This window comes from Streptococcus sp. Marseille-Q5855, from assembly GCF_946901985.1.
GTDB lineage: Bacteria > Bacillota > Bacilli > Lactobacillales > Streptococcaceae > Streptococcus.
On sequence record NZ_CAMPPR010000006.1, the window covers coordinates 230686 to 288356 of the forward strand.

General features: G+C 36.5%; 51 protein-coding genes, 1 other RNA gene and 8 pseudogenes (2 of these 60 only partly in view). 21 read left to right on the forward strand and 39 right to left on the reverse strand.

Going from position 1 to position 57671, the window contains the following annotated elements; translation table 11 throughout:
• The 5 genes from mapZ to OC529_RS07600 all read right to left on the reverse strand — a co-directional run.
• Positions 1-853, reverse strand: the 5' portion of a protein-coding gene (gene mapZ / locus OC529_RS07580) for a mid-cell-anchored protein MapZ (protein ID WP_262081876.1). It extends 560 nt beyond the left edge of the window; the window shows 853 of its 1413 coding nt (coding positions 1-853); the start codon lies at positions 851-853; the stop codon falls past the left edge of the window.
• A gap of 12 nt (positions 854-865) precedes the next feature.
• Positions 866-2023, reverse strand: coding sequence for a class I SAM-dependent RNA methyltransferase (locus OC529_RS07585; protein WP_262081877.1), 1158 nt, complete (start codon positions 2021-2023; stop codon positions 866-868).
• 84 nt (positions 2024-2107) lie between these two features.
• An RNA gene (gene rnpB / locus OC529_RS07590) (RNase P RNA component class B) lies at positions 2108-2489 on the reverse strand.
• A 20-nt stretch (positions 2490-2509) separates the two neighbouring features.
• Complete coding sequence (gene gpsB / locus OC529_RS07595) at positions 2510-2851, reverse strand: cell division regulator GpsB (RefSeq protein WP_000146532.1); 342 nt, start codon at positions 2849-2851, stop codon at positions 2510-2512.
• Positions 2852-2920: 69 nt separating this feature from the next.
• The gene (locus OC529_RS07600) at positions 2921-3448 is read right to left on the reverse strand and encodes a DUF1273 domain-containing protein (RefSeq protein WP_112444350.1); all 528 of its coding nucleotides are present in this window, start codon (positions 3446-3448) and stop codon (positions 2921-2923) included.
• A gap of 66 nt (positions 3449-3514) precedes the next feature.
• Between OC529_RS07600 and recU the strand changes: the two genes are divergently transcribed.
• Entirely contained in the window at positions 3515-4111 is a 597-nt protein-coding gene (gene recU / locus OC529_RS07605; RefSeq protein WP_000248774.1) for a Holliday junction resolvase RecU, read from the forward strand.
• On the forward strand, positions 4108-6303 hold the full coding sequence (gene pbp1a, locus OC529_RS07610; protein WP_112444348.1) for a penicillin-binding protein PBP1A: 2196 nt from the start codon (positions 4108-4110) through the stop codon (positions 6301-6303). Before recU ends, pbp1a begins: the two co-directional genes overlap by 4 nt.
• 141 nt (positions 6304-6444) lie before the next feature.
• Here pbp1a and OC529_RS07615 read toward each other — a convergent pair whose 3' ends face one another.
• From OC529_RS07615 to OC529_RS07630, 4 genes are all read right to left on the reverse strand, one after another.
• Entirely contained in the window at positions 6445-8424 is a 1980-nt protein-coding gene (locus OC529_RS07615) for a peptide ABC transporter substrate-binding protein (RefSeq protein ID WP_112444345.1), read from the reverse strand.
• 234 nt (positions 8425-8658) lie between these two features.
• Positions 8659-9759, reverse strand: a complete 1101-nt coding sequence (gene glf / locus OC529_RS07620) for a UDP-galactopyranose mutase (protein WP_112444343.1) — start codon at positions 9757-9759, stop codon at positions 8659-8661.
• A 183-nt stretch (positions 9760-9942) separates the two neighbouring features.
• Positions 9943-11898: a peptide ABC transporter substrate-binding protein gene (locus OC529_RS07625; protein WP_262081878.1), complete on the reverse strand. Its 1956-nt coding sequence runs from the start codon at positions 11896-11898 to the stop codon at positions 9943-9945.
• Between the two features lie 195 nt (positions 11899-12093).
• Positions 12094-13701 (reverse strand): glycoside hydrolase family 13 protein, encoded by a 1608-nt coding sequence (locus tag OC529_RS07630; RefSeq protein ID WP_262081879.1) that lies wholly within the window; start codon positions 13699-13701, stop codon positions 12094-12096.
• Positions 13702-13853: 152 nt separating this feature from the next.
• Here OC529_RS07630 and OC529_RS07635 point away from each other — a divergent pair, with 152 nt between their 5' ends.
• Positions 13854-15338, forward strand: coding sequence for a DUF1846 domain-containing protein (locus OC529_RS07635; protein WP_262081880.1), 1485 nt, complete (start codon positions 13854-13856; stop codon positions 15336-15338).
• Between the two features lie 94 nt (positions 15339-15432).
• Positions 15433-15915, forward strand: coding sequence for an S-ribosylhomocysteine lyase (locus OC529_RS07640; RefSeq protein ID WP_000032547.1), 483 nt, complete (start codon positions 15433-15435; stop codon positions 15913-15915).
• Positions 15916-15975: 60 nt separating this feature from the next.
• Here the strand turns inward: OC529_RS07640 and OC529_RS07645 are convergent, their stop codons facing one another.
• The 5 genes from OC529_RS07645 to rsmH form a co-directional block, all read right to left on the reverse strand.
• Positions 15976-18081 carry an ATP-dependent Clp protease ATP-binding subunit gene (locus OC529_RS07645; protein ID WP_262081881.1) on the reverse strand — a complete coding sequence of 702 codons (2106 nt, stop codon included), beginning with the start codon at positions 18079-18081 and terminating at the stop codon, positions 15976-15978.
• Between the two features lie 444 nt (positions 18082-18525).
• The gene (mraY, locus tag OC529_RS07650; RefSeq protein WP_261077464.1) at positions 18526-19506 is read right to left on the reverse strand and encodes a phospho-N-acetylmuramoyl-pentapeptide-transferase; all 981 of its coding nucleotides are present in this window, start codon (positions 19504-19506) and stop codon (positions 18526-18528) included.
• Between the two features lies 1 nt (position 19507).
• Complete coding sequence (pbp2X, locus tag OC529_RS07655; protein ID WP_262081882.1) at positions 19508-21760, reverse strand: penicillin-binding protein PBP2X; 2253 nt, start codon at positions 21758-21760, stop codon at positions 19508-19510.
• Between the two features lie 3 nt (positions 21761-21763).
• Positions 21764-22081, reverse strand: a complete 318-nt coding sequence (ftsL, locus tag OC529_RS07660; RefSeq protein WP_137995949.1) for a cell division protein FtsL — start codon at positions 22079-22081, stop codon at positions 21764-21766.
• Between the two features lie 11 nt (positions 22082-22092).
• Positions 22093-23043 (reverse strand): 16S rRNA (cytosine(1402)-N(4))-methyltransferase RsmH, encoded by a 951-nt coding sequence (gene rsmH / locus OC529_RS07665; RefSeq protein ID WP_000159425.1) that lies wholly within the window; start codon positions 23041-23043, stop codon positions 22093-22095.
• A gap of 165 nt (positions 23044-23208) precedes the next feature.
• Between rsmH and OC529_RS07670 the strand changes: the two genes are divergently transcribed.
• The 6 genes from OC529_RS07670 to OC529_RS07695 are packed head-to-tail and all read left to right on the forward strand — an operon-like array spanning position 23209 to position 25626.
• Positions 23209-23403 (forward strand): helix-turn-helix transcriptional regulator, encoded by a 195-nt coding sequence (locus OC529_RS07670; RefSeq protein ID WP_001082470.1) that lies wholly within the window; start codon positions 23209-23211, stop codon positions 23401-23403.
• Positions 23404-23418: 15 nt separating this feature from the next.
• Positions 23419-23961 carry a DUF3278 domain-containing protein gene (locus OC529_RS07675; protein ID WP_262081883.1) on the forward strand — a complete coding sequence of 181 codons (543 nt, stop codon included), beginning with the start codon at positions 23419-23421 and terminating at the stop codon, positions 23959-23961.
• 10 nt (positions 23962-23971) lie between these two features.
• Positions 23972-24214, forward strand: coding sequence for a hypothetical protein (locus OC529_RS07680; RefSeq protein WP_262081884.1), 243 nt, complete (start codon positions 23972-23974; stop codon positions 24212-24214).
• A gap of 10 nt (positions 24215-24224) precedes the next feature.
• Positions 24225-24548 carry a hypothetical protein gene (locus tag OC529_RS07685; RefSeq protein ID WP_262081885.1) on the forward strand — a complete coding sequence of 108 codons (324 nt, stop codon included), beginning with the start codon at positions 24225-24227 and terminating at the stop codon, positions 24546-24548.
• A gap of 26 nt (positions 24549-24574) precedes the next feature.
• Entirely contained in the window at positions 24575-25153 is a 579-nt protein-coding gene (locus OC529_RS07690) for a DUF3278 domain-containing protein (RefSeq protein WP_262081886.1), read from the forward strand.
• Positions 25150-25626 (forward strand): glutathione peroxidase, encoded by a 477-nt coding sequence (locus OC529_RS07695; RefSeq protein WP_262081887.1) that lies wholly within the window; start codon positions 25150-25152, stop codon positions 25624-25626. Before OC529_RS07690 ends, OC529_RS07695 begins: the two co-directional genes overlap by 4 nt.
• A gap of 65 nt (positions 25627-25691) precedes the next feature.
• Here the strand turns inward: OC529_RS07695 and OC529_RS07700 are convergent, their stop codons facing one another.
• The 7 genes from OC529_RS07700 to OC529_RS07730 all read right to left on the reverse strand — a co-directional run bounded on the left by OC529_RS07700 (position 25692) and on the right by OC529_RS07730 (position 34433).
• Positions 25692-25931: a hypothetical protein gene (locus OC529_RS07700; RefSeq protein WP_262081888.1), complete on the reverse strand. Its 240-nt coding sequence runs from the start codon at positions 25929-25931 to the stop codon at positions 25692-25694.
• Between the two features lie 165 nt (positions 25932-26096).
• Positions 26097-27569, reverse strand: coding sequence for a peptide MFS transporter (locus tag OC529_RS07705; RefSeq protein WP_262081889.1), 1473 nt, complete (start codon positions 27567-27569; stop codon positions 26097-26099).
• A gap of 397 nt (positions 27570-27966) precedes the next feature.
• Entirely contained in the window at positions 27967-30180 is a 2214-nt protein-coding gene (locus OC529_RS07710; protein ID WP_262081890.1) for a glycoside hydrolase family 31 protein, read from the reverse strand.
• Positions 30177-30821 carry a DUF624 domain-containing protein gene (locus OC529_RS07715; protein ID WP_173213399.1) on the reverse strand — a complete coding sequence of 215 codons (645 nt, stop codon included), beginning with the start codon at positions 30819-30821 and terminating at the stop codon, positions 30177-30179. Before OC529_RS07715 ends, OC529_RS07710 begins: the two co-directional genes overlap by 4 nt.
• Before the next feature lie 205 nt (positions 30822-31026).
• Positions 31027-32592 (reverse strand): extracellular solute-binding protein, encoded by a 1566-nt coding sequence (locus OC529_RS07720; protein WP_262081891.1) that lies wholly within the window; start codon positions 32590-32592, stop codon positions 31027-31029.
• Positions 32593-32601: 9 nt separating this feature from the next.
• A complete protein-coding gene (locus OC529_RS07725; protein WP_001267167.1) occupies positions 32602-33498 on the reverse strand; it encodes a carbohydrate ABC transporter permease in 897 nt (298 codons plus the stop codon).
• A 17-nt stretch (positions 33499-33515) separates the two neighbouring features.
• Positions 33516-34433, reverse strand: a complete 918-nt coding sequence (locus OC529_RS07730) for an ABC transporter permease (RefSeq protein ID WP_000861543.1) — start codon at positions 34431-34433, stop codon at positions 33516-33518.
• 202 nt (positions 34434-34635) lie between these two features.
• On the opposite strand from OC529_RS07730, the gene OC529_RS07735 reads away from it, so the two are divergent.
• From OC529_RS07735 to OC529_RS07745, 3 genes and pseudogenes are all read left to right on the forward strand, one after another.
• Positions 34636-36306, forward strand: a complete 1671-nt coding sequence (locus OC529_RS07735; protein WP_077804316.1) for a sensor histidine kinase — start codon at positions 34636-34638, stop codon at positions 36304-36306.
• Entirely contained in the window at positions 36287-37825 is a 1539-nt protein-coding gene (locus OC529_RS07740) for a response regulator (protein ID WP_224218677.1), read from the forward strand. The genes OC529_RS07735 and OC529_RS07740 overlap by 20 nt, the downstream gene beginning before the upstream one ends.
• Before the next feature lie 321 nt (positions 37826-38146).
• A pseudogene (locus tag OC529_RS07745) lies at positions 38147-38270 on the forward strand (site-specific integrase); the annotation flags it as partial.
• Between the two features lie 20 nt (positions 38271-38290).
• On the opposite strand, the pseudogene OC529_RS11780 reads toward OC529_RS07745, so the two are convergent.
• From OC529_RS11780 to OC529_RS07795, 11 genes and pseudogenes are all read right to left on the reverse strand, one after another.
• Positions 38291-38430: pseudogene (locus OC529_RS11780) on the reverse strand (ATP-dependent Clp protease ATP-binding subunit); the annotation flags it as partial.
• Positions 38431-38488: 58 nt separating this feature from the next.
• Positions 38489-39250 (reverse strand): type II toxin-antitoxin system toxin PezT, encoded by a 762-nt coding sequence (gene pezT, locus OC529_RS07750; protein ID WP_112444310.1) that lies wholly within the window; start codon positions 39248-39250, stop codon positions 38489-38491.
• Positions 39250-39726 carry a type II toxin-antitoxin system antitoxin PezA gene (gene pezA / locus OC529_RS07755; protein ID WP_025171938.1) on the reverse strand — a complete coding sequence of 159 codons (477 nt, stop codon included), beginning with the start codon at positions 39724-39726 and terminating at the stop codon, positions 39250-39252. The genes pezT and pezA overlap by 1 nt, the downstream gene beginning before the upstream one ends.
• 60 nt (positions 39727-39786) lie before the next feature.
• Positions 39787-40122 (reverse strand): annotated as a pseudogene (locus tag OC529_RS11835) (cell filamentation protein Fic); the annotation flags it as partial.
• Positions 40122-40298 (reverse strand): hypothetical protein, encoded by a 177-nt coding sequence (locus OC529_RS07765; RefSeq protein WP_262081892.1) that lies wholly within the window; start codon positions 40296-40298, stop codon positions 40122-40124. The pseudogene OC529_RS11835 and the gene OC529_RS07765, both read right to left, overlap by 1 nt.
• 164 nt (positions 40299-40462) lie before the next feature.
• Positions 40463-41224 (reverse strand): MurR/RpiR family transcriptional regulator, encoded by a 762-nt coding sequence (locus OC529_RS07770; RefSeq protein ID WP_172931949.1) that lies wholly within the window; start codon positions 41222-41224, stop codon positions 40463-40465.
• 382 nt (positions 41225-41606) lie between these two features.
• Entirely contained in the window at positions 41607-43292 is a 1686-nt protein-coding gene (locus OC529_RS07775; RefSeq protein ID WP_262081893.1) for a glycoside hydrolase family 13 protein, read from the reverse strand.
• Positions 43292-43708, reverse strand: coding sequence for a PTS sugar transporter subunit IIA (locus OC529_RS07780; protein ID WP_050242554.1), 417 nt, complete (start codon positions 43706-43708; stop codon positions 43292-43294). The genes OC529_RS07775 and OC529_RS07780 overlap by 1 nt, the downstream gene beginning before the upstream one ends.
• Before the next feature lie 11 nt (positions 43709-43719).
• The gene (locus OC529_RS07785) at positions 43720-44532 is read right to left on the reverse strand and encodes a PTS system mannose/fructose/sorbose family transporter subunit IID (RefSeq protein WP_218764829.1); all 813 of its coding nucleotides are present in this window, start codon (positions 44530-44532) and stop codon (positions 43720-43722) included.
• Positions 44525-45325 (reverse strand): PTS mannose/fructose/sorbose/N-acetylgalactosamine transporter subunit IIC, encoded by an 801-nt coding sequence (locus tag OC529_RS07790; RefSeq protein WP_000452055.1) that lies wholly within the window; start codon positions 45323-45325, stop codon positions 44525-44527. Before OC529_RS07790 ends, OC529_RS07785 begins: the two co-directional genes overlap by 8 nt.
• An 11-nt stretch (positions 45326-45336) precedes the next feature.
• Positions 45337-45813 (reverse strand): PTS system mannose/fructose/N-acetylgalactosamine-transporter subunit IIB, encoded by a 477-nt coding sequence (locus OC529_RS07795; protein ID WP_000117808.1) that lies wholly within the window; start codon positions 45811-45813, stop codon positions 45337-45339.
• Between the two features lie 813 nt (positions 45814-46626).
• On the opposite strand from OC529_RS07795, the gene OC529_RS07800 reads away from it, so the two are divergent.
• From OC529_RS07800 to OC529_RS07815, 4 genes and pseudogenes are all read left to right on the forward strand, one after another.
• The gene (locus tag OC529_RS07800) at positions 46627-47835 is read left to right on the forward strand and encodes an ATP-binding protein (RefSeq protein ID WP_050242555.1); all 1209 of its coding nucleotides are present in this window, start codon (positions 46627-46629) and stop codon (positions 47833-47835) included.
• A gap of 372 nt (positions 47836-48207) precedes the next feature.
• Positions 48208-48657: pseudogene (locus tag OC529_RS07805) on the forward strand (transposase family protein); the annotation flags it as partial.
• Positions 48658-48774: 117 nt separating this feature from the next.
• Positions 48775-50031, forward strand: a complete 1257-nt coding sequence (locus OC529_RS07810; RefSeq protein ID WP_173217988.1) for an ISL3 family transposase — start codon at positions 48775-48777, stop codon at positions 50029-50031.
• Between the two features lie 144 nt (positions 50032-50175).
• Positions 50176-50568, forward strand: a pseudogene (locus OC529_RS07815) (tyrosine-type recombinase/integrase); the annotation flags it as partial.
• A gap of 331 nt (positions 50569-50899) precedes the next feature.
• On the opposite strand, the gene OC529_RS07820 reads toward OC529_RS07815, so the two are convergent.
• Entirely contained in the window at positions 50900-51556 is a 657-nt protein-coding gene (locus OC529_RS07820) for a hypothetical protein (RefSeq protein WP_050242557.1), read from the reverse strand.
• Positions 51557-51876: 320 nt separating this feature from the next.
• On the opposite strand from OC529_RS07820, the pseudogene OC529_RS11785 reads away from it, so the two are divergent.
• A pseudogene (locus OC529_RS11785) lies at positions 51877-52254 on the forward strand (hypothetical protein).
• 110 nt (positions 52255-52364) lie between these two features.
• On the opposite strand, the gene OC529_RS07825 reads toward OC529_RS11785, so the two are convergent.
• Positions 52365-53300: a hypothetical protein gene (locus OC529_RS07825; protein WP_050242558.1), complete on the reverse strand. Its 936-nt coding sequence runs from the start codon at positions 53298-53300 to the stop codon at positions 52365-52367.
• A gap of 65 nt (positions 53301-53365) precedes the next feature.
• Positions 53366-53702: pseudogene (locus OC529_RS07830) on the reverse strand (helix-turn-helix domain-containing protein).
• Positions 53703-54041: 339 nt separating this feature from the next.
• On the opposite strand from OC529_RS07830, the pseudogene OC529_RS07835 reads away from it, so the two are divergent.
• A pseudogene (locus OC529_RS07835) lies at positions 54042-54266 on the forward strand (transposase); the annotation flags it as partial.
• Between the two features lie 263 nt (positions 54267-54529).
• On the opposite strand, the gene rpsI reads toward OC529_RS07835, so the two are convergent.
• Positions 54530-54922, reverse strand: coding sequence for a 30S ribosomal protein S9 (gene rpsI, locus OC529_RS07840; RefSeq protein WP_000075973.1), 393 nt, complete (start codon positions 54920-54922; stop codon positions 54530-54532).
• A gap of 18 nt (positions 54923-54940) precedes the next feature.
• Entirely contained in the window at positions 54941-55387 is a 447-nt protein-coding gene (rplM, locus tag OC529_RS07845) for a 50S ribosomal protein L13 (RefSeq protein ID WP_001044624.1), read from the reverse strand.
• Positions 55388-55736: 349 nt separating this feature from the next.
• Between rplM and OC529_RS07850 the strand changes: the two genes are divergently transcribed.
• Positions 55737-56054: a DUF960 domain-containing protein gene (locus tag OC529_RS07850; protein WP_000886037.1), complete on the forward strand. Its 318-nt coding sequence runs from the start codon at positions 55737-55739 to the stop codon at positions 56052-56054.
• 6 nt (positions 56055-56060) lie between these two features.
• The gene (locus OC529_RS07855) at positions 56061-56183 is read left to right on the forward strand and encodes a hypothetical protein (RefSeq protein WP_262081894.1); all 123 of its coding nucleotides are present in this window, start codon (positions 56061-56063) and stop codon (positions 56181-56183) included.
• Positions 56184-56259: 76 nt separating this feature from the next.
• Here OC529_RS07855 and folK read toward each other — a convergent pair whose 3' ends face one another.
• Positions 56260-57072, reverse strand: coding sequence for a 2-amino-4-hydroxy-6-hydroxymethyldihydropteridine diphosphokinase (folK, locus tag OC529_RS07860; RefSeq protein WP_173253115.1), 813 nt, complete (start codon positions 57070-57072; stop codon positions 56260-56262).
• 157 nt (positions 57073-57229) lie between these two features.
• A protein-coding gene (folE, locus tag OC529_RS07865) for a GTP cyclohydrolase I FolE (RefSeq protein ID WP_061827444.1) crosses the window boundary here: on the reverse strand, positions 57230-57671 show its 3' portion. 113 nt of this gene lie beyond the right edge of the window; 442 of the gene's 555 nt are visible here — the last part of the coding sequence; its start codon lies beyond the right edge, outside the window — the gene reads right to left on this strand; the stop codon is at positions 57230-57232.

The following is a 57671-nucleotide window of genomic DNA, read 5'->3' on the forward strand; positions in this document are numbered from 1 at the left end:
TGGCATTGGTATCCAAGACACCATCCACAATAGCTGGTTTTTCAAATTGTGCATTGACATCTTGAATGGCCTTGATTTGCGTTGCTAGACTATCATATTTAGATTTGGCAAGCGTATGTTCACGACTACCTTCCAGCTTATCAAGTAAGGTCTTGAGTTGACTTAGTTTATCAAACTGGCTATTTTTCAAAGCCGTTTTATTGCTGTCTGTGTAGAAGGCGTCATAAAGTGTATTAAAATCATCCACATCCGATTGATTGGCTGTAGTTGATTGAGAAGTTTGGATTTCCTGTGTTGAGCGATTCACTTGACGGTAAACATAATAAGCACTGACACAGATAATTACTGATACAAGCGCCAAAGCGATTAAAACAAAGCCTTTTTTGCTTTTCTTTTCTGAGTCTTCTTGTTCCAGACGAGAAAGGTTTTGCTCCTCTTCCACTTCTTCAGTCATTTCTGTTGGATTTTCATCCTCTAGCAATAGAGGATCCAATCCTTGCCCCTCATCGTCCAGAGGCAAGGGTGGTAAGATGTCTTCAGAAGATGGAACTTCCTCCGAAGAAGCTTCTGACTCTTCTACAGCCTCACGCATCTCTTGAATTAAATCATCCAGACTCTGAGTTTCAACTAACTCCTCTTTTTTGTATTGGCGAGTCGCAAACTTATCTGCTTCGATTTCATCTCTGTGTTGTTTAACATACTTGTCCAAAATGGAATCCTCAGGCAAGACTCCTGCTTCCACTTCCTCATTTTTACGAATAGCTTGACCAACTGTTAGCTCTTTTGCTTCATCAAAATCAAATTGCGGTTCTTGACCTTCTTTTTTATGACGATTTCGTCTTTTCTTACTCATGAGTATCCCTTTCTATTTTACCTCTTGCCGTTTGACACGCTGACCAAAATATTGATACAGGTCCACTTTCAAGGTTCCGTTGTATAACTTACGTTTCTTATCTGCTTGGCTACCATACTTGCTTTCAAAAGCTTCATCACTAGTCAGGATAAATTTGCTCCAAGTTTTCAGTGGTGCAAATACTTGCCCCATCTCAGCATAGAGCTTGGTCACCCCTGCATCATCTGACAAACGCTCCCCGTAAGGCGGATTGGAAATAATCACACCATTGATTTTATCGGAACGCAAATCCTGCACGCGCATCTGCTTAAAAGTAATATCTCCTGCAACACCAGCTGCCTGGGCATTGGCCTTAGCAATTTCCACCATGCGAGCATCAATATCACAGCCCATGATATCCAGTTCCAGCTCACGATCCACTTTTTTAGCTGCTTCTGTACGCACTTCCTGAATCAAGCGTTCGCTGACCCAGTTCCACTCCTCAAAGGCAAAAGAGCGACGAAGTCCTGGTGCCATCTTTCGAGCAATCATGACAGCCTCGATACAGAAAGTCCCCGAACCACAGGTCGGATCAATCAAAGGCTTGTCTGGATACCAGTTAGAAAGTTGTAAAATGGCTGCCGCCATGTTTTCCTTGATAGGGGCTCCCCCTTTTTCGGTACGATAACCACGTTTAAAGAGGCTAGACCCTGTCGTATCAATCATGACAGTTGCCACATCTTTGAGAATAGAGACCTCAATCTTAAACTCTGGGCCATTCTCCATCAAAGGAACACCTTCTGGGCGGGCGTAGTGTTTCTGCAATTTCTTGACAACAGCTTTCTTAGAAATAGCCTGAACACTGGGCTCATTGTGAAGTTTGGACTTAACACATTTAGCTTTGGCAATCGGGAACCGAGCTCCGAGTGGTAAATAATGTTCCCAATCTAAAGCAAAAACTCCCTGAAACAGTTCTTCAAAAGTCTTAGCTGGGAACGTTCCTACGATGATTTTGATACGATCTGCTGCGCGAAGCCAGAGGTTGGTTTCGATAATCGCTCTCACGTCTCCTTGAAAACGAACACGACCATTTTCAACCTGACAATCGTAGCCCAACTCTCGCACTTCTCGTCCCACAACAGCTTCAAGACCTGCTGCTACAGTTGCAATTAAATTAAATTCTTTTTTCATGTTACAGTCTTGCAAGACCTTTCTATATGTCCACTTTAAAAAATGAGGTTGAGAAAATTTCTCAGCCCCAACCTATATGCAATTTTCTATAAGCCATGTTTTGTTCCAGAAGTGACTAGGACCACTTCCTTCGATAATCATCTGTCTACCACTAACAGCTTACAGCTGATAGCAGTCAGAATACTACGTTCGTTTCCGCGTACTCCATGCCCCGACCAAAATTTGGGTTGCTAGCTTGAGGGGTTTACCGCGTTCCACTCTCTCTGTTTCCAGAAAGACTCCGTCACTGTGGCACTTTCAAGCCTACTCTGACCTATCCAAGGACTTAGCCATTTCAACTGCCGTAACGATTTCTCGTCCCTAGGCTTATGGTTTCGCCTAGCACAAACACTACAGGCATCACAGCCTGTGCTAGCATGGACTTTCCTCATGAGAAGCAATTCTCCTCACGCGATTATCCAAAAATTGCATGTAACAAGACCTGAATTACAAATCAGTATTGTCTAAAATTTGTTTACCGAATACTTCTTTTTCAAGACGATTCAAGCGTTTCAAAATATCAAAATTCGTCATAGAAGATGAAGCAGCCACATCAATTGGATCTGGGTGACTAGGACTTGGAGCCGAACTCACTTGCGGTTTACGAGTTAATTCTTCCTTCAAATCCGCAATTTCCTGACGAAGTGACTTGACCAAGGCAGCATAGGTTTCATAGTCCTTGATGACATCGTCTAAAAACTCATCAACTTCTACTTTACTATACCCTCGTACTTCACGTCCAAACTCTTGTTCAAAAATATCTTTTGCTGAAAAAATAATACTTGCCATGTCTCTCTCCATTCTCGCTTGCTAGTATTATTATATAAAAAAAGGCAAACAAAAATCAAGGTCAAAGCTTCAATTTTCGGAAAAATTTTCAGCAAGTTCATTTAATTGATCAAATGTTAATCTCTTTATAAAATAGTCCTCTTGATTTTTCATCTTTTGGTAAAAATAAGCTAGTTTCGTTTCATTTTCTTCATCATAAAAAAGATAGGAACTAGTCGTGTTTTCCAGCAAAAACTGCTGGTAATCTCTTAACTGCCCCTTGTGCTCATAGCGAGGATAAGCATATTTGACAAAGTCTACCTGCTTAAAACGACTCAGTTTCATCTGATTGCCTTCATTCCAATTTTCCCCATGGGTTTCAAAAGCAAAAATGGTCGCCAACTGGAAACCGTACTCGGTTTTCATCTCCTGAGCAACCTCTAAAACCCAATATTCAAAACCCAAAGTCCCTGTAAATACAAGCCAAGACACCCCATCTGCTGCCATAGCCTCTAAATCTTTACGTATTGCTTTTTTTATCAATTTAAGACGAGGATCCTTGTCAGAAAACAAACCCAAATCAAAAGCAGAATAGCCTAAAACCAAAACTGTAGCCATTTTTAACCCTTTCTGTGCAAATTTATGGTATAATAGAGTGATGTTATTGTACCAATAAGGAGAATTATGGTCAACTATCCACATAAACTTTCATCACAAAAAAGACAACCATCTCTTTCTCAACCCAAAAATTTCGCAAATCGAGGAATGTCTTTTGAAAAGATGATCAATGCTACCAACGACTACTATTTGTCTCAGGGCTTGGCTGTTATACACAAGAAACCAACCCCTATTCAAATCGTACGAGTGGACTATCCACAACGAAGTCGTGCCAAGATTGTTGAAGCCTATTTTCGACAAGCTTCAACGACGGACTATTCTGGCGTTTATAATGGATATTACATCGACTTTGAAGCCAAGGAAACAAAACAAAAACGTGCGATTCCGATGAAAAATTTTCATCCACATCAGATTCAGCATATGGAACAAGTCCTTGCCCAACAAGGAATCTGCTTTGTCCTTCTTCACTTTTCTTCTCAGCAAGAAACCTACTTATTGCCGGCATTCGATTTGATTCGCTTCTATCATCAAGATAAGGGACAAAAATCAATGCCACTTGGATATATTCGAGAATATGGATATGAAATCAAGGCTGGTGCCTTCCCTCAAATTCCTTATCTCAATGTTATCAAAGAACATTTATTAGGTGGTAAAACAAGATGAACAAACCAACGATTCTGCGCCTAATCAAGTATCTGAGCATTAGCTTCTTAAGCTTGGTTATCGCAGCCATTGTCTTAGGCGGAGGAGTTTTTTTCTACTATGTTAGCAAGGCTCCTAGCCTATCCGAGAGTAAACTAGTTGCAACAACCTCTAGTAAAATCTACGACAATAAAAATCAACTCATTGCTGACTTGGGTTCTGAACGCCGCGTCAATGCCCAAGCTAATGATATTCCCACAGATTTGGTTAAGGCAATCGTTTCTATCGAAGACCATCGCTTCTTCGACCACAGGGGGATTGATACCATCCGTATCATGGGGGCGGCATTGAGAAACCTCCAAGGGAAAGGAGGGCTCCAAGGGGCTTCAACCTTGACTCAGCAATTGATTAAATTAACTTATTTCTCTACTTCAACTGCCGATCAAACCTTGTCACGTAAAGCCCAAGAAGCTTGGCTAGCCGTTCAATTAGAGCAAAAAGCAACCAAGCAAGAAATCCTGACCTACTACATCAACAAAGTCTACATGTCTAACGGTAACTATGGAATGCAAACCGCAGCCGAAAATTACTATGGAAAAGACTTGAAGGATTTAAGCTTGCCACAGTTAGCACTCCTAGCCGGAATGCCTCAAGCACCAAACCAATATGATCCATATTCCCATCCAGAAGCTGCTCTAGAGCGTCGTAACTTGGTACTTTCAGAAATGAAGGGACAGAAGTATATCAGTGCAGAACAGTATGAAAAAGCAATTAATACTCCTATCACTGATGGTCTCCAGAGCTTGAAATCAGCCAATAGTTATCCAGCCTATATGGACAACTACCTCAAAGAAGTAATCGACCAAGTCGAACAAGAAACTGGCTATAACCTTCTAACTACTGGGATGGATGTCTACACAAATGTAGACCAAGAGGCTCAAAAACGTCTGTGGGATATCTACAACTCCGATCAATACGTCTCTTACCCTGACGATGATTTGCAAGTCGCATCTACGGTCGTGGATGTAACAAATGGTAAAGTCATTGCTCAGTTAGGTGCCCGTCACCAATCAAGTAATGTATCTTTCGGAATCAACCAAGCCGTTGAAACCAATCGTGACTGGGGTTCTAGTATGAAACCAATCACTGACTATGCTCCCGCTTTAGAATATGGAGTCTATGACTCTACTGCGTCTATTGTACATGATGTTCCTTATAACTATCCTGGCACTGATACTCCACTCTACAACTGGGATCATGGCTACTTTGGAAACATTACAATCCAGTATGCTCTTCAACAATCACGAAATGTCACAGCCGTTGAGACTTTGAATAAGGTCGGTCTAGATAGAGCTAAAACCTTCCTTAATGGTCTTGGTATCGACTATCCAAGCATGTATTATGCAAACGCCATTTCAAGTAACACAACTGAATCCAACAAACAGTACGGTGCAAGTAGTGAAAAAATGGCAGTTGCCTACGCAGCCTTTGCTAATGGTGGTATTTACCATAAACCAATGTATATCAATAAAATAGTCTTCAGTGATGGTAGTGAAAAAGAATTTTCTGATGCCGGTACACGAGCTATGAAAGAGACTACAGCCTATATGATGACCGAAATGATGAAAACAGTCTTAGTTTATGGTATCGGACGTGGTGCCTACCTACCATGGCTTCCACAAGCTGGTAAGACTGGTACTTCTAACTATACTGATGAAGAAATCGAAAAATATGTCAAAAACACTGGTTACGTAGCTCCAGATGAATCGTTTGTAGGATATACTCCTAAGTATTCTATGGCTGTATGGACTGGATACTCAAACCGTTTTACTCCAATAGTTGGAGATGGTTTCCTAGTTGCTGCCAAGGTTTATCGCTCAATGATATCGTATTTATCAGAAGATGAGCAACCTGAAGATTGGACGATGCCAGATGGCCTGTTCCGAAATGGCGAATTTATCTTCAAAAATAGTACAAAAAATACTTGGAATAATCAAACTACACAACAAAGTTCACAACAAACGCAAATAGTAGAGAATTCCTCTACAACAGCTGAAAGTACAACTACACAGGCAAGTTCGACGGTTGGACAACAACCCAATAATGCTCCAGCAACTGATCCTAACCAAGGACAAGCTGGTCAAGCTGGTCAACCGACACAACCAGTACAACCAACGCCACAAAATCCACAAGTTCAACAACCACAACAGTGAGATGAAAGAAAATCCTGAGAATAAAAACTCAGGATTTTTTCTACAAAAAAATTAGCTTCATAATCTTTGAAAGTGAAGAGAGGTTTCAACTCATTTTCAATAAACCAAAAGAAGTTAGCTTACAACTAACTTCTTTTTATCTTATTTCACATGTTTTGCGAGTTCTTCTTGCGCTTTTTTATTGGATTCTGCTTTTTCTTTCATCCATTTTTCTTGAGCTTTTTGATATTCATCTGCAGTAACTGCCTTGTCTTGAAGTTCAAGGTATTTATACAAGACTGGGTCACTTGTACCTTTATTTCCTGACAATGCAAATGGTATTGTAAATGGTACCATCTTAGACAAGATTGGACGACCAGTTTTAGAAGTTGTTGGGATGATCAAGGCACTATCTGTCAACCAAGCTTGGGCTGCTGCGTATTTATCATATCGTTTAGCAACATCTGTAGTCTCATCACCAGCTTCAGTAACCAATTTTTCGTAGTCATATAGACCTACTTTTTTAGCAGCTACATTATCTTCCCCTGAGTCAAATCCTAAATATGTTTTAGTACTTTCTCCTACAGAAGGTTTGATAATATCAAGGTAGGTTGATGGATCGGCAAAGTCTGGACCCCAACCGACATTATCTGATAAATCCCAGTCTTCGCCAGCAGCATTTTCGGCAAATAGAGTTACATTAAGCAATTCATCTTTTTGCAATTGTTGGATATCAATAACGACATTATCAGTTCCTAAAGTTGCTTCCAAGGATTGTTTCATAGATTGGACACGTTGAACTTTTGTAGTTGCTGTCTGGTCAACAGGCATATCTAGGTGAATTGGGAATTGTACTCCCTCAGCTTGTAGGGCTGATTTGGCTTTGGCAAATTCTGCTTTAGCTTTTTCTGGATTGTAAAGACCATCTTGTGAATCTGCAAGATTGACATCCTTCCATTCATCCCCATAAGTCACTAATTTTTCTTTGACTATATCGCCAAAGTTCTTCCCATCTGCTTGAACAAATGTTGGTGGAACAAAGAGATTACGCAAGATTTTGCTTGCTCCAGTTTCTCCATTCAACTGAGAGGCATAGGCTGTACGGTCAAAACCAAAGGCAATAGCCTGACGGAAATCCTTGTTTAAGAGAGCCTTTTTAGTTGAAGTCTTTTGTTCTTCGCTAGTCTTAGATGTGTGTTTATAAGATTGACGGTCAATATTTGTCCCTACTAGATAAGTCGTAGAGTCTTGTTGCGTATAGACGATATTGTCTTTCATACTCTTCTCAAGCTCTGCGAAACTTGCACTTGTTGGATAAAGACGAGCTGCTGTAAGGCTACCATCTTTAAAGTTTTCTGCTGGTTTGCTGGTATCTTGCCCATCCCAGAATGACAATTTGACCTTGTCAATATGCACATTGTCCTTATCCCAGTAGTTCGGATTTTTCGCAAATTCAACAGAGGATTTAGTCACAATGGATTTCAACAAATAAGGGCCGTTATACAAGAGACTACTTGGATCCGTAGCTTTGGCAAAATCATCCCCTTTTGAGTTCAAAAACTCTTCATTGACTGGCGCAAGCACACCCATGGTTGTTTTTGAGTTCCAAAAAGTTTCAGGTTTGTTCAAGGTGTATTGGATTGTTTGGTCGTCAAGGGCTTTAATCCCGACTTGAGCGAAGTCTGTGATTTCACCTTTGGCATAGGCATCCAGACCTTTGATTGAATCCTGTACCAAGTAAAGGGCTTCTGCTTTCTTATCTGTTGCATATTTAAGTCCTGTTACAAAGTCCTGAGCCTTAACAGGAGCGTACTCTTCTCCCTCAGATGTATACCACTTGGCATCCTGACGAATCTTATAAGTATAAGTCAAGCCATCCTTAGAGACTGACCAGTCTTCTGCCAATGAAGGAACAAGGTTCCCGTATTTATCATTTTCAAGTAGTCCATCGATCACATTACTAGTAATCTCAGAAGTTGCTGCCTTACCAGTTGTCAAATAGTTGAGATTATCTGGATGTGTCTCGTAGGTAAATGCAAAGGTCTTTTCACCTTGAGCGCCTGAACCCCCAGAACAAGCAGCTAAAACACCAGCTGCTAATAAGGTTACTCCCGCAAGAGCCAATACTTTTCTTGTTTTCATAGTATTCTCCTTTGTTTTTTTATTCATTATAGACTCTTTTTCAAGTCCTGTCAATAGAATTTTCTGAATTTTAAGAGTTATTTGTTATATTTGATATATTCTGAAAAATAAAATTGTTCATTTATGCTAAAAAAGCCAACATAGGTTCTCTTCTGATAAGCAGAAAAGAATCTTGTTGACCTTACTTCTAAAAATCTTAAGTAGCAAAGATTCTAAAATAACGGAATCCTTGCATTATTGTCCCAACTCTTCCTCGACCACTTCCAAAGCCCGTTCAATGACCACATGCATGTCATAGTATTTATAATCTGCTAAACGACCACAGAAAATAACCTTATCATTTGTTGCCGCTTCTTCCTGATATTTGGCAAATATAGCATTGTTTCTCTCATCATTGATTGGATAATAAGGTTCATCTCCACGTTTCCAATCAGCTGGGTATTCACGAGTAATGACCGTTTTAGCTTGTGTACCATACTCAAAGTGTTTATGCTCAATAATGCGAGTATAAGGAATTTCTCGTTCTGTATAGTTGACAACAGCATTTCCTTGATAGTTTTCTTCATCAAGAACTTCATGCTCAAAACGAAGACTACGGTATTCTAACTCACCATGTTTATAATCAAAGTATTGGTCAATCATCCCTGTGAAGACAACCTTTTCAGCAGAAGCTTCTAATTCCTGACGATTGGCAAAAAAATCAAGACCAAGTTCTACTTCCACATCCTTGAGCATATTTTCGATAATGACATTATAGCCACCGATTGGAATTCCTTGGTAACGGTCATTAAAGTAGTTATTATCAAAAGTCAAACGAACTGGTAGACGTTTAATAATAAAGGGTGGAAGGTCAGTCGCAGAACGTCCCCATTGCTTTTCAGTGTAGCCTTTAATCAACTTTTCATAAATATCTGGACCGATTAACTTGATAGCCTGTTCTTCCAAGTTTTTCGGTTCAACGTCCTTCATATGAGCCGTTTGCTCAGCAATCTTATTTTTGACTTCTTGAGGTTTTTTTGTCCCCCACATAGCATAGAAAGTATTCATATTGAAAGGGAGATTATAAAGGCTACCCTTGTAATTAGCTAGAGGCGAGTTGATGTAGTTGTTAAATTCAGCAAATTGATTCACATAATCCCAAACTTTTTTATTAGAAGTATGAAAGATATGGGCACCATATTTATGAACATTAACCCCTTCTACATTCTCACAGTAGATATTTCCACCAATGTGGTCACGTTTATCAATAACTTTTACTTTTTTTCCACGCTTGGTTGCTTCATAAGCAAAAATTGCTCCCGACAAACCAGCACCAACGATTAGATAGTCGTACATAGTCTCTTCCTTATCACTTATCTTTACATCTCCTTAACTATAGTAAAAGAGAGGATCTTAGTTTCAATCTATTTTAGCACAAAACAAATCATTTCTTAGTTTTCAATAGCCGAGTGATTTAAAAAGACAAGCACCAAAACTGATGTTTGTCTTTATGATTTTGCTTGAAAAGGCTATTTCTAACTATTTAACATGTTTTTCTGCTTCTTTTTGAGCTTTTTCAATTGCTTTTTTGCTTTCTTGCTCCCATTTAGTCTTAGCTTCTTCATACTGTTTGGTTGTCACAGTATCTTTTTGCAGTTTCATGTACTTGTAGTTATTGCCATCACCCTTGATACCAACCAATGAATACCCTCTTGTAAATGGCGTTACTTTTGTTACAGATGCTGTGCCACCACTTGACATAGCTGACATAATCAGAGAATTGTCAATCATCCAAGCCTGTGCTTCAGCATATTTTTCATAGCGTTTGGCCACATCTTTATTTTCACTATCTGCATCTTTGAGCATCTTGGTGTAAGTATCAAGCCCCAAGCTAGCAATCTTAGCTTTATCTTCCTGGGCATCTAGACCAAAGATCTTGAGGTAGAACCCATCCTCTGCATTGAAAGGATTGAGATAAGTTGACGGATCTTGGTAGTCACCTACCCAGCCATCAAAGTTCAAATCATAGTCACGATCAGCTGGTGTTGGCGCTAAAAAGGCTACATTATTAAAATCATCTGTTGAAAGTTGTTGAACATCAATGACAATGTTATCAGCACCTAAAACTGACTCAAGGGTCTGCTTAACTGAGTTCATGCCTGTCACAGCATTTTTACTTGTCTGATCAACTGCAACATCCAAGTGAATAGGGAAAGTCACACCTTGACTTGCCAATTCTTTTTTAGCTTCCGCAAATTTTGCTTGAGCCTTTTCTTTGTTGAAATAGGCATCCTGAGCATCTGCCAAGTTAATACCTGACCATTCTGTGCCATAGTTGACCAATTTAGAAGCAACTACTTCTCCAAAGGTCTTGTCTCCAACTTGGACAAATGTAGGAGGCACCAGTGTGTTCCGAAGGGTCTTACTAGCTGCTTCCCCATTTGACTGAGCGGAATAGGCTGTGCGGTCCAAGGCAAAGTTCACCGCTTGGCGGAAGTTCTTGTTCAAGACAGCTGTCTCCGTTGACTTCTTCTGCTCGTCTGTCGTTTTAGACGTATGGTTGTAAGCCTTACGGTTGACGTTGAAATTAAAATACCAAGAAGTCTTGTCCTGCAAGCTATAGACGATATTATCCTTATATTTTTCCTTAGTCTTAGCAAAGTTTGAACTATTTGGATAAACCCCAGCGATTGAATAAGCTCCACTTTCAAAGTTACGGATGGTCAATTCTTGGTCTGAGCCATCAAAATAAGCCAATTTCACATGTTCAATTGATACTTTGTCATGATCATAGTAATGCGGATTTTTCACATACTCGATCGATGATTTTGATGTGAAATCTTTTAACAAATAAGGTCCGCTGTAGAGAATGCTATCTGGAGATAGGGTCCCAAAATCTTTCCCTTTTGAACTTAGAAACTCTTCGTTTACCGGGAAAAGAATACTGTTGGTTGTTTTTGAGTTCCAGTAAGGTTCTGGGCGTGTCAAAGTATACTCAACAGTCTGGTCATCGATGGCCTTCACCCCAACCTTAGAAAAGTCAGAATCCGCTCCTGTAATATAATCATTCAAGCCCTTGATCGAGTTTTGAATCAAATCAATGGCCTGTGATTTATTATCCACTGCATACTTGATACCTGTCACAAAATCCTGAGCCTTGACTGGGGCGTACTCTTCACCGTCAGCCGTGAACCATTTGGCATCTTTTCTCAGTTTATAGGTATAAGTCAGACCGTCGCTTGAAACAGACCAGTCTTCTGCCAAAGATGGAACTAGGTTTCCGTGATTGTCATTTTCAAGCAAACCATCAACTAGGTTGGTTATAATCGATGTATTATCAGCGTAATAATCTAATAAGTAATTAAATGTAGTTGGGTTTCCACTAAAGGTTGATGAGTAAGTTTTTGTATCTGAACCTGATTGTCCGCAAGCGGCTAAAAGCAAAGCAGCTGCAACAGTCAGGCCTGCACTAAGGACACGCTTTTTTGTAGTCATCTTCTTTCTCCTTTATGTTAGTTTTTATAACATAAGTTTATTTTACCAAAATAGTGGGAATTTGTAAAGTTAATTGAATTTTGAGAATGAAAGTTTATAAACCTTGGTTATAAAAAAACAAAGGATTTCTGCTTTTCATACAGTCCTCCCTTGTTTTTATACGATTTCAATTTTAAATTTTTCTGTAAAAAATATTTATAGCAATTCCACACAGAAAGCATCCCATGGAGCCAAGATTTGTTTTTCAAAGACTTCTTGAGCTAGGGTGTTTTCAATCAAGACCGATTTGACGTTTCCTTCTACTGTCAAGTCTTGCTCTTCATTGGACAAGTTAGCCACAACTAGGAAACGACGGTCCCCATCTTTACGGATATAGGCGAAGACCTTATCAGCCGTTTCAAGCAATTCAAAGTCAGCTCGAATCAGCCAGCTGTTTTCCTTACGGATTTGAACCAGTTTCTGATAGGTATAGAAAATAGAATCTGGATTTGCCAGCGCTTCTTGAACGTTGATTGTTTGATAGTTTGGATTAACCTCCAACCAAGGTTGACCTGTTGAGAACCCGGCGTTTTTGCTCTCATCCCATTGCATAGGGGTACGGGCATTGTCACGTCCAATGACACGGATACTGTCCATGATTTCTTCCATTGGAACACCTTTTTCAAGAGCCTCACGCGCATAGTTGAGGGATTCAATATCTTCTACTTGGTCCAGTGTTTCAAACGGATAGTTGGTCATCCCAATCTCCTCACCTTGGTAGATATAAGGTGTCCCTCTCATGAGATGAAGCAAAATCGCAAAGGTTTTGGCAGATTTTTCGCGGTATTCCTGGTCATTTCCCCAGATTGAGACGATACGAGGAAGGTCATGATTGTTCCAGAAGAGCGAATTCCAGCCTTCCTCAACTCCTAATTCTGTCTGCCATTTGTTGAAAATCTCTTTTAACTTAGCAATATTCAGCTCTTTTTGATAGTGCCATTTAGGCTGACCTTCCTGATACTGAAGACCGATGTGTTCGAACTGGAAAACCATAGACAATTCTTGCCCCTTTGGATCAGAGTAGAGCTTGGCAATCTCTGGCGTTGCTCCCCATGTTTCCCCTACTGTCAAGAGATTCTTATCTCCAAAGGTTGCCTGATTCATCTCCTTGAGATAAGGGTGGAGCATAGGACCATTATTGACTACTTTCTCATCAGGAATTTTACCAATCATATCAATGACATCCATACGGAAACCGCCAATGCCTTTATCAATCCAGAAGTTCATCATCTCATAGATTTTCTGGCGAAGTTTTTCATTTTCCCAGTTGAGATCCGGCTGTTTCTTGCTGAAAAAGTGGAGATAGTATTGACCTGACTTTTCATCGTATTCCCAAGCTGATCCACTAAAAATAGAATCTAAGTCGTTTGGTTCATCTCGCCAGATGTAGTAGTCTCGCTCAAGACTGTCAGGATTTTCACAGGCCTCGACAAACCAAGCATGTTCATCTGAGGTATGATTGACCACCAAGTCCATGATGATACGAATATCACGTTTCTTAGCTTCCGCGATCAGTTGGCCCATGTCCTCCATAGTCCCGAAAATAGCCGCAATCGCTTGATAATCAGCAATATCGTAGCCATTATCATCCATAGGACTGTCATAAACAGGAGAAAGCCAAATCGCTGTAATTCCTAACTTGGCTAGATAGTCTAACTTACTAGTAATTCCAGGCAAATCACCAATTCCATCTCCGTTACTATCCATAAAACTCTTAGGATAAACTTGATAGACTACAGCATTGTGCCACCATTTTTCTTGCATCTTCTTACCTCATTATTTTAATAATCTACAGTCTATGATAGCGCTTTTCGGAATTTTGTGCAAGCGTTTGCCTAATCTTTTTGATTCCTTTTTTAACTCCATAGTTTCCTAACTTCCAATTTTTTATTATAATAGAGGTCAGAGGTAAAAAAATGAAAAAACAAGCTTTTAGTTCTGAACAATATTTGAATCTACAGCGCGACCACATTTTGGAGCGCATTAATCAATTTGACGGCAAGCTCTACTTGGAGTTTGGTGGTAAAATGTTAGAAGATTTCCACGCTGCTCGTGTCCTTCCTGGTTATGAGCCTGACAACAAAATCAAGCTCTTGCAAGAATTGAAAGAACAGGTCGAGGTTGTGATCGCTATTAATGCTAGCAATATCGAGCACTCTAAAGCACGTGGGGACTTGGGCATTTCTTATGACCAAGAAGTTCTTCGCTTGATTGACAAATTCAATGAATTGGGAATTTTTGTCGGCTCAGTGGTCATCACACAGTACGCTGGTCAACCAGCTGCAGATGCCTTCCGCAACCAACTTGAGAAAAATGGAATTGATTCTTATCTTCATTATCCAATCAAAGGATATCCGACAGATATGGATCACATCATTTCCCCAGAAGGTATGGGGAAAAACGACTACATCAAAACCAGTCGCAACTTGATCGTCGTAACAGCTCCTGGACCTGGTTCTGGAAAATTGGCAACTTGTATGTCAAATATGTACCACGACCAAATCAATGGTATCAAGTCTGGTTACGCTAAATTTGAAACCTTCCCAGTTTGGAATCTTCCCCTTCATCACCCAGTCAATTTGGCCTACGAGGCTGCAACCGCAGACCTTGATGATGTCAACATGATTGACCCCTTCCATCTCCAAACCTACGGAGAGACCACTGTCAACTACAACCGTGATATCGAAATTTTCCCAGTGCTCAAGCGCATGTTGGAGCGCATTCTCGGAGAATCACCATACGCTTCTCCGACAGACATGGGTGTCAACATGGTTGGTTTCGCTATTACAGATGACGAGGCTGCTGTCGAAGCTTCTAAACAAGAAATCATCCGCCGTTACTATCAAACAGTTCTTGACTTCAAAGCCGAAAAGGTGGGCGAGTCTGCTGTCAAGAAAATCGAGTTGCTCATGAACGACCTCGGTATCACACCTGCAGACCGTAAGGTTGCTGTCGTTGCCCGTCAAAAAGCAGAAGAAACTGGCGGACCAGCCCTAGCTCTTGAATTGCCAAGCGGGGAAATCGTGACTGGTAAGAATTCTGAACTCTTTGGGCCTACAGCAGCTGCCTTGATTAACGCCATTAAGAAATCAGCTGACATCGCTAAAGAAGTAAAACTAATCGAGCCTGAAGTTGTTAAGCCAATCCAAGGTCTTAAAATCGATCATCTCGGTAGTCGCAATCCACGCCTTCATTCAAATGAAATCCTGATTGCTCTTGCCATCACAGCTACAGAAAATCCTGATGCCGCTCGTGCTATGGAAGAGCTTGGCAACCTCAAAGGAAGCGAAGCCCACTCAACCATCATCTTGACTGATGAAGACAAGAATGTCCTTCGTAAACTGGATATCAACGTAACCTTTGACCCATATTACCAATACGACCGCTTGTATCGTAAATAACGATTTGAACCTCTCCACCCTCGGAGAGGTTTTCTCTCTGCCTCAAGAGCTAGCTTTATGTTATAATGAAAGAAGAAAACTGAAAGGATTTACCATGTCAAAAGAAGTTATTGTTGAAAGTTTTGAACTTGATCACACCATTGTTAAAGCACCCTATGTTCGCTTGATTGGGGAAGAAACAGGACCAAAGGGAGACATCATCTCCAATTATGATATTCGCTTGGTGCAACCAAATGAAGACTCTATCCCTACTGCTGGTCTTCACACTATCGAGCACCTCTTGGCAAAACTCATCCGCACCCGTATTGACGGCATGATTGACTGTTCACCATTTGGATGCCGCACAGGCTTCCACATGATTATGTGGGGACGTCACACCAGTGCTGAAATCGCGGCTGTTATCAAGGATTCGCTCAAGGAAATCGCTGAAACTACTACTTGGGAAGACGTCCCTGGAACAACCATCGAATCTTGCGGAAACTACAAGGATCACAGCCTCTTCTCTGCTAAAGAATGGGCAAAACTCATCCTTGAACAAGGGATTTCAGATGATGCCTTTGAACGTCATGTGATTTAAACGTAAAAAAGGAACCAGTTTTTCAGCTGGCTCCTTCTTTTTTATGCTCAAAATCCTGTCTTAGGCTTTTTCACGAATGACCAAAACACCATCTTCCATGTCAGCTTCTAGGTGTTTAGCATCAAGGTTATCCAAGTGGAAGTCTGTGACTTTGTCACGGATTTGTTGTTCAACCACACGACGGAGTGGACGAACACCCATGACTTCATCGTAGCCTTCTTCTGTAATATAGTCCTTAGCCACTTGACTGACTACCAAATCAATGTCTTTCTTAGCCAAGGTTTGGTTGACTTCAGCCAACATCAAGTCCACAATCTTAGAAAGATCTTCCTTCGTCAAGTGTGAGAACTCGATAACTGCATTAAAGCGGTTGAGGAATTCTGGACGGAAGAATGGTTTCAAACGGTCCATCAACTCTGGTTTATCCGCATCTTCTGTCAAGTTGGCTTCATAGCCAAATCCAGCATTTGAAGTCGCAATAATGACAGTGTTTTTAAAGTTTACTGTATTCCCTTGACCATCTGTCAAACGACCATCATCCAAAACTTGGAGGAGAAGGGTAATGACTTGAGGATCAGCTTTTTCAATTTCATCCAAGAGAATGATAGAGTATGGATTGCGACGAACACGTTCTGTTAAGGTATTGCTATTGTCATCATAACCCACATATCCTGCTGTTGTACCAATTAGCTTAGAAACGGCTGTTCGATCACTGTATTCAGACATATCCAAACGGATGATCGCATCCTTGGTTCCAAACATATCCAGTGCCAATTGTTTAGCAAGTTCCGTCTTACCAACCCCAGTGGGTCCTACAAAGAGGAAGCTACCGATTGGGCGATTACCTTCATCAAAACCAGCACGGTTACGACGGATGGCACGGGCTACAGCTTCAACTGCCTTATCTTGGCCGATTACCTTATCTTGCAAGCGATGAGCCATATCTTTCAAACGTTCGATATCTGATGCTCCCATTTGTGACACTGGAATACCCGTCATTCGTTCTACAGACTCAGCCACATCGTTGACACTTGCAGTCACTTTCATATCTTCTGTGTGGTTTTCGATTTTCTTTTCCAATTCTGCGATGCGTGTTTTATAGTTTAGAGCCGCCTCAAAATCTTCTGCCTCAACAGCTTTTTCTTGCTTGTCTTTTTCTGCCTCTATTTCACGTTCAACAGCATGCACATCTGTTACAGGATGCTGAGCTGCCAAGTGGGCTGCCGTTACGTCCACAAGGTCGATAGCCTTATCTGGCAAGCTACGTTGAGGAATGTATTGAACAGAATAATCCACTGCTGCTTTCAAGACCTCGTCTGGCAAAATGACATTGTGGTGTTGTTGATAGAGGTCACGAATTCCTTGAAGGATTTTATATGTATCCTCTGCTGAAGGAGCATTGACCTTGACTTCGTTGAAACGACGAGCAAGAGCAGCATTCTTCAAGATGGTATTACGGTATTCGTCTTGAGTTGTTGCCCCAATCACTGTCAATTCTCCACGAGAGAGAGCTGGTTTGAGAATATCCGCAAGCCCCTTAGAACCACTGTCACCTCCAGTAGATCCAGCACCGAGGATTTGGTGAATTTCATCAAAGAAGAGAATGATATTTCCCGCTTCTTTCACTTCATTGACTAAGTTTTGAACGTTTTCTTCAAAACTACCGCGGTATTGAGTACCAGCCTCAAGACCTGAAATATCAATGGAAATAATTTCCTTGTTCTTAATAGCAGCTGGAACATCACCATTCACAATCGCTTGTGCTAGACCTTCGACAACTGCTGTCTTACCAACACCTGCATCTCCGACCAAAACAGGATTGTTCTTGGTACGGCGTGAAAGAATTTCAGACGTTTCTTGAATTTCCTTGTTTCGTCCGATAACAGGATCCAACTTGCCCTCGCGAGCTTCTGCTGTCAAGTTTCGACCTAGTTTAGCAAGGACACCGTCTTGTTTCATACTTGAAGCCTGTTGTGGCATTCGGCCATCAACTTCTACATTTCCTGGCAATTGACCCGTTGCACGATAGTGAGCAAATTCCTCAGGTGTGACTTCACGTCCATTAATCAAGTAGCGACGATTTTCAGAACTATATCCTCGCATACCACCCATCAATTGGTTAAATAAATCATCCATGTTGTTAAAATTATTAAAATTGTTGTTCATATTCTTTACCTCTTTTTTGTATTTCTTCGTTATTATTACTGATATTGACTATCTTTGACCTTTGTTTTAAAAAATTTAGACTAGCTAAATCGCTACTCTAGGTACTATTTCTGGTTTTTCTTTTTCAAGCAGGAGTAGACTATCTTTACTTCTGAAGATTTCTAGATTAAACATAGACCCCACCTCTTTCTATTTTACTTTAAATAATACTCTTCGAAAATCTCTTCAAACCACGTCAGTTCTATCTGTAACCTCAAAACAGTGTTTTGAGCACTTCCTAGTTTGCTCGTTGATTTTCATTGAATATAAGCGTTCGAGTAAGGCTTTCATTTACCTTACGTTCATAATATACTACATTGGTCAGAAAAGGTCAAGAGATTTGACTTTAATTGACCAATATTTTTTTAAAAAGCAAAAACACCCTGAAACATCAGAGTGCCATTCTTATATCAAATACAAAATTGCTAGTGTCAAGAGACTTGCTAGAAGTCCTACTCCCCAAAAGAAGAAGTCAACCTTCCACTCGCTCCAAGGATTTCCTTTACCAGACAATCCTCCAAGCTCAAAATGGTGATGCACAGGCGTCATACGAAAAATACGTTTACCACCAGTCATTTTGAAATAACTGACTTGCATCATAACCGAAGTTGTTTCAAAGACATAAACAATTCCGATAATCAAGAGAGTCCATTCTTGGTGGAGAGCCATTGAAATAGCTGCCAGCATTCCACCGAGAGCCAAACTCCCCACATCTCCCATAAAGACCTTAGCAGGCTTATGGTTAAAGACAAAGAAACCAAGCAAACCACCAATCATGGCAAAAATCACTAGTAGGATATCCATCTGACCTTGCACATAGGCAATAACTCCATAGGCAGACAAACTAATCACAACGGAAATACTAGCTAAACCGTCAATGCCGTCTGTCAAGTTGACTGCATTTGAAAAACCGACTAGCCAGAAAAGGGCGAAAAGAATATAGAAAATCCCTAGATGCACTTGGTAACCAAAGACTGAAAGCATATCGCCCCCACGCTCATAGAAAAGGTAGAAAACGACCCCACCTAAAAGCTGAAGAGCCAATTTTTGCTTAGGATTCAGCCCCTCATTGATTTTACGGAAGACCTTGAGGAAGTCATCTAAAAATCCGACAAGTCCATAAAGGACCAAGATGAACAAAATCATTCCTACATTATTGCTAAATTGGCTACTAAATAGGGCAAAAAAGAAAGCAACCAAAACAGAAGCAATTAAGAAAACCAAACCGCCCATTGTAGGCGTGCCAGCTTTTGCCTGATGCTGTTTGACATCCTCATGCATCTGCTGGCCTGTAATTTGCGCCTTTCTATAAAATTGGATAAAGGCTGGAATTCCTACCAAAGTTAGTAAAAATGTCACAATTCCAGCACTGATGGAAATAAACATATTAGTCTCCTAAAGTTAATGTAATTTTTTTAATGTCCTTGATAGCTGTATTAGCACGAACATCTTGCTTCTGCACAGTAGAGCCTGAACCTTCAAATACAAGTTCTATATTTAACCACTTAGAAAAAGCTTCTGCGGTTGCTTTTGTCCAACCATACATATCTGGAACTTCCTCTGCTTTATCAGATAAGAGGAGAACTTGCTGGTTAGGTGCAAGATCTGTCCCTTCTTCTACAGATGATTCTTTAATCTTCGTTCCTGTTCCTACAACGATTGGTTGCACAATATTGCGACGTAAGGCTTCCGCCAAATCGCCAGGTGAAATGTCCTTGATGCTAGGCATGGCATAGGCGCTTTGATTGGTTACCTGATCTAACGTTTTAGAGGTAGATTGCAGGTTAAGGGAATCTTTCATAGCCACTGCTCTTTCCAAGATAGGATTGGCAAATTCTCCCAACTGGATACCTGAATAATGTTCAGGTTGTTGAACCGTTACATACAAGATAAAATCAGGATTTTCAGCAGGATTCATAGTCACAGCTGAGAAAATATAATTGGTAGAACCAACCAAGTATCCTCCATTTTTCTCATCAGCGATTTGAGCCGTACCGGATTTAACTGCTACATTTTGTCCAGGAACTGTTATAATTGGCTTTCCTGTGTAGTGATTATACATAGTTCCATATAGAGGGTCCGTCCCAACTAATATCATGTTAGTACGAGTCAAGCTTGCTGTATCTTCAGATACAGGTTTTCCTACAATCTCTTTTTGAGACTTTCGTACAGACTGATTGTTAGTATCATAAATAGCACTTATAAATTTTGGCTCCAGCATAACTCCATCATTAGCAATAGCTGTAAAGGCACGAAGCATTTGTGTTTGTGTCACTGAAATTCCTTGCCCAAATGAGCTTTGAGCAATACTAACAATATTATCAGCTGGAAGTTGACCAGCGTATTCATCTGTCAAGCCAAAGCGAGTTGGAACCCCAAATTTAAAGCGTTTTAGATAATCCAACCAAGTAGCATCTCCCATTTTTTGTTCAAGTAGACTCATTCCAACATTACTGGAGTGAGCGAAACCTTGTAAGAAAGTCATCATCCCACCAGTAGTCAAACCCTCATTAACATCCCAATCTCGAGTCGTCGCATCCGCTATTTTAAATTCACTGCTATTGAAGTATTCTCCACTTGGGAAGGTATTATTATCAATAGAAGAAGCTAACGTCATAACCTTCATGGCTGATCCTGGTTCATAGTTACTTTGATAAAGAATATCACGCCAAACAAAGTCCTCAGTGATTCCTTCTTTAGTATCTGCATTAAAGGTAGGTCGTTGGGTGGTAGCGAGGATTTCACCGGTCTTTGCACTGACCAAGGTCGCGGTCATATACTTACCTTTTACCTTTTCTAGAAAGGCATCCATCTGAGTTTCCATGAAAGATTGTAGCGGACTAGACAATGTTGTATAAACATCCTTGCCATCCACAGTTTGTTGCGATACCAGTTCTGTACCTGGTACGATATTTCCTACACGGTCTTTTTCATAGGTAATAATACCGTCTGTCCCTGCAAGAATACTGTTCAAGGAACTCTCCATTCCAGAGGTTCCCAGCAAACTCTTGCTTCCATCTTCATTTTCATGGAGCTGAGCTAGACCGATAAAACTAGAAGCAAATTGTCCGTTTGGGTAACTACGATTAGGACTGGTTGTAAAATCAATCCCCTTGACCTCTGCAGTTTCCAACTCTTTTTTGATAGCCATCATATTGGCATAGGTAATTCCATTGCCCTTCGAACCAAAGGAAACTTGGGTCAGATTTGGTTGAGCTAATTGCTCTTTCACATAAGCTTCATCCATGTCTAAATACTTATGGAAGACTTCAGCTACCTTATTAAACTGCGAATCCTCTACATAAAGAATTTTTCCAGTTGCTGACTTGTATTTTTTATCAATAACAGCATAGACGTTATAAGAGGTCGCATCTTCAGCGATAGGCACTCCATTTCGATCATAAATAGTCCCACGTTTGGCAGGGACTGTACGGGTTATTTGGTGAACTTTCTTAGCCTCTTTGACTAGATCCGTTCCAAATTTACTACCACTCCCGATTATAACAGCAAAATTGACCAAAAAGACAGCGAAAAGTACGACAGCTAACAAGCTGATGTACTTCCCTACTATTTTACGGTTTTCTGCTGGAGATTTACGGTTTCTAATCGCAAATCGGGTTATTCTTTTTGTCCACTTCATATCTTACTCCGCTGATCGAATATTCTCGTTATTCAATTTTAAGTCCTTAGAATTTGCGATTTCTTTCAAGCGTTCTGCCCTCAACAATTCATTTACCTCTTGTTTGGCATCATCCAACTCTGTCTTCTTCTCTTCTATCTGCGCATTGATTTTTGTCAAATCATTCTGCACTTGCAAGAGCTTGGTCTGCATAAAAATAATACTAATTGCTACAATAAGAGTGGTTACAGCAATGGAAAAGTAAAAAGCTTTTTCCACACGCGAAAACCGTTTAAGTTGCATCTGTAGTATTTGACCTGTTTTTTCCATTCTTTCTGCCATCTTTTTTCCTCTTACTTGTGAATTTTTCTGGCCACGCGCAACTTGGCTGAGTGCGAGCGGTTATTGGCTTCTAATTCTTCTGCACTTGGCAAGATTGGCTTACGGGATACCAATTCCATCTTGGGCTTGAGATCATCTGGGATGAAGGGTAAGCCTTTTGGAACTTCAACCGTTGAAGCTTCCTTGAACAATTGCTTGGTCAAGCGATCTTCTAAGGAATGAAAGGTAATCACTGAAATCCTACCATCCAGAGCCAACATATCCATAGCCTGCTGGATGGACTCATCTGCCGCTCCCAGTTCATCATTGACTTCAATTCGAATAGCTTGGAAAATCTGCTTAGCAGGATGACCCTTCTTCTTAAGTTCCTTGGCAGGTTTAGCAGACTTGATAATCTCTGCCAACTCAGTTGTTGTCTCAATTGGCTTCACTTCACGTGCTTGTTCAATCTTACGCGCGATCTGTTTAGAGAATTTATCCTCGCCATACTTGAAGAAAATACGAACCAAGTCATGATAGTCATAGTGGTTCACCACTTCATAGGCTGTCAGGCTAGCATCCTGATTCATCCGCATGTCCAGTGGCGCATCCTTTTTATAAGAAAAACCACGCTCACGCTGGTCCAATTGAGGACTAGACACTCCCAAGTCATAACAAATCCCATCAATTTCCTGAACACCAGCTTCACGCAAACGTGCCTGCAAATGACGGAAATTATCCTTGATAAAGGTCACCATTCCCTTTTCAATGTAAGGTGCCAAGCGTTGTTGCGCATTGTCAATGGCATTCTGATCCTGGTCAAAGGCATAGAGATGGCCCTTTTCACTTAATTTACTTAATAAATATTCGCTATGGCCTGCTCCACCCAAAGTCGCATCAACGTAGATACCGTCAGGCTTTACGTCAAGCATATCAATCGTTTCGTGGAGTAAGACCGTTACATGATGAAATTCTTTTGTCATATCTTATCTATTTTACCACAAATCCGACTAGCTTGCACTAGTCAGACAAATAGGGCAAAAAAAGTAAGATTTCTTTAAGAAATATGTCAAATATGCTTGACATCCACTCCATAGAAGAATATAATATAGTCAAATATATACGACACAAATCAGAAAGGAGTCCAGATGAATCGTGTGAAAGAATTTCGCAAGGAACTGGGCATTTCCCAGCTCGAACTCGCCAAGGATATCGGTGTCTCGAGACAAACCATCAATATGATTGAAAACGACAAGTACAATCCAACCCTGGAACTCTGTCTCAATCTCGCCCGCAGCCTCCAAACTGACCTCAACAGTCTCTTTTGGGAGGATGATTTTTAAAAAAGGAGCAAACTCATGAAAAAAGAAACCTTTACTGAAAAACTCATCAAACGCACATACGGTATTTCTGATCCACTTGACGAATACAAACGACGCGAGGCTGATCGTATCGGCAATCAAGTCTTTATCTTCCTCTTTTATCTGATGATTTTCGGAAATCTTATTCCACTCCTTCTGGCCTATAAATATCCTCAAGAAGTGGCTCTAATCTATCCTCCTCTGATTTTAGTGATTGCCCTCATCGCTGCTGGATATCTCACCTATCAAATGCAAAAAACAGGGATTACAGCTATTGATCCAGATATGCTGAGTGAGAAAGAAAGCAAGCAACTACATTCCCCTGGTCTGAAAGCAGGTTTGGTCTTTGGTCTATGGATGTTTTTTATAACTCCTCTTCTCGGTATACTCATAGGTGAAGGTCAGGACTATTTCCATTCTCTTCTCACTATAAGAAATGGTGTATCAAGCATTCTCGGTTCTATCTTCTTCGGAGCAAGCATACAGTTCCTCATCTCCCGTCGCATTGCAAAAGCCAAGAAAGATCAGGATAATGATTAGGAGCCAACTAATGAAAAAAGAAAAGAAACAGTTATGTTATCCTGGTCTGAAAGCAGGTTCGATTTATGGAACAGTGATATTTTTTATAATTCCACTCATTGATACCCTAACAAGTGAAAATCCAAATTTTATCACTTCTCTTCTAAATACAAAACATATTTTTAAAACTATACTGGGAGCTTTCTTTTTCGGAGTGATGATACATATTGTCGACTCACTTCGTATTGCAAGAGCTAAAAAAGACCATGATTAAGAGGTGCCCTATGAAATCATTACTAACTTTACTTACCTATCATCTTTTGTTCAGTTCTCTGCTCATCTTCATCATCATTTCAGGGAACTTAATCAGAGAGATATTCCTCGTGCTAGTCTTTATTCCAGCCCTTAACAAAGGACTGACTTATCTAAAGATTGACTCCCAAAAAACACGCATACTCAACTTAGCACTATGCTTTATGATTCTATCTTTACCACAACTGATGCTCATCTCAAGCGATTGGAAATATTATTTACTGCTGACTATCGCTAGCCTTTCTTCTATCACTTATCTTTATTATCTCTATCAATTCGTAAAAGAAAATCAGTAAAACTGCTCATTTAGGAGGTTACTAGTATGAAAAAAGATGACTTAACCACTCGCTTACTTCGAAATCTCTTTCACATTCAGGGTCCTTTTGATGAATGCAGACAAGAGATTATCTACAAAGCTTGTGCCCGTTCTATGGTTCAAATCGTTTATTCTTCCTTCTTTCTCTTCTTGTTTTATCTGTTATTTGGACGCTTCATAGAGGCCGTTCGCTATGCCATGCCCTACGTTTACTCTGGACTCATTTTTTTCATTACTTTAAAAACTCAAAGAGCCGTCAAAGAACTCCATCTGGAAAAAGATGACAAGTCAGAAATCATCCTCAAAACCTACAGCAAAGCCCAAATCAAATTTCGAAGCTGGGTTGTATTTATCGGTCTTCAGATTGGCCTCTTTACCCTACTCATCTTTCATAAAGTCTTCGTTCAGCAGATGTCCTTTTCAGATTTTGGAAAGTTGCTCATACAATTTGATAAAAGTGGTCCTTTCCTAATGTATGGCCTCATTATCGGTAGCATTTTTGGAACTCTGACCTACGGATTTCTATCATTACAGGAGGAGAAAACTCCTAAAAATACCAAACAAAAGGAGAAAAGCAAGCAATGACTTCACTATACGATTTTTCAATCTTGAACCAAGACAATCAAGAAACTCCACTAGATGCCTATCGTGGGAAAGTTCTCTTGGTTGTCAACACTGCTACCGGATGTGGTTTAACGCCCCAGTACCAAGAACTTCAAGAACTCTATGATCGCTATCAAGAACAAGGTTTTGAGATTTTAGACTTCCCTTGCAATCAGTTTATGGGACAAGCACCAGGTAGCGCAGAGGAAATCAACGCCTTCTGTAGCCTACATTATCAAACCACTTTCCCACGTTTTGCCAAGATCAAGGTCAACGGTAAGGAGGCGGATCCCCTCTATGTTTGGTTGAAAGACCAGAAATCTGGCCCACTAGGAAAACGAATCGAATGGAATTTCGCTAAGTTTCTCATCGGTCGTGATGGGCAGGTCTTTGAACGCTTCTCTTCCAAAACAGACCCAAAACAAATTGAAGAGGCCATACAAACTCTACTATAATTCACAATCTCACTATGATTAGGTTTCTTTTAGCCTGATGAATAGTGAGATTTTTTGATTAGCTTTTACTTATACTCTTCGAAAATCTCTTCAAACCGCGTCAACGTCGCCTTGCCATATGTATGGTTACTGACTTCGACAGTTTCATCTACAACCTCAAAACAGTGTTTTGAGCTGACTTCGTCAGTTTCATCTACAACCTCAAAACAGTGTTTTGAGCTGACTTCGTCAGTTTCATCTACAACCTCAAAACAGTGTTTTGAGCAGCCTGAGGCTAGTTTCCTAGTTTGCTCTTTGATTTTCATTGAGTATTAAATAGAACAAATGAATAAATGTCTACTAGGAATATCATAAACATCATGAATTTTCATCAAACAAAAAGGACTTAGCTCTATGCAATACAGAACTAAATCCTTTGAATGAATAATTGCTCTAACTTTTAGAATTCTTACAGAAATTCCAGTTTTTCTCTATTTGATACCAGACATTAGTTTTTCAATACGTGGAACGTAGAAGAGTAAGATAATACCGAATACAATCGTAATTCCTCCAACAATTCCATAGTAAGCCACTTCAGTTTCGCTTGTATAAAATTTTACAATTTGAGCATTGATAGCTTGGGCAGCAGCGTTACTCAAGAACCAGATAGACATCATTTGTGCTTGGAAGGATTTTGGTGCTAGCTTAGTAGTGACTGATAGACCAATAGGCGAAATCAACATCTCCCCCACAATCACAATAGCCCAACTCATAATCAACCAGAAAGGACTGACCTTAACATCTGTCCCAAAGAGCATCCCTGGTAACATCATCCACAAGAAGGATAAACCTGCTGCTAATAAACCGTAAGCAAATTTCTTAGAAGAGGACGGTTGCTTTTTACCCATTTTCCCCCACAACCATGCAAAAATCGGCACATAAATCATAATGAAAAGTGGATTGATACTTTGGAAAAAGCTAGATGGGAAATGAATCTGATTCCCAAATACATTAAAGTAAAGTCGAGTTTGATCATCCGCAAATAGAGCGAGAACAACAGACCCCTGCTCCTCAATAGACCAGAAGAGTACTCCAGCGATAAATAAAGGAATGTAGGCAAATACTCGGGATCTCTCAGTAGCAGTTATTTTCTGACTAGATAAAATTTTGAAGAAATAGTAGATTGGAATGATTACCGCAATCACTGTAAAGATATTAACAATCATATCCACGTTAAATTGGTGAGTAAAGACTAAGCCTATAATCACCAGAATAACCATGACAAGTGTAAGTAGCAAGCGTTTAATCAAGGTCTGCTGGTCCTTCTGTGAAAGTGGATCAGTGGGGTAAAGACTTGATTCAGGCAGGTATTTCTTCCCATCTAAAACATATTTCACCAGACCAAAGAACATCCCAATGGCAGCTAATGAGAAACCTAGATGGAAATTGACTTCCTGACCTAGATAACCTACTAAATAAGGGGCAACGAAGGCACCTAAGTTAATACCAAAGACAAAGATACTAAAACCTGCATCCCGTCTATCATCCTCTTTCTCATAAATTCCCCCCACCATATCTGAGATATTGGGTTTTAAAAATCCAGTTCCAAAGATAATCAAGGCAATAGAAAGATAGAGAGCCACTTGTCCAAAAGGTGTTGCCAAAGCAATATGCCCTAGCATAATCAGAATCCCACCGTAAAAGACAGTCTTACGGCTTCCTAAAATACGGTCACTGACAAAACCACCAATAACCGAGGACAAAAATACCAGCGAGCCATAAATCGCCATAACCGATGCAGCCGTGGTCTTATCCATCCCCAACCCACCATCTTGCACACTATAGTACATATAGTAAAGTAGGATAGCTCGCATCCCATAGTAAGAAAAGCGTTCCCACATCTCTGTAAAGAAGAGGGTGGACAAGCCCATAGGATGTCCAAAAAATGTTTTCTGTTTTTCCATATATATTCTCCTTGAACGATATAATAATTCATTTTACAGAATTTTCAAATAAATGTCAAACAAATCCTGTTTGTTTTAGAAAATTTTCTGAAAAAATCACACGTCTCATACTTAATTCCATCATAGAAATCCATTTCAGACTAACTTCCACTTCAGCCAGGCAAGTGGAAGTTACGTTGAAAAATCACCTTTAAAAATTTGCTATTGTTTCGTTTAAAAATGTTTCAAACCTTGAAACATACTTATCCTTTCCTCTTCAGTAAACAAAAAACATCCCTATGCCAAACTTGTAATTACTAAAATACAAGCCAATAAGCATAGAGATGTAAAACTGTTACACATTAAAAAATAAATAATTAGTAATCAAATAATAGAAATTGTGTACGAAATTTCTCAATTAGTTTTCATTAGTAAATATCATTTCCAACAAACGCCCTCTCAATTCCTTATCCTGATGATGCAAGATATTCATTAACTCATGAGAATTTTTCGCATTGATGAATTGATTTAACAATCTATCTTTTAATTCATATGGAAGAGAAGCCGTCTTTAGTAGTCTGAAAACTTCATCATTCAGAGATGTCGTTTTATTATCTTTACATTCAAATCTAGCTGTATCATTCTTATTTGGCAATTCAATCATAGACACATTCGTTCCTTTAAAATGAATTCTATGTTTTCTATTACTTGGAACGATACTAGAATCTCCTTGTAATGTTAGCTCTACCATCCCCATTTCCCAGTCGATTGATAATCTTGTTTTATATCTTTGACCATTTTGATCTTCAATCATTTCAAAAGAATGTTGTTCGCCTGGGAATACATACCAATCTACAACTTCAGGTAAATCAACACCCATATCTATCTCAGAACCAACCAGGGGAATGATTGCACCACTTTTTGCAAACACAGGTATAGTCGAAATGTCTCTATAAACACTCAACTTCACACCACCTGTATATTTTTTCTCTGAAAAGAAGTCATACCATTCACCTTCAGGGAACCATACATCCACTTTTGCAGATTGGAATGCCAAATCCATCTTTTCTACAATGGGAGCCACCATCAGTTCTGTTCCAAAAAAGTATTGATTTGGAACATTATAACTCTCATCATTCTCTGGGTAGAAATAATACATTGGGCTGATTAATGGGGCACCTTCCTCGTGTGTCTTTACATTCATAGTGTATAGATAGGGAATCATCTGATGTCTCAAACGAAGGTATTTCTTCATAATCTTAGATGTTGTTTCTGAAAAAAACCAAGGTTCTTTACTATTAAAGGGACTTCTAGAACTATGTAATCGAGTTATCGGACTAAAAACGCCAAACTGTAGCCATCTGGTTTGTAGCTCTTCGTCATAATTCCCCAGCATGTGTCCACCAATATCATGACTCCACCAACTATAACCGATATTAGATGCAGTCGCTGTAAAATAAGGTTGAAATCTTAAGGAATTCCAACTAATAATAGTATCCCCTGAAAAACCAACAGGGTATCGGTGACTACCAGGCCCTGCATATCTTGATAAAATCAAACCACCTTCTGCATTTTTACAACTATCCTGATAATGATAATGGTTTAAAAGCCATAGTGGATCCAAGATTCCTTGTGTCCCTTGTTGCCAGTCAATCCACCAAAAATCTACTCCCTGCTTTTCTAGCTCATAATGAACATCTTTAAAGTAGGATTCTCTAAAAGATGGATTAAAAAAATCAAAAATAGCAGGTTCTTCTAGTTCTACATTTAACCCTAATCGTTTGGCAACTCGAGGATAAGCTTCTTCATAAGCCCGTATACCATCAGCAGGATGGACATTTAAGGAGAGTTTTAACTTTCTATCATGAAGTTGTTGCAATAACTGTTCTGGATTAGGTATTAAGTTTTTATTCCAACTATATCCTGTCCAGCCACTTCCAAAACGTGCTGGAATGTCAGTTATATGCCAATCCATATCTAACACACCGATAGATAATGGAATTTTCTCTGTTTCAAATCTGTCTATTAAATCCAAGTATTCATCCGACGTATAAGGCCAATACCTACTCCACCAATTGCCTAAAGCATATCTTGGCAACAAGGGTGTTGAACCAGTCAAATGGTAAAAGTCTCTGATTGCTCCTCTATAATCATGCCCATAGGCAAAGAAATACAGGTCAATTTGATTTTCTCTCTCAATATAACCAGACTGTTCATCCCAAATAAATCCTTGAGAATCATCCAATAAGGCTATACCATTTCTGCTAATAATTCCATCTTCTAACGAGATTGCTCCATCTGCCTCATCCAGAGTCCGAGCTGTTCCTTTTAACGTTTCAATAGATTCACCAAAATACCAGCGACTACCATATACGGCAAAATTTCCTTTTAATTCTATAAATAAATTTTCGGCGTTAAATTCTCCTTTATTAAAGTGCAGATGAAAATAGTCCGTCATAATATCTAGTACGTTTGATGTCTCGATATAATCTAACGAAACTTGGCCAAAATCTCTATTATAGATAAGTTGTGTCGTTCTATCCTCAAAACTTCCAGTTTGAGAGTATTCTAACCTTACTAGCTTGTCTGTTAATACAGAGATTCGATAAAACTCTCCCTTAAAAATTTTCACTTTGTTTTCCTCCTTTTAGTAAATTTCTTTACCTTATCAAACATTTTATTTGTTATCGTTACATTCATCAATCCGCAAAAAGCAAATCCCCCAAATGTAAATACGTAAATAGCTGTTAAAACTCGTTCTGGACTACTAAAACTCATATACAGTACAGAAATATTAAATAAAACCAACATGATAGCTTGTATTGGATTTAAAATACAAATTAATACGCTATTTACAATACTATTTTTTAGATTATCTTTAAATAGACCAATATAGGTAAAAATAACACTCATCAAAAGTATTATAACAAATAAAAAGGGCAACACTAACAATAAACTATACTCTGAAAATAAACTTGAATAGCCCCAAAGACAATAGTTCACATATAAAAGTAATTCTATTAGGAGGATAAACAACCAAATAAAAGTTGATTGTTTAAAATTTTGTCTAAAGATCCGAAAATAATGATAAGCAATATCGGTATCTTTACCTTTTAAAATACGATACCACATTGTCGTAAGAGAAGTTAATGATGCCCCAATTGTAACTATTGGAATACAACTAACAATAAATAGAGTATTTAAAATAATTAAATCTGTCAAAAAAGTTAAAATTCTAACCACTTTTCCATCTAATGAAAATAATTTTTGCATAATAGATATCTCCATAAAATCGATTGCCTTAACTCTATATTTTATAATGTCAGTTGCACAAAAATATTACCTAAATTATTTAAAAAACATTTCCAAATTTCTTTAAAAATTAGAATAAAGGAAGCGAGATCATTTGATGTTATCAGTCTCGCTTCCTGTAATTAGCTAGTCCCTTGTTTATACAACCAAGAGTTCATATAAAGTATTACTCTTTTACTTCTTTTTGGTAACGATTATATGCTTCCTGTTGAATCTTCATAAATTCGTCCAATCCCATATTCTTAAGAGTTTCTTTGTATGAGTCCCATTCTTTTTCTATGCCACCTTCAACTACCCATTTAGATGCTTGTTGTTTGACATAAGATTCAATACTCACATAGATTGATGATAATTTGTTAAGCTCTTCTTGTGAATAAATCACATTAGGGTAAGCTGGCAACGCAAATTGTTTCAAATCTTGCTCCATCTTCAATTTCAATCCATCACCTTGTGTTTGATCGATTTCTACGCGACTATTGATATCATCGCTTACGTATTTAGGACCAAAATCTCGAAGTGAATTAATCCATGCCCATTCATCAGCTGATTTACCATCTTTAGGAGGTAACACTTTAAACTTATCACCATTCTTTTCAGTAGCTATTCCAAATGATCCATAGAAATTCTGAATACTTGCTTCATCTGTATATAATTTATCCAACCATTTCAATAATTTAGCAGGGTTTTTGCTCTTATTTGTAATCAAAATTTCATTTCGACCATAGTTGTAATGATCTGGATCAGAAAAGACATATTGTTTACCATCCATACCTTTTAAAGCAGGTAGAGCAATATATTCACTTGAATGTAAGCCAAACGTTGCATCTGCTGTCCAACCACTAGAAACACCTACTCTAGATACTCCCTTATCCATACGTTTTGCTACACTCATAGAGGTATCTTCTGTAAAGATTTCCGGATCAATCAAACCTTTTTTATAAGCTTCATGCATTGCTGCAATCCCTTGTTTATAACTTTCTTCTGTACGAAGGTAGACTGGTTTTCCATCTTTTACAGACATTTCATATGTATTATCTGCACCTAAACGATTATTGAACGGAAGAATATATGAGAATGTTGGATCAAAGTTTCCTGCTCCAAATGGAATTTCATCAGACGCGTCTCCATTTCCGTTCGCATCTTTATCCTTAAATTCTTGTAGTACTTTTACTAAATCATCATACGTTTCTGGAACCTTTAATCCTAAATTATCTAGCCACTTTTTATTAATAAATAGCTGATTAGCTACAGTAGGACGCATCGGTAATTTTTTAGGCAGGCTGTAGATATGACCATCTGGTGAAGTAATCATCGCTTTAATCTTAGGTTCTTTCTCCATAGCCTTAGTTAAATTTGGCATGTTTTCCTTGATTAAATCTTCCAATGGAATAAACAAAGATTGGTTCTGAGCAATTTCTGAATCTGTAAAAGCATTTGAACCTAAAAATGCATCTGGTAAATCTCCGCTAGCAACCAAAACAGATTTCTTGTCTGCCCAATCTGCAGCTACAAGTGTGTCCCATTTAACATCAATACCTGCTTCCTTGGCAGAATCTGTTAGAAAACCTTTATGATAATCTTCTCCCCAGTCAGACCAACGAACAGTTGTGATTTTATAAGAATCTTCTCCAGACTTATCGTCCTTATTCGCATTATTGGAATTTGCGCAGGCTGTTAAGCCAGCAAGTGTAACTGTTCCTAAGAACAAATATGTAAATGATTTATGTTTCATGTTTTTCTCCTATTCTTTCAACGCGCCAATCATTACGCCTTGATTAAAATATTTTTGAACAAAGGGATACAACAACATAATCGGAGCGGTTGAAATAACAATTGCTGCATATTTCATCATATCGGCCTTGATACGAAGATCTGATGCCACTTCTCCTGTTGCTTGCGATTGTAACATTTGGTTACTAATTAGTAAACGTCGTAAAATTAATTGCAATGGTTGTAAATTTTCATTCGTTAAATAAATTAAAGCATTAAACCACGAATTCCAAATACCAACTGCAGTCCAAAGTCCAATAACTGCTATAATAGCTTTTGATAAAGGAACGACTATCTTAATAAAATAACGAATTGTACCACATCCATCAATTTGTGCAGCCTCCCACATTCCGTCTGGAATACTATTATTAAAGAAAGTTCTAGCAACAATAATATTGTATGATGAAACTGCAAAAGGTATTACCATTACCCAAAATGTATCAATCAAGCCTACATTCTTTACTGTTAAGTAGGTAGGAATCAAGCCACCTGATACGAACATAGGAATAATGTATAGAATGCTCATCCACTTTCTACCAACTAATTCTTTTCTAGATAAAGCATAACCAGCTGGAATATTGACTACTAAAGCAACTAAGGTACCAACAACAGTATATAAAATGGTATTTAGATAGCTACGCAAAAATAAAGGTTGTTGAATAAGACGTAAATATCCATCTAATTTCCATTCTCTAGGAATAAACCATACCTTCCCATTTGCAACATCTGAAGGATTGCTAAAAGATGCAATCACTACAAACCATAACGGATAAACAATTAACAGGATAAGGAAAATTGCTAAACCATAGGTAACTATATCAAATAATAATTCAGAGTTTGTTTTTCTTGATTTATGAAACCATCTCACTTTAAGCACTCCTTCCTTTAAAAAAGACCCGTTCTAGTATATCTTTTTGAGAACCAGTTAACAGATAACAAAATTATTAGATTGACTACCGTGTTAAATAACCCTATAGCTGTCGAATAACTATACTGAAAGTTCACCATACCAACTTTATAAACATAGGTCGAAATTATCTCACTTCCTGCTAAATTAAGAGGATTCTGTAATAGTAACACTTTCTCAAACCCTACACTTAATAAACTACCTGCTCTTAATATTAGTAAAATCATAGCAGTAGGCAAAAGTAATGGTAATTCTATATGCCGAATTTTTTGTAACCTAGAGGCACCATCCATAGTTGCAGCCTCATAATATGTAGGATCAATTGCAGAAAGCGCTGCTAGATAAATAATACTATCCCAACCAATATGTTGCCATACATCGCTCCAAACATAAACACCTGCAAAATGACTAGGTTTTGATAAAAGATCTGGAATAGTAATTCCAACAGACTTAAATACATTCGCTAACAAACCACTAGTAGGAGATAAAAATAAGATAATCATCCCACACATAACCATTGTAGAGATAAAATGGGGTAAGTAGGTTGTCACTTGAAATATTTTTCTAAATTTCCCAACTCTTAACTGATTACTGATTATAGCTAGTATAATAGGTAAGGGGAATCCTACTACAATACTATAAAGTGAAATTTTTAATGTATTGAACATAGTTGTCCCGAATTGGAATGATGAGAAAAATTGAGTAAAGTACTTAAATCCTACCCACTGACTAGCAAAGATACCATTGGCTGGTGAATAGTCTTTAAATGCAATAATTAGTCCCAACATGGGAATATAGGAAAATAAAATTAATAGCAATATTGAAGGAAAAAGTAATATATATAACGGAATACTATGCTTTAATTTTATTTTATGAAGTTGAGATGCTACTTTCATGTTTTTCCTCCCATCTGATTTTCTACGATTATTTTACACCATATAGAATTCCCTTAATAGAACTTTTTGGACTAGGTTTATCAATTTTTCAGTTTTTTAATTTCAAAAACTATTACTTTTCCGACATCTTGATAAAACATATCTGTTTTGTTACATGATATCATATTTTCAAAGTGCTATAATTTTAATAGGAGAATAGTATATGAAATTAAATCACGACTTATCAAAAAAACATTCCATTCATTTTTTCTTTAAACTCCTACTTGTACTACTATTGATAAATATTTTAATCAATATTGCTATGAGTAACATAACCAGAAATTTTATTAAAAACCAAAATATAGTACACTTGCGTAGTTCAATTGAAATTTATGCTGACTCTGTTAATGAGAAATTGCATTCTGTAGAACGCTTTATGTACTCAACAATAACGCATAATGAATCTTTAGAGAAATTAAATCATGTACAAACGTTTCTTGACTATCAAGAAAATCTCAAAAAAGTTCAAACTAGCTTTACAGAGTTTGAATATCAAAATGAAACTCATATGACATTCTTATTAGAAACCGATAGTACTGATCATTTTATAAATGTCTCCAATCTTTATATTCCATATGAAGATTATCTACTGTTAAAATCAAATCTAAAATCCTTGCGTAGTGATATAAGTGACCGTAAATGGAAAAATGTAACTACTAAAAACAGCGAATACTTAGTTAAATCTGTTCATTACGAAGGAAAAATCATTTATGCCGTCATATCTTCAGAAGATATCCTAAAACCTCTAAGAAAACTCAATATTGGAAATAATGGTAAACTTTCCCTAAAAGAGCCTAACAATATCCCCTCCGAAAACTACCTAATTCATGCTCAAAATGAAAAAACGCATTTACCTTTCGATATTTATGTTTTAGTCGATTATGCCGAAGTCTTTAGAAATATCACACTCTTAGAAGTATTTTTGTCAGCCGTTCCTATTATTATCACCATTTTATCAATCATCATTATCCTGTATATTCGTCAGTGGATGATTAAACCGATAACAAGACTCACTGAACGGCTCTCTCAACTTGGGGACTCCATCCCCCCTTCTGAATTTTTTATATCTGAAGGTATACTAGAAATTGATAAGGCAAATGATAAACTTAATAAAGTAATATTTGACATGCAAGAATTAAAAATACGAGAATACCATTCACAACTAGAACTTAAGAAGATTGAACTTAATTATCTTAAAAATCAAATTCGACCGCATTTCTACTTAAATATGTTATCAATGATTCATAGTATGCTTCAAACAAAAAACTATAAGGAAATTGAAGAGTTAACTATCCTAACTTCAAATTATCTCCGTCATTTATTTATGGCTAATCAAGATTTTTCAGAACTCAAAGATGAAGTTCAGCATATTAAAGATTATTTAGAAATACAACGAATTCGATATGGAAATAGCATCTACTTTTCACTAAACTACAATGATGACCTACAAAATACTCTTGTCCCATCATTACTGTTACAAACATTTATTGAAAACACAATCAAACACGGTTTTTCATTTCAGGATTTATTTACAATTTTGCTATCGATAAAAAAAGTAAAAACTGAGAACTCAGATTATATTCAGATTTGTATCGAGGATAATGGTCCAGGTTTCTCTGAAGAAATTTTATCAAAACTAAATCAGAAACAGTCTCTAATAACAGAAGATGGACATCATATTGGGATCACAAACACCATCGAACGTTTAAATCTTCTCTATCCTAATGACTATAGTATTGCATTTGAAAATAATGAAGAAGGTGGGGCTAAAATTCTTTTACTTATTCCATACAAGATTATCGACGGAGGTTATAATGAACATCTTATTAGTTGATGACGATCGCTTTATCATTGAAGCTTTACGAGAGAAAATAAATTGGGCTAAACTACACATTGACACTGTTTATGTTGCCTATAGCCTCACTCAAGCTCAAAATATTATTAGAGAGCATCCTATTGATCTCATGATAAGCGATATAGAAATGCCTCAAGGCAGTGGCCTCGAACTCTTATCTTGGATTAGAAATGAAAAATATGATATAAAAACAATTTTTTTAACTAATTACGCCGACTTCAACTATGCTCAAAAAGCAATTGAATTGCAAAGCTTTGAATACTATCTAAAACCCATTAACTTTGAAAAATTAGAATTTATTATTCAAAAAGCCATTAGTAAAATTGAGAATCATAACTTAAACGGAAAAAATGATGCACTTTTACAAATAGAAGATAACTTCTGGTATGATTACCTTAGAAAACCTCAAATTTCTCGCATTGATGAGCTAGAAAATATAGCAAGCAAACAAGATTTTATTCTTCAAAAACACCAGTATTTTTTTCTTGCAGTTTTAACAATCAATCTTAATGAAGAAGATTATTCTGCAGAAACTCCATCATGGACTTCTCAACTAAAAAGAGAACTTCAAAGAATTTCACAACCTTCTTATAAGCTGATAAGTCTATTCAAGATGGAAAGCCAGGTTGATCAATATGTTTGTCTCTTTAGAGTAGACTCATCCAAACGTAGTGACAAATTGGCATATGAGATTCATTCTCAAATTTCTAATAACTTTAGTAAATACTCAAATATTATATATAAGAGTTGCCATAAAATATCCGATATTTTATTTCATACCAAAGAACTCTACACTTATAATGAACAATATGTTTCTTATTGGAATACTATTACATGTGTTCCACATAGTTTTCCAACTTCCTTTAAAACAGAAACTCTTTCAATTACTTTTTTAGATAGCTTAAGTGAATACGAATTAAGAGAAAAAATTAATTCACTTGCCTATAATTCTCAAATTCCTACTTTCACACTACAACAAATTTTACTAGATTGGACTCAACAAATAGGAATATATCTAGATCAAAATGGAATTTCAGCTCATAAATTATTCCAAAACAGCACTCATGATTTCCTATTCCAACGACGCTTTCATTCAATTGAATCTTTCCAGGATTACTTTGATTATTATTGGTCACATGCTAAGAAATTTGCAACAAACATTGAAAACCAGAAAAATAGTATTCAACGTATTGTCGAATACATAGATCATCACTACTATGAGGATATAAATCGTTCTATATTAGCAGATATGGTTTATCTCAGTGCAGATCATTTAGCTAGAATTTTTAAAAAAGAAACTGGAGAAACTCTTGTTAAATATATAACGGATAAACGCATTAATGCTGCTAAATCTCTCCTATCTCAAACAAATATCTCAATATCACAAGTATCTTGTCAAGTAGGGTATGATAATTATTCTTACTTTACTAAAATTTTTAAACAAAGAACTGGACTTTCTCCTGGAGATTACCGTAAAACTTATCAAAACAAAATGTAAGTAATCTAAATCATTGAAATGATAAGTAAAATTCAAGGTCTGTAGTAATCTTTGAAATTCTACAGTTTTTCCAAAGATAGCTCCATAAACTTATTTGAAATTGCTGATAAGGTAACTTCTTAAAAAGTCAGTTTGAGAAAAACAGCCAGTAAATATTTCTAGAATAAAACGCATACTATCAAAAAAACTTGATAGTATGCGTTTTATTATGGAAATATTTCCTTCATTTTCTCCTGAAATAGAGCTTTTGCTATCCTATTTTTCTCTATTTCTAATGATTTACTTCAACTTCTTAGCTCTTGGGAAAAACAATAAAGATATGAACTAGCACATGCTACACCTCATAAACTGCGACATACAGGTACAAACTCAAATTTATGTCAATACTTCTAATGTAGTTCCTATGACAGTTGGAGATATTGCTTATCGCAATCTTAAAAAGTAATGGTGTGAATTTTACCCTATGGAAACATCTACCAAGTAATTTATATCTTCCAACTTTCCCTTATCAAACATTTGATACTAACATTGTATAAAGCAGTATTTACTTTATCAAAGTCATCAATCAATACAATATTTGTTCCCCTGGACAATAAATATTTAGCTTCTATAAAAAAACTATTACTGTCGATTCATCGAAATAAATTACCCCTGCATCACATATCAATTATCACCTAACTCCCTCAACCTTTCCTGTCCTATCTTCAACATCTCTTCTTCCACCGTGTTCCATTTTCCAAAGAGGCATTCTTGTAGAACTTCTGCTGCTGAGGTTTGATCTACTTGCGAATCATAAACACACGATTGATCTCTTTGATAAATTTGAATTTGTCTAAAAAGTTCTTCCTTTTCCAACTCCCGTAAGTTACCAACCAAATGTCCTACAATTCCATCATGGTGTGTTTTAGGAGTCGCTCTAGCTTGACTAGGATCTATAGCGTAGAGCTCCTCATAACGTATCAAAGTACTGAGATAGGACAATTCTGGCTTAGTCGCAATCAGTGCAAGTGAGACTTGATAGCCTCTAGCTGTCAATAATTGTGCTGTTTTACGAGGAACTTCGGTCGTTCTCAAGGTACCTTCGATTAATAAATGATAACCTTGTTTACTCAATTCATCTACAAGATATTCAACCATTTGGCCTGCAAATACTTTGGTATAATCCACACTATCTTTACCATACTTTTCCTGTAGACCAAGGTAGTTCGGATGAAAAGAGCGATAACTATCTCCATCAATGATAATAATATTTCCTTGAAATTCCCTTTGTTTAATACGATGAATCGTTGTCTTACCAGCACCACTCTGTCCACCAAGCAAAATAGCCTTAGGCTGAGATGAAGTTGTTTTTCCACGAGTTAAAGAACGAATGAGTCGATTAGAGGCTTTAATAAAGTCATCCTGGCTAAATTTATCTAATTTCATTAAGCCACCACTAGATGACTAGCTTGTTCTAGCACACGTTCAATGCCATCCAAATAGCCATTATATCGCTCTACATCCTCAAAAGTTGCAACAAGATAAATCTTCGTGTTAATCAAATCAGAAAGATCATCGCTCATTAGAACCCAAGGATTAGAACTATCATCAAATTTAATTCCTTGTTCATCTTGAAAACGATAAAGTTGCGCTAAGATATTTGCTCCTCTTTCCTTTATCAATTCTATTTTTAATGTTAACTGATAATCTTCTACTGGTGTGAGCATTTTTTCCTCCCCTACGATATCGATATAGGAAACATTAAATTTTTTGCAGATACGATCTACTAATTCTGTCGAAACTGAACTTGTCCCATTCTCATAACGACTCAGGCTATTTCGAGAGATGCCAATAATCTTTGCGAATTCAGGTTGGGTGAGATCATGTGTTTTACGTAATGTTTTTATATTTTCTCCAATCATGAGAGTCCTCCTTTTATTTATTTCTATTATAGCAAAAAAAATAGAAACGCACCATTTTTGGTGCGTTATAAAAAACTTTATTGCTGTATCGAAAGACTGAATCGGCATAAAAGCATTACCACTTTTTGAAATATTGACTTTTCTAAATTCACCTGCCCAGTGATACATATCTTCAAACAAAAATTGATGAATTTTCAATATATCTTTTACACTATAAACTGGGATAGGATTGATAAATAATTTCAAACTCTTACTAGCAACCATACGATATTCAAGATCGCGTGCTTTTTGCTCATCTCGTTCTTCCTGCTTATTTCTTAGAACTGAAGAATCTGGATAGGTATATAAATTATTCGGATCAATATAGTCATAAGAATCATAACATTTACGCTTCATTAAGCCATCCCCAGATCAAGAGCTTCATCTCGTAATTTTTCAACATCGCTAACCGTAGGTCGCCATCCTTCAATCATATTTGTACTTAAAGCATACCAAACACTCTTAAAAACGGAGCGGTTTTCAAAAGCTACTCCCATGATTGTCATCTTTTCTTTATCTATATCTAAGGACATATGCTACCTCCTTTAGTTACATTATACCATGTTTCTATGTAATTTCTTTTTCATTTTTAACTAATGTACTATAATCATTTTAGTCATTTTAAAAACGTTTTAAAATTTTTTAGGTTAATCATAATTTTATTTTAAGCTATAAAAAACATCAGGAATGATCAGCTTTAATCACCTAACTTATTTACAAATTCTCTATACTTTCTTGCCAGAATCATTAATACTATATATAAGCAAGACATAGAGCGACTATCAAGGTCTGGATTTTCGTCTATTCTACTAATTTCATAAAACAATTGATACGTTGAATTATTCTTTAGAAAATTATCGCTAAACTCCGTTACACCAATAATAGTAACTCCCTTTGCATTTAATTTATTTATAGTTGTTTGTATCCCTTTAGTATTTCCACTCAATGATGTAATTATCACTAAATCATCTTTATTCAAATTATCAGCTAGCATGGAAAAATTCGTTTCCCCTGAAACAAGATAATTTGGACGATGACTTAAGAATAATTCATTTGACAACTCTTTCGTAAAATTGTTTTGAGTGAAACCAGTGGCATACAATATTACTTGGGAAGCTTCATAAATTTTTTTTAAAATGGGCAAAAAATCTAATTCTGTAGCAAATCGAAATGTTTTCTGTATATCCATTTGTAATTGAGATAACAAGTCTATTTTATCCACTGATTTTGTTTTAGAGATTGAATCTTGAATCGAATATCTCATATCTGTAAAACCTCTAAAACCAATCTTCTTCGCTAATCTCAAAACTGTGCTTTTTGAAGTTAATAAAAGTTCTCCTACTTCTACTATCGTTTTGGATACAATTAATTCTTTATGTTGAACAATGAACTGCAACATCTCTTTTTCACTCATTGTTAAACTATCATAGTTAACTTCAACATGCTGTTCAAAATTCATTTTTTCATCCTTTTTATTTACATCATTATTTTCAAAATCGGTGTTGTTATTAAAAGTGCATATCCATTTGAAAATCCTATAAAACAATTTAATTCTATCATAAACAAACATAGAATTAAAGATAAAACATCTTCTTCATAGATTATATACATCCGAACTCATATTTGATTGAATTAGGCTTCAATAAATAAGTTAGTAGAAGAAACAAAATCAAAAAACGCACAATATCAAGTTTAGAAAAATTTGATATCATACGTTTCCTCATGAATAGATTTTATAAATTCCCTATTTCAATTGAATTTTGCTCTAGTATTTAAACTTAATAGTATTAGCTCTCACTATACTCGACAAATAGGTTCTATTCAAAGTTTTGCAAAAATCTTTATTGTTCTATTAAGAAAACTTGAGCCTCAAAAGGTTTCAATTCAAAAAATTTTGGAAGCTGTTTAAGTTCTGATTCATAATTTCCAATTAAATGTTTTACTTGACGGCCAATCAGTTTCGATGGCACTTGCGAGGTAGTAGGTTGTTTAGAGAATGAACACACAATTAATAAAATTTGTTTATTATATTCCCGTACATAACTAAAGACATCACTATCTTCTTCGTTTATCAATTCATACTTCCCATGAATTATAATTGGGTAATCACGCCTCAAGCTGATTAATTTTTGATAATAATAAAAAATTGAGTTTGAATCTTCAAGACAGGCTTCTGCATTTATAGAAGAATTGTCTGGAGAATACTGTATCCAAGGGTTTCCACTTGAAAAACCATATCCTTCTTCTTTATTTCCATTCCATGGGAACGGTGTTCTCGCATTATCTCTAGATTTTAAATAAATTGAATTATTTATATAAGATGAAGATTCACCATTTTCCTTCATAAGTTCATAAAAATATTTAGTCTCGATATCTTTGTAATTCTCTACAGAATCAAAATGAACATTCTTCATCCCCAACTCTTCACCTTGAAAAACATACGGAGTTCCCTTCATCATATGCAATAAGGTAGCTAACATCTTTGCTGACTGTACCCTAAATTCACCATCATCACCAAATCGAGTGACAGCTCTTGGTTGATCGTGATTACTCCAGTATAGTGAATTCCACCCTTTTTCTAACTTCAATTGCCACTCTGTTAAAACTGATTTTAAATCACTTACTTTAAAGCGTATATCTGAGAACTTACCATATCTACCATAATCCAAGTGCATGTGATCAAAATGAAACACCATATTCAATTCTTCATTTTCGGGCAGAGTATACTGCAAAGCTTGATCACTGTTTGTATTTGGAGCTTCACCAACTGTCATTACATTATATCGGCTTAGAACTTCCTGATTTAGTTCATGTAAAAACTCATGAACTCGTGGGCCATTTGAAGCTCCTACATAATAAGATTTAGTGTATGGAACTCCATCCGGTGCGTCAGGATAGTCCTGCCTTTTACTTATCAATGTAATGACATCCATCCTGAAACCATCAATTCCTAAATCAAACCATTTGGTCATCATTTTTTGAATTTCTTGACGTACCGTTGGATTTTCCCAATTTAAATCTGGCTGTTCCTTGGCAAAACAATGTAAATAATATTGATTTCGTTCTGGGACATACTCCCATGCAGATCCACCAAAAGTGGAACCCCAATTATTAGGTTCGCTACCATCTGGCTTAGGATCTTTCCAAATATAGTAATCAGAATATGGATTATTTTTATTTTTTCTAGATTCAATAAACCATGAATGCTTATCACTGGTATGATTCACAACCAAGTCAAGAATAATCTTTATTTCTAATTTATGAGCTTCTGCTAATAATTCTTGAAAATCTTCCATTGTCCCATAAATTGATAGGATTCTTTCATAATCACTGATATCGTATCCATTATCCACCAATGGTGATTCATAGATAGGATTAAGCCAAATAACATCAATTCCTAACTTATGGAGATACGGTAATTTTTCTTTTATTCCATTCAAGTCTCCTACACCATCTCCATTTGAATCCTTAAAACTTTGAGGATAAATTTGATAAACAATACTATTTTTCCACCAAGCATCTGCCATCACTCATCATCCTCATCAGTCACTTGATTATATATATCATTCACAAAAAGTAATTGATTCTTTGCTTCATCAATAGACTTTCTAATTAAATCTTCAGATAAATCTTCGCTTTCAATAGATAACAAAAGCGTCATAATAATTGGTAAATTCATCCCTGTTACAAGAAACAAATTTCTTTTGCTCATATACCTAATAAAAGTTTGGTTCACCGATCCACCAAGCAAATCTGTAAAAATCAGAACTTTTTCGTCAACGGGATAACTTTCTAAAAGTTTTGAAATTTCGTCTTCAATTGGCTCATTATTAATATAGGCTGCAATTACATCAATTTTTCCAATAGATGGGATTAAGTACTCTATAGTATCCTTCATCCCAGTTGCAAGATGATGATGACTTGCAATAATAACTTTTGTCATATTTTCTCCTTTTAATTAACTGATAAAATGCCAAAGTAAGACAGAATTAAAGATAGAATAATAATTCCAAAAATAATTTGAATTACGGATAACTTCTTATTCGCTAACAATTTGTAAACTAAATAAGTCATCACTGCAGGTAATAGCGCTGGCATGATTTTATCAAGAATATCGTCTTGAATTACTAGCTTAACATCTCCTGTAGTAAATACTGTCGAAATCTTCAATTTAACTACAGATGGGATTAAAGCTCCAACAACCGTTAAACCCATAATTGAAGCAGATTCAGTAAAAATATTTAATTTTTCACCTAATCCGGTTATCAACTTCAAACCAGAATCATATCCGATATCAAATAATTTAAATCGGAAAAATAGGAAGAAAACATTCAAAACTAACCAAATTATTGCACCAATTGGATTCCCTTCTAATCCCATATATGCTGCAATTGAGCCCATGATTGTTGGATATAATACCCAAATTAAGGTATCACCTACACCAGCAAGTGGTCCCATCATACCAGTTTTAAAATTTTGTACCGTATCTAAAGATTCAACACCATCTTTTTCTTCCATTGCTATACTTGCACCTAATAAGATATTAGCCATCCAAGTAGTAGTATTAAAATACTTAAAATGATTATTCAATGATGCAACATATTCATCATCATTTGGATAGATTTTTCTTAAAACTTTATTTAATCCATAAACAACTGCTGGTCCCTGTTGATTCTCATAATTAAAAGTGTTACATGCCATAAACATATATCTGAACGCGGCATTACGAATATCTTTTTTTGTTATTTTTTGTTGTACATCATTCATCAAAATCATCTCCAAATTCTTCAGCTCCGGCAACTGTTGAAGAGACAACAGTTGATACATTTTTATTCATAGTAAAATAGTAATATGCAATGGCAAAACCAGCAAGAGAAATTCCTAAAATTGGTAAATTCAAATATGCTGCAAAGATAAAGCCAACAATAAGCATGCTTAAATATTTTTTAGTAGGCATAACTTGTAATAGAATCGCGATTCCGACAACAGGTAGGATACTACCTGCAATAGATAAACCATTAGTGAACCATTCTGGTACACTATTCAAAATTACATTTACAATTTTATCTCCAAAAATGACACAAAGAGCTGTCGGAATTGCGGTTGATAAACCAAAAATAACCGGTCCAATCCAAAAAATTCGATTCATCTTAGCAAACTTTTTCTCATTAGCTGCCTTCTGAGCTGCGTGCGTTACATATGTATTAAGTATTTTTGCTAAAACATCCAACTGAATACCAAGCATTCCAACAGGAACTCCCACTGCTAAAGCTACAGCTTTTGCAGACTCTACATTACTTGTTGTTTTAATCGCAATAAAACCACCTACTAATGCTGCAAGACCCCAGTTTGGTACTGATGAACCACCAATATTTGCAACACCTAACGCCATCAATTGGAATGTTCCACCAATAATCATTGCTGTTTTCATATCTCCCATAATAATTCCAACAAATAATGAAACCATTATAGGAAACCAAGTACTTAGTACCAATCCTTGTTGATCTAGTACTACCCAAAACGACAATAAAATAATAAGTAAACCTTGAATCACTTCCATAGTATCATCTCCTATTTAATATACTTTTCTAAATTTTCCTCTGGATCAGAAGGAACAAAATGGAATGTTACATCAACACCAAGTGTTTTTAATCTTTTCAAATCAGCAACTTCTTTTTCATTGACAGAGACCATCTTCTTAACTGTTTTTTTCCCTTCACCATCAAACATTATTCCAACGTTGACCTTTGGTATCTTTACTCCACCTTCAACTAATGCCACCAATGTTTCAGGTTCTCGAACAATTAGTAAAACATTATGATTATCATACTTGCCATCTGCAAAATTTGTAATCGCAGTATCTGTATCAATAATTGACATTCCAGTTCCTGCAGGTTTACTCATCCTCATAGCAGCCTTTTGGACTTCGTCCTTACTTACTTCATTATCTACTACCATCAACCTTTTGGCCTTTGTAGCCCCCGCCCATTGTGTTACCACAATACCATGAATCATGCGTTGATCAATTCTCGCTAATACTACTGACATATAGCTTCTCCTTTTTTTAAGTTATGATAGAATTATAAAACACGAAAACGCTTAACACAAGATGTTATAAGCATTTCGGGAGATGTATTGAAAAGTTGGGATAAGTAGCAAATTAGTGAGAAATTTCCCGGCATAAGAAATTTATGTATCTGCTATCTTTTTCTTTCATTTGATTATTAGTATTCAAGATAAAATCGTCTAACAAACTATTTTATAAAATAATTTTAGTTAATCAAAAAAATTTAGGACATTTTTAAATCATAACACCCATCTAACGGGTGGTTTGCTTTGATTATTAGTATTCAAGATAAAATCGTCTAACAAACTATTTTATAAAATAATTTTAGTTAATCAAAAAAATTTAGGACATTTTTAAATCATAACACCCATCTAACGGGTGGTTTGCACCGAGGCTAGAAGCCCAAATTGCCAAAGGATGGAATAAAAGCCTTAGAGTTTTATTAAGGATAATTATAATCTTGATTTGGCTGATAGAACTAACCTCCAGGGGCATTTTCCCGAAATGAGAACATAATCATTTCTAATTTATATCCAATGGCTATTGGTGGTTAACTTATCATAATCATAAAAAGTAGGCGAAAAATGCGAACTACTGTATCACAAAGTTGATGTAATAGTTTAACAACAAACGCACAGCTACTTCATGTCAGTTCAAATGATTTTATTATCGTCATTTTCTATTCTGAAGATATTATTTCTAGATATTTAAAAATAACAAAACAAATTCCATTTTATTTCCAAATATTTGAAAATAACGTCTATTTGTATTATACTATCTTTGAGGTATCTATTATGAACTATATTAAAAGACCACATTATTTAGACTTTTTAAGAAGACATCGTGACCGACAAATCATTAAGGTTGTGAGTGGAGTTAGACGAGCTGGTAAATCTGTGCTTTTTCAACTCTATAAAGAGGAGTTACTAGCAACTGGCGTAGACGAGGATCAGATTATATCCATCAATTTTGAGGATCTGAGTTATTATGACCTGCGACATTTTCAAACATTATTTACTTATATAAAAGAGCAGTTAGTTGAAGAGAAAACATACTATATCTTTTTAGATGAAATTCAACATGTTGAAAAATTTGAACTGGTAGCAGATAGTCTATTCATCTTGCCAAATGTTGACCTCTATTTGACTGGATCAAACGCTTACTTTATGAGTAGCCAATTAGCTACAAACTTGACTGGTCGGTATGTTGAGATAGAGGTCCTTCCTTTGTCATTTGAAGAATACCTATCAGGTCAATCTCTCTCAGAGAATCTGAATACAACAGAAATTTTTAACAATTATCTCTTTAGTGCTTTCCCTTACTTATTGCAAACATCATCTTACGCTGAAAAAATTGATTATCTAAGAGGAATATATAACTCAATACTGTTAAATGATATTGTCACTAGATTGGGAAATCCAAATCCTACTATTATTGAGCGCATTGTCCGAACCCTTCTCAGTAGTACAGGTAGCTTAATATCAACAAATAAGATTCGTAATACCCTAGTCAGCCAAAACGTTTCAATATCCCATAATACTTTAGAAAATTATTTGACGACTTTGACAGACAGTTTACTTTTTTATTCCGTCCCACGTTTTGATGTCAAAGGTCGAGCATTATTGCAACGCTTAGAAAAATATTATCCCGTTGATTTAGGTTTACGACACCTCTTATTGCCAGACCACAAAGAAGACATTGGGCATATCTTGGAAAATATGGTATATTTGGAATTGAGACGTAGATATTCACAAGTATATGTTGGTAATTTAGATAAATATGAGGTTGATTTTGTTGTTGTAACTGATCTTGGTCACTACGCTTATTATCAAGTCAGTGAAACAACACTTGCTCCTGAGACACTAGAAAGAGAACTTAGACCACTAGAAGCCATTAAAGATCAATTTCCTAAATATCTATTAACAATGGATACGATTCAGCCAACAGCCAATTACAATGGTATTGAGAAGAAAAACATTATAGATTGGTTACTAGAAAAGTAGATAAATATAAATCATGTAGCTAACTAAATTTGCAACAGTCTGTTATCAATGATTCTACCCAAACCCTAATAATATATAGTAAATTTAGAACACATTATCTAATACAGACACTTGAAAGATAAAATGGAATCTTTAACTTCTGGAAGTACTATTATTACTCAAAATGATGAATCTCCATAGAATTAATGAAACTATAAATCAAACGGAACTATAATGAAAAAGAGACCAAGCAATCAAGCTTTAAAATCCGGCTCTATAATATTTGTAGTGGGTAAATCCCCTATAGATATTATGGAGCCTATTTTGTTGTAGAAAAAAAGTTCCATAAGATCTATAATGAAAAGCGACAAAACCATCATTAGAAAGAATCATATGGAACAATTACATTTTATCACAAAACTACTCAATATTAAAGACCCTAATATCCAGTTTCTAGACATCATCAATAAGGATACACACAAGGAAATCATCGCCAAACTGGACTACGACGCCCCATCTTGCCCTGAGTGCGGAAATCAATTGAAGAAATATGACTTTCAAAAACCGTCTAAGGTTCCTTACCTTGAAACGACTGGGATGCCTACTAGAATTCTCCTTAGAAAACGTCGTTTTAAGTGCTATCAGTGCTCGAAAATGATGGTGGCTGAGACTTCTATCGTCAAGAAGAATCACCAAATCCCTCGCATCATCAACCAAAAGATCGCTCAAAAGTTGATTGAAAAGACTTCTATGACCGATATTGCCCATCAGCTGTCTATTTCAACTTCAACTGTTATTCGCAAGCTCAATGACTTCCGGTTTAAGCATGATTTTTCGGCTCTATAATATTTGTAGTGGGTAAATCCCCTATAGATATTATGGAGCCTATTTTGTTGTAGAAAAAAAGTCCCATATGACCTATAATGAAAAGCGACAAAACAACTCATTAGAAAGAATCATATGGAACAATTACATTTTATCACAAAATTACTAGACATTAAAGACCCTAATATCCAAATTATGGATGTTGTTAATATGGATACCCACAAAGAAATCATTGCTAAACTAGATTGTGAGGCCCCATCTTGCCCTGAGTGCGGAAGTCAAATGAAGAAATATGATTTTCAAAAACCTTCTAAAATTCCTTATCTTGAAACGACTGGTATGCCTACTAGAATTCTCCTTAGAAAGCGTCGATTCAAGTGCTATCACTGTTCAAAAATGATGGTCGCCGAAACCTCTCTCGTCAAGAAAAATCACCAAATCCCTCGTATTATCAACCAAAAAATTGCGCAAAAATTGATTGAAAAGTCTTCTATGACCGATATTGCTCATCAGCTGGCTATTTCAACTTCAACTGTCATTCGTAAGCTCAATGATTTCCGTTTTAAGTCTGATTTTTCTTACCTCCCTGAGATTATGTCCTGGGACGAGTACGCCTTTACAAAGGGAAAGATGAGCTTTATTGCGCAAGATTTTGACAAGCTCAATATCATCACTGTTCTTGAGGGGAGAACACAAGCTATCATCCGAAATCACTTTCTGCGCTACGATAGAGCCGTTCGTTGTCAGGTGAAAATCATTACTATGGATATGTTTAACCCCTACTATGACTTGGCTAAACAGCTTTTTCCAAACGCTAAAATCGTGTTGGATCGTTTCCATATTGTCCAACACATGAGCCGTGCTATGAGTCGTATGCGTGTCCAAATCATGAATCAGTTTCATCGAAAATCCCATGAATACAAGGCTATCAAACGCTACTGGAAACTCATCCAACAAGATAGTCGGAAACTCAGCTATAAACGTTTTTATCGCCCTACTTTTCGCATGCACTTGACGAATAAAGAAATTCTAGACAAGCTTTTGAGCTATTCAGAAGACTTGAAACATCACTACCATCTCTATCAACTCTTGCTTTTTCACTTTCAGAATAAGGAACCGGATAAATTTTTCGGGCTCATTGAGGACAATCTAAAGCAGGTTCATCCTCTTTTTCAGACTGTCTTTAAAACCTTCCTCAAGGATAAAGAGAAAATTGCCAACGCCCTTCAACTACCCTATTCCAACGCCAAACTGGAAGCCACCAATAATCTCATCAAACTTATCAAGCGCAATGCCTTTGGATTTCGGAACTTTGAAAACTTCAAAAAACGGATTTTTATCGCTCTGAATATCAAAAAAGAAAGGACGAAATTTGTCCTTTCTCGAGCTTAGCTTTTCTTCAACCCACTACAGTTGACAAAGAGCCTAAAATCCTAAAAACGCATACTATCAGGTATTGAAAAACTTGATAGGATGCGTTTTATTATGGAAATATTTCCTTCATTTTCTCCTGAAATAGGTTTTTGCTAGCCTATTTTCTCTATTTCTAATGACTTACTTCAGCTTCTTACCTCTTAGGAAAAACATCAAAAGGCTGAACTATCAAAGTTTGGAATTATCCAATCCGATGAACAATATGTCTTTACTTATATCGATATGAAGGGTAACGTTAATAGCCCTCTACACTCTGACTATCTTAATAATAAAATGAAATCTGTCAAACGTCGTCATCCTGAACTTAAGCATACTACACCTCATAAATTACGACATACAGGAGCAACATTAGCAAAACAGGCTGGAACGTCTATTGAAGCTATTTCTGAAGCTCTAACCCATAGTGACACGATTTCAACTAAGACTTATGTCAACACTTCAAATGTCATTCCAATGGCTGTTGGAGAGATTGCCTATCGTAATCTTAAAAAGTAATGGTGTGAACCATGAAGTGTTGTAAATGCTGTATTGTAGCTGGTTCTTAACGTTTAGAGAACTGGCTAGCTTTACGAGCTTTCTTAAGACCTGGTTTGACAAGGGTCTGTTTCAGATAATTTTAAAATAGCCTAATATCAATAACTAATTGTTTTCTAATATCCCTTAATTTCAAAAAAGTTTGATTAAATTTGATTGAAATAGGGAAATTTATTTAATAAATTGCTCAGTGTTTATAAGTCAACAATGCAAAAACTATAAAAAACGAGTTCAACTCCTTCTTTGTCAAATAACATAAAACATCTGAATCAGAAATACTCAAGTATAGAGCTTAGCTTCTCATTGCGTTCATTATTGAGTTTTCTTTTAAACTCAATAGTTCTTTAAAGTAATCTATATCACTGTTTCTATTTGTTGTTTCAAAAATATATCTCCGATAAGTGTCTTCATGGTTAAAATTTATTTTAGGAGTTCGAAATATATGATAATACACATCAATATTCTTTTCTTCAAGTAGTCGTTTTGCATCCATATGAATTTCTAATGACACTTCAATATCTCGATGCATAAACTCATTATCGTTAAGCATAATGTATATGATAGAAGCTACTAAAAATGTCATCCCACCAATAGGTTTTTCACCCCAAAATGCATTATTACTACTAATCCGGCCGAATTGTAAAGTAGTTTTTCCTAATTCGAATGAATTAACCATCAAATTTGCTTCAGAAATAATTTTACCATTAAAATATAATTGAAATCGAGATCCAAGTTTTAGAAAAGACAGAAAGCCTTCATTCTTATTAAAATCTTTATAGCTGTATTTTGGATAAATTTTTCCGTTCCAACCATCGCCATCTATTGTAAAATATAAGTCTTCCGTTGTAAGAAATATATTGTTTCTCTCATCAGACTTGAAATTGTTTCTCTTATCAGACTTGAAAATTTTACTAATCCAACTATTTATCTTATTTTTTATCTTATACATTCTAAATTCCTAGTATTCTATTTTCTTAATATTCTACAGTCTATCACTGCATGTATATTATAACAAAAATATGTTCAAGAAAACAACTATTTTGAAATCCTTGTCTGTTATAACAGATTTGATATTCTGATATACTACATAAGAAAAGGAAATATACCTTTAAAAAATCTTTTCTAATGTTTATAAAGTTTTCTATTTAATCGTACATTCTTATTTCCGAAAGATAATGATTTTCCCGAAAGAAATAGATCAACCTAAAAAATTACTGTATTACTTATGTAATGTTTCTTTAATATAATATAGAAATAAAAAGTATGTAAATGAAAAGATTTATCACATTACTTTTAGTGTCTCTATCTACAATTTTATTAATTGCATGTTCTAACCAATCAAGCAATTCTTTAGATGGCGAATACCGTTGAATAAACGAGAGTAGAAATGAAGTTGCCTTTACCATTTCAGGTAACAAAGAAAATAGCAACAAAGGAGAGGCCGACACCTTTACAATTGATAAAGATAGTGCAACAATCGAACTGACTGGCTCTAATATCATAAACCGAAAAGAGAATTATACCTTCAAGGATGACGTATTCACTGTAGATATTTCAGGAACAAAGCAGGAGTATTACAAAAAGAATAGTGAAGAAATACAGCGACAAGTAAAACCCTCAAACTATTTGATATTCTTTATACAATAAAAACGCTTTCGGGGTCAGTACACACCCGCATAGCGGAGTTAGGCGGACTAATAGTCACATAATAAAAATTTACTTAAAGTCAGATTTTAAATACTGTAGAATAGTTCTTTCTAAAACTTACTCCCAAATTTTTTTGTAGGTAAATAAAATTCAGCATAAGGTTTCTCTAACACATACAATGATATAAACTGACATGATAAAAAATGAACATAACGAATATTATTTTCTGAAATTTCACAAATTTTCCCGTGTGCTATACTATTTCTAATATCGACTAATTCATGAATTATTCTACTATTAATTTCAAAAAATTTTGTTTTAATCTTCGGATTCAGAAATTCATAATTTTCAGCTATTTTTATTTTTAGTTGATTCCATGCTAGTAATATCCTTGTATAATTTCGACCTTTAAGAAACCTATCTAAAGAGTTTATAAGATCTCCAGATAAATTATCTATAGAATCTATATCTAATTCTGTTGATAGTGAATCAGTTAATAAATTATTTAAAAATGATTGTGTTTGAACTTTACGTTGTTGGTGTTTAGTTTTATAGAATAATCTTTCTCTTTCTATCACTAGTTTAGCAATTATCTCAATTGGTTTGAAACACATCAAAAATTCATCTTCAATATATTCTCTGTATTCATGTTGCAAACCAATACTATACATTCTCATTAAATCTAATATAAGTTGACGTTTTTTTCTATTTTTCTTTCTATTTAAACTATTTTCAATTATTTGCAATTTTGTTAGCCATTGAGACATCTTATCTTGTTGTTTTACCTCTGGTAAAACTTCATTGTATTTTGATATACTTCTTATAACAAGAGGTATATTAGTAAAAAATGACAAAATAGTTAAGCACTCTTCAATGTTTTGCTTTTGATCTGAAATGACTTGCAAATACTTATTTTCCTTAGTATATATGAACTTTAAAGTACATCTCCAAAATTTGAAGCATGCTCCGTTAGGTAAATCAAAGGCCGTTCCCCATGTATCCCATATATCATCGAACTCATTAAAATCTATTATTGCCGTATACATTAATATAGCTCCTTTATAAAATAAATATGTTATTTCAGTTTAAATATTCTATTAGACGATTACATTTACAGTTTTTTATTTTCTTCCAAAATCTTTTTTCGTTCTTCCATAAACTCAATCAACTTTTTCTTAAATACTTCCTTTTCTTTTCAGTCAATCCTTTTAAGTTCATACGGAAAAGTAATCCAATGTTGTCTAATTCATTTGATTTTTCTTCTGAGTTTCCAACTAAATAGTCAACTGTAACATCCAATACTTGTGCAATCTTAACAAAATTTTCCTGTGTTGTTTTTTTAATCCACGTTCCCATGAAACATATGCCTGTTGGGAAATTTCAGCTATTTGAGCTTGTGTTAGTTTTACTTGTTTCCTTAGTGTTTTCAAGCGTTCTGAGAATTCCATATGTTACCTCAAAAAATTATTTTAAATTCTTGTAGAAAAATGTTGACATCCACAACCATAGGTTATTAAATACAATTAACAACTTTTAGTTGTATAGCGATTAAAAATAATAACCTTATATTCAAGGCTAAATCACAATCTTTAAAAAATTAAATAAACAGTGTGTCTAACAACCAGAGGATTGATTGTCAAAACTACACTAAACTTCATACCTTTATTGTAAATGTTTTTGAAAAAAAGTCAAGTCCTTATATGGTTGAAGTGAAGATATAAAACATTTGGTAACTTTGTTTAAAATCTGTACTATATACCATATATTTATTATAATATGCTTTTTTAAAACTAAGCAACTATATTATGGATAATGCAGGATTCCATAGAATGGGTAAGCTAGAGCGCTTATGTGAATAATTTGGGCATAAACTTTTACCACTTCCTCCCTACTCACCTGAGTACAATCCTATTGAGAGAACATGGGCTCATATCAAAAAGCACCTCAAAAAGGTATTACCACGTTGCAATACTTTTTTTAAGGATCTTTTGTCTTGTTATTATTTCAATTGACTATAATTTCCCTAAAACAATAAGGTAAACTTTGAGGTAAACTTTTTAAAAAAACACCCCATGGTGTGAACCATGAAGTGTTCCGAAACGTTGATAGTATAGTATTGATTAACGTTTTGAGCCAACTGGCCTTGGTCCGGTCGCAGCCACATTTGCAAGCGACTAAAGTCGCAACAACTGTGTCAATTGCACCAATTTAGTAAGAAAGTACAAAAAAGAACACCCCGAAAGGTGCTCTTTGTAAGTATAATAATTCTTTCGAATTAACGTTTACTAAATTGTGATGCTTTACGAGCTTTCTTAAGACCTGGTTTCTTACGTTCAACTTTACGTGAGTCACGTGTAAGAAGTCCTGCGCGTTTCAATGAATCGCGGAAGTCTGGGTCTACTTGAAGAAGGGCACGAGCGATACCGTGACGGATAGCTCCTGATTGACCAGCGTATCCACCACCTACAACGTTAACGAAAACGTCGTATGAACCTACAGTTGAAGTAACTGCAAATGGTTGGTTGATGACAAGACGAAGGTCAGCGTGTGGGATGTACTCTTCAACATCTTTTTTGTTAACAGTGATTTTACCAGTTCCTGGAACAAGGCGAACGCGTGCAACAGCGTTTTTACGACGTCCAGTACCTGCATATTGTGCTTGTGACATACTTTATTGTTCCTTTCCTTAGATAAGTCCTGAAATGTCAAGAACTTCTGGTTGTTGTGCAGCGTGAGTGTGCTCAGCTCCAACAAATACTTTCAACTTCATACCTTGAGCGCGTCCAAGTGTATTGTGCGGAAGCATACCTTTAACTGATTTCTCGATCAAACGTACTGCATTTTTAGAACGAAGTTCACCTGCAGAGATTTGTTTCAATCCACCTGGGTGGTTTGAGTGAGTGTAGTAGATTTTATCAGTTGCTTTTTTACCAGTCAATTTAACTTTTTCAGCATTGATAACAATCACAAAGTCACCTGTATCAGTGTGTGGTGTAAATGTTGGTTTGTTTTTTCCGCGAAGTACGCTAGCAACTACTGCAGAAAGACGTCCAAGTGGTACATCAGTTGCGTCAACTACGTACCATTTACGTTCAACTTGGCCTGGTTTAGCCATAAATGTTGTTTTGTTCATGATTTCTCCTATATATAGTTCGATTTTTGTTTACGGTGATGGGTGTTCCTTCCCATCGAAAAGTATTTGGAAGGTTCCGGGGCCTTTCAAATGGGGTAAACAATACCGCCTACTATAATACCAAATTTCACCCCTAAAAGTCAATAGATATGAAAAATATTTTTCTAAACCGTAACTTCTCAAAGTAACTGAAAGTCATATAATCAAGTTAATTTGGGAATTTACCTATTAATTTCGGGATATTTTTGGGATTTTTTCCCTGTAGCTAAAATCCTTTTCAAAAAATCACCTTTTCTTGATTTTTAATCCTATTTGCTGTATGATAAGGGAAAAGAAAGGGGGCAAAAATATGGCTTTTACCAATACCCAGATGCGGTCTGCTAGTTTTGGCATTGTTACCAGCTTGCCTGATGATGTCATTGATTCTTTTTGGTATATTATTGACCACTTCTTAAAAAATGTCTTTGAATTGGAAGAAGAACTTGAGTTTCAATTGCTCAATAACCAAGGAAAAATTACCTTCCACTTCTCAAGTCAACACCTCCCCACAGCCATTGATTTTGACTTTAATCATCCTTTCGACCCTCTTTATCCCCCGAGAGTTCTGGTTTTAGATATGGATGGTAGAGAGACTATCCTCCTCCCAGAAGAAAATGACCTATTTTAATACTCAATGAAAATCAAAGAGCCAATTAGGAAGCTAGCCGCAGGTTGCTCAAAGCACTGCTTTGAGGTTGTGGATAGAACTGACGAAGTCAGCTCAAAACACTGTTTTGAGGTTGCAGATGGAAGCTGACGTGGTTTGAAGAGATTTTCGAAGAGTATAAAAACTCTAGCCTTCAGTTGCAAACGACTGAAAACTAGAGTTTTTTCTATTTTTTCAAAGCATTATACAAGTTACGGATCGGTTGCTTTAATGTCGGATGGATAAAATGAGGCGCAATTTCCTGTAAGGACTCAAGGACAAAAAGGCGTTCCGCTATGTAAGGATGAGGCAGGATGAGGTCGTCTGTATAAATGACCTGGTCCTCCACAAAGAGCAAGTCCAAATCAATCAAACGAGGTCCCCAATGCACTTCTCTCACCCGTCCCATCTCTGCTTCAATGGTTAACAAGGTTTCTAATAGCACTGGGGCAGGCAACCATGTTTCTACTTCAACCACTTGATTAGCAAAGCTATCTTGCTCCACACCACCCCAAGGCTCCGTCGTCAAGACACTGGACTCTTTGAGAATATGGATACCTCGATTTCGCATTTTCTCAATGGCTTGTCTCAAGTTTGCTTGTTTATCTCCCATATTGCTTCCTAGGGCGATAAAGGATCGTTGCTTGCGGCGATGAATGGCTACCGAGCAAGTATCTAGTGGCAAATGCACTGGCGCCCAAGGTTTTTTCAGTTCCAGCTTCATTTCTTGGACAAGAGGATAGGCCTCAAAAGTACGTTCCACCAGTTTATAAGCTACCGTTTCAATCAAATCCTCAGTTGTTTCCTGAAACCAAGTCGTCCACTGCTGACACAGTTCTCCATAATGGACAGAAGCCGTTAAATCCAAGTCTGTCGCTGCCTTGGTCATATCATAGGATAGGATGGCTGAAACGACAAACTTCTGGCCCAATTCTTTCTCACTCGGAAAAAGACCATGATAGGCAAAAATTTCCAAATCCTTAATCTGCAGTTGATCCATAATGATTCCTTTCTAGAAAAATCCGCCCAAAGCAGATTCTTTTTATACTCAATGAAAATCAAAGTGCAAACTAAGAAGCTAGCCGCAGGCTGCTCAAAACACTGTTTTGAGGTTGCAGATGGAAGCTGACGTAGTTTGAAGAGATTTTCGAAGAGTATTATAGCCCCATTAAACGATAAGCCTGATCTCGAAGGTCCTTATCTGTTTCAAATAGACCACGAGCTACTGTCGTCAAGGTTGCAGTGCCAGGTTTTCTTACACCACGCATGCTCATACACATATGTTCCGCCTCAATGACAACAAAGGCTCCTTTAGCACCTAGATACTCCATCAAGGCATCGGCCACTTCGATATTCAAACGTTCTTGAATTTGTGGTTTTTTCGAATAAACTTCCACCGTACGGGCCAGCTTAGACAAACCTGCCACACGGCCATCTGGAATGTAGGCAATATGTGCTCTCCCATAAAATGGTAGAAAGTGGTGTTCACACATGGTATGGAAAAAGATATCCTTTTCTACCACCATATTATCGTCAATAATCTCAAAGGATTTTGACAAATGCTCCTCCGCTGTTTGACCAAGACCTGAAAAAATCTCT

Coding starts and splice junctions, on each gene's coding strand:
- OC529_RS07585 (WP_262081877.1), bottom strand. CDS start 2,023: ATGAAAAAAGAATTTAATTTAATTGCAACTGTAGCAGCAGGTCTTGAA.
- gpsB (WP_000146532.1), bottom strand. CDS start 2,851: ATGGCAAGTATTATTTTTTCAGCAAAAGATATTTTTGAACAAGAGTTT.
- OC529_RS07600 (WP_112444350.1), bottom strand. CDS start 3,448: ATGGCTACAGTTTTGGTTTTAGGCTATTCTGCTTTTGATTTGGGTTTG.
- recU (WP_000248774.1), top strand. CDS start 3,515: ATGGTCAACTATCCACATAAACTTTCATCACAAAAAAGACAACCATCT.
- pbp1a (WP_112444348.1), top strand. CDS start 4,108: ATGAACAAACCAACGATTCTGCGCCTAATCAAGTATCTGAGCATTAGC.
- OC529_RS07615 (WP_112444345.1), bottom strand. CDS start 8,424: ATGAAAACAAGAAAAGTATTGGCTCTTGCGGGAGTAACCTTATTAGCA.
- glf (WP_112444343.1), bottom strand. CDS start 9,759: ATGTACGACTATCTAATCGTTGGTGCTGGTTTGTCGGGAGCAATTTTT.
- OC529_RS07625 (WP_262081878.1), bottom strand. CDS start 11,898: ATGACTACAAAAAAGCGTGTCCTTAGTGCAGGCCTGACTGTTGCAGCT.
- OC529_RS07630 (WP_262081879.1), bottom strand. CDS start 13,701: ATGCAAGAAAAATGGTGGCACAATGCTGTAGTCTATCAAGTTTATCCT.
- OC529_RS07635 (WP_262081880.1), top strand. CDS start 13,854: ATGAAAAAACAAGCTTTTAGTTCTGAACAATATTTGAATCTACAGCGC.
- OC529_RS07640 (WP_000032547.1), top strand. CDS start 15,433: ATGTCAAAAGAAGTTATTGTTGAAAGTTTTGAACTTGATCACACCATT.
- OC529_RS07645 (WP_262081881.1), bottom strand. CDS start 18,081: ATGAACAACAATTTTAATAATTTTAACAACATGGATGATTTATTTAAC.
- mraY (WP_261077464.1), bottom strand. CDS start 19,506: ATGTTTATTTCCATCAGTGCTGGAATTGTGACATTTTTACTAACTTTG.
- pbp2X (WP_262081882.1), bottom strand. CDS start 21,760: ATGAAGTGGACAAAAAGAATAACCCGATTTGCGATTAGAAACCGTAAA.
- ftsL (WP_137995949.1), bottom strand. CDS start 22,081: ATGGCAGAAAGAATGGAAAAAACAGGTCAAATACTACAGATGCAACTT.
- rsmH (WP_000159425.1), bottom strand. CDS start 23,043: ATGACAAAAGAATTTCATCATGTAACGGTCTTACTCCACGAAACGATT.
- OC529_RS07670 (WP_001082470.1), top strand. CDS start 23,209: ATGAATCGTGTGAAAGAATTTCGCAAGGAACTGGGCATTTCCCAGCTC.
- OC529_RS07675 (WP_262081883.1), top strand. CDS start 23,419: ATGAAAAAAGAAACCTTTACTGAAAAACTCATCAAACGCACATACGGT.
- OC529_RS07680 (WP_262081884.1), top strand. CDS start 23,972: ATGAAAAAAGAAAAGAAACAGTTATGTTATCCTGGTCTGAAAGCAGGT.
- OC529_RS07685 (WP_262081885.1), top strand. CDS start 24,225: ATGAAATCATTACTAACTTTACTTACCTATCATCTTTTGTTCAGTTCT.
- OC529_RS07690 (WP_262081886.1), top strand. CDS start 24,575: ATGAAAAAAGATGACTTAACCACTCGCTTACTTCGAAATCTCTTTCAC.
- OC529_RS07695 (WP_262081887.1), top strand. CDS start 25,150: ATGACTTCACTATACGATTTTTCAATCTTGAACCAAGACAATCAAGAA.
- OC529_RS07700 (WP_262081888.1), bottom strand. CDS start 25,931: ATGAAAATCAAAGAGCAAACTAGGAAACTAGCCTCAGGCTGCTCAAAA.
- OC529_RS07705 (WP_262081889.1), bottom strand. CDS start 27,569: ATGGAAAAACAGAAAACATTTTTTGGACATCCTATGGGCTTGTCCACC.
- OC529_RS07715 (WP_173213399.1), bottom strand. CDS start 30,821: ATGCAAAAATTATTTTCATTAGATGGAAAAGTGGTTAGAATTTTAACT.
- OC529_RS07720 (WP_262081891.1), bottom strand. CDS start 32,592: ATGAAACATAAATCATTTACATATTTGTTCTTAGGAACAGTTACACTT.
- OC529_RS07730 (WP_000861543.1), bottom strand. CDS start 34,433: ATGAAAGTAGCATCTCAACTTCATAAAATAAAATTAAAGCATAGTATT.
- OC529_RS07735 (WP_077804316.1), top strand. CDS start 34,636: ATGAAATTAAATCACGACTTATCAAAAAAACATTCCATTCATTTTTTC.
- OC529_RS07740 (WP_224218677.1), top strand. CDS start 36,287: ATGAACATCTTATTAGTTGATGACGATCGCTTTATCATTGAAGCTTTA.
- pezT (WP_112444310.1), bottom strand. CDS start 39,250: ATGAAATTAGATAAATTTAGCCAGGATGACTTTATTAAAGCCTCTAAT.
- pezA (WP_025171938.1), bottom strand. CDS start 39,726: ATGATTGGAGAAAATATAAAAACATTACGTAAAACACATGATCTCACC.
- OC529_RS07765 (WP_262081892.1), bottom strand. CDS start 40,298: ATGTCCTTAGATATAGATAAAGAAAAGATGACAATCATGGGAGTAGCT.
- OC529_RS07770 (WP_172931949.1), bottom strand. CDS start 41,224: ATGAATTTTGAACAGCATGTTGAAGTTAACTATGATAGTTTAACAATG.
- OC529_RS07775 (WP_262081893.1), bottom strand. CDS start 43,292: ATGGCAGATGCTTGGTGGAAAAATAGTATTGTTTATCAAATTTATCCT.
- OC529_RS07780 (WP_050242554.1), bottom strand. CDS start 43,708: ATGACAAAAGTTATTATTGCAAGTCATCATCATCTTGCAACTGGGATG.
- OC529_RS07785 (WP_218764829.1), bottom strand. CDS start 44,532: ATGAATGATGTACAACAAAAAATAACAAAAAAAGATATTCGTAATGCC.
- OC529_RS07790 (WP_000452055.1), bottom strand. CDS start 45,325: ATGGAAGTGATTCAAGGTTTACTTATTATTTTATTGTCGTTTTGGGTA.
- OC529_RS07795 (WP_000117808.1), bottom strand. CDS start 45,813: ATGTCAGTAGTATTAGCGAGAATTGATCAACGCATGATTCATGGTATT.
- OC529_RS07800 (WP_050242555.1), top strand. CDS start 46,627: ATGAACTATATTAAAAGACCACATTATTTAGACTTTTTAAGAAGACAT.
- OC529_RS07810 (WP_173217988.1), top strand. CDS start 48,775: ATGGAACAATTACATTTTATCACAAAATTACTAGACATTAAAGACCCT.
- OC529_RS07820 (WP_050242557.1), bottom strand. CDS start 51,556: ATGTATAAGATAAAAAATAAGATAAATAGTTGGATTAGTAAAATTTTC.
- OC529_RS07825 (WP_050242558.1), bottom strand. CDS start 53,300: ATGTATACGGCAATAATAGATTTTAATGAGTTCGATGATATATGGGAT.
- rpsI (WP_000075973.1), bottom strand. CDS start 54,922: ATGTCACAAGCACAATATGCAGGTACTGGACGTCGTAAAAACGCTGTT.
- rplM (WP_001044624.1), bottom strand. CDS start 55,387: ATGAACAAAACAACATTTATGGCTAAACCAGGCCAAGTTGAACGTAAA.
- OC529_RS07850 (WP_000886037.1), top strand. CDS start 55,737: ATGGCTTTTACCAATACCCAGATGCGGTCTGCTAGTTTTGGCATTGTT.
- OC529_RS07855 (WP_262081894.1), top strand. CDS start 56,061: ATGAAAATCAAAGAGCCAATTAGGAAGCTAGCCGCAGGTTGCTCAAAG.
- folK (WP_173253115.1), bottom strand. CDS start 57,072: ATGGATCAACTGCAGATTAAGGATTTGGAAATTTTTGCCTATCATGGT.